This window comes from Hymenobacter lucidus (assembly GCF_020447265.1).
GTDB lineage: Bacteria > Bacteroidota > Bacteroidia > Cytophagales > Hymenobacteraceae > Hymenobacter > Hymenobacter lucidus.
The window spans coordinates 1-57,182 of record NZ_JAJADR010000003.1; the positions used below are offsets into that span (position 1 = coordinate 1).

At 59.7% G+C, this 57,182-nt stretch carries 49 protein-coding genes and 2 tRNA genes (1 of these 51 running past the window's edge); 20 read left to right on the forward strand and 31 right to left on the reverse strand.

What is annotated here, in order from left to right:
• A partial coding sequence (locus LGH74_RS11560) for a DUF2062 domain-containing protein (protein WP_226175823.1) occupies window positions 1-410 on the reverse strand: 410 nt, incomplete at its 3' end.
• Between the two features lie 100 nt (window positions 411-510).
• Between LGH74_RS11560 and LGH74_RS11565 the strand changes: the two genes are divergently transcribed.
• From LGH74_RS11565 to LGH74_RS11605, 9 genes are all read left to right on the forward strand, one after another.
• On the forward strand, window positions 511-1,479 hold the full coding sequence (locus tag LGH74_RS11565; protein WP_226175825.1) for a YihY/virulence factor BrkB family protein: 969 nt from the start codon (window positions 511-513) through the stop codon (window positions 1,477-1,479).
• 92 nt (window positions 1,480-1,571) lie between these two features.
• On the forward strand, window positions 1,572-2,714 hold the full coding sequence (locus LGH74_RS11570; protein WP_226175827.1) for an acyltransferase family protein: 1,143 nt from the start codon (window positions 1,572-1,574) through the stop codon (window positions 2,712-2,714).
• 176 nt (window positions 2,715-2,890) lie between these two features.
• Window positions 2,891-4,273 carry a DEAD/DEAH box helicase gene (locus LGH74_RS11575; protein ID WP_226175829.1) on the forward strand — a complete coding sequence of 461 codons (1,383 nt, stop codon included), beginning with the start codon at window positions 2,891-2,893 and terminating at the stop codon, window positions 4,271-4,273.
• A 9-nt stretch (window positions 4,274-4,282) separates the two neighbouring features.
• Window positions 4,283-4,651 (forward strand): DUF8617 domain-containing protein, encoded by a 369-nt coding sequence (locus LGH74_RS11580; protein WP_226175831.1) that lies wholly within the window; start codon window positions 4,283-4,285, stop codon window positions 4,649-4,651.
• Window positions 4,651-5,001, forward strand: coding sequence for a low molecular weight protein tyrosine phosphatase family protein (locus LGH74_RS11585; RefSeq protein ID WP_226175832.1), 351 nt, complete (start codon window positions 4,651-4,653; stop codon window positions 4,999-5,001). Before LGH74_RS11580 ends, LGH74_RS11585 begins: the two co-directional genes overlap by 1 nt.
• A 69-nt stretch (window positions 5,002-5,070) precedes the next feature.
• A complete protein-coding gene (locus LGH74_RS11590) occupies window positions 5,071-6,015 on the forward strand; it encodes a M90 family metallopeptidase (RefSeq protein ID WP_226175833.1) in 945 nt (314 codons plus the stop codon).
• A 377-nt stretch (window positions 6,016-6,392) separates the two neighbouring features.
• The gene (locus LGH74_RS11595) at window positions 6,393-8,264 is read left to right on the forward strand and encodes a M2 family metallopeptidase (protein WP_226175834.1); all 1,872 of its coding nucleotides are present in this window, start codon (window positions 6,393-6,395) and stop codon (window positions 8,262-8,264) included.
• Between the two features lie 56 nt (window positions 8,265-8,320).
• Window positions 8,321-8,665, forward strand: a complete 345-nt coding sequence (locus LGH74_RS11600) for a hypothetical protein (RefSeq protein WP_226175835.1) — start codon at window positions 8,321-8,323, stop codon at window positions 8,663-8,665.
• Window positions 8,662-9,135, forward strand: coding sequence for a hypothetical protein (locus LGH74_RS11605; protein ID WP_226175836.1), 474 nt, complete (start codon window positions 8,662-8,664; stop codon window positions 9,133-9,135). The genes LGH74_RS11600 and LGH74_RS11605 overlap by 4 nt, the downstream gene beginning before the upstream one ends.
• Before the next feature lie 63 nt (window positions 9,136-9,198).
• Here the strand turns inward: LGH74_RS11605 and LGH74_RS11610 are convergent, their stop codons facing one another.
• The 10 genes from LGH74_RS11610 to LGH74_RS11655 form a co-directional block, all read right to left on the reverse strand.
• Window positions 9,199-9,912: a GAF domain-containing protein gene (locus LGH74_RS11610; RefSeq protein WP_226175837.1), complete on the reverse strand. Its 714-nt coding sequence runs from the start codon at window positions 9,910-9,912 to the stop codon at window positions 9,199-9,201.
• A gap of 115 nt (window positions 9,913-10,027) precedes the next feature.
• Window positions 10,028-10,747, reverse strand: a complete 720-nt coding sequence (locus tag LGH74_RS11615; protein ID WP_226175840.1) for a pirin family protein — start codon at window positions 10,745-10,747, stop codon at window positions 10,028-10,030.
• A 139-nt stretch (window positions 10,748-10,886) separates the two neighbouring features.
• Window positions 10,887-11,696: a LexA family transcriptional regulator gene (locus LGH74_RS11620; RefSeq protein ID WP_226175842.1), complete on the reverse strand. Its 810-nt coding sequence runs from the start codon at window positions 11,694-11,696 to the stop codon at window positions 10,887-10,889.
• A gap of 183 nt (window positions 11,697-11,879) precedes the next feature.
• Entirely contained in the window at window positions 11,880-12,818 is a 939-nt protein-coding gene (locus LGH74_RS11625) for a hypothetical protein (RefSeq protein ID WP_226175851.1), read from the reverse strand.
• Between the two features lie 71 nt (window positions 12,819-12,889).
• A complete protein-coding gene (locus LGH74_RS11630; protein WP_226175853.1) occupies window positions 12,890-13,651 on the reverse strand; it encodes a hypothetical protein in 762 nt (253 codons plus the stop codon).
• A 53-nt stretch (window positions 13,652-13,704) separates the two neighbouring features.
• The gene (locus LGH74_RS11635) at window positions 13,705-14,526 is read right to left on the reverse strand and encodes a hypothetical protein (protein ID WP_226175855.1); all 822 of its coding nucleotides are present in this window, start codon (window positions 14,524-14,526) and stop codon (window positions 13,705-13,707) included.
• Between the two features lie 61 nt (window positions 14,527-14,587).
• Complete coding sequence (locus tag LGH74_RS11640) at window positions 14,588-15,532, reverse strand: hypothetical protein (protein WP_226175857.1); 945 nt, start codon at window positions 15,530-15,532, stop codon at window positions 14,588-14,590.
• Window positions 15,533-15,554: 22 nt separating this feature from the next.
• Complete coding sequence (locus LGH74_RS11645) at window positions 15,555-16,253, reverse strand: DUF2306 domain-containing protein (RefSeq protein WP_226175858.1); 699 nt, start codon at window positions 16,251-16,253, stop codon at window positions 15,555-15,557.
• Between the two features lie 441 nt (window positions 16,254-16,694).
• Window positions 16,695-18,917: a DNA helicase RecQ gene (gene recQ, locus LGH74_RS11650; RefSeq protein ID WP_226175859.1), complete on the reverse strand. Its 2,223-nt coding sequence runs from the start codon at window positions 18,915-18,917 to the stop codon at window positions 16,695-16,697.
• Window positions 18,918-19,116: 199 nt separating this feature from the next.
• Window positions 19,117-19,734 carry a hypothetical protein gene (locus tag LGH74_RS11655; protein ID WP_226175863.1) on the reverse strand — a complete coding sequence of 206 codons (618 nt, stop codon included), beginning with the start codon at window positions 19,732-19,734 and terminating at the stop codon, window positions 19,117-19,119.
• 160 nt (window positions 19,735-19,894) lie between these two features.
• Here LGH74_RS11655 and LGH74_RS11660 point away from each other — a divergent pair, with 160 nt between their 5' ends.
• The gene (locus LGH74_RS11660; RefSeq protein WP_226175865.1) at window positions 19,895-20,527 is read left to right on the forward strand and encodes a hypothetical protein; all 633 of its coding nucleotides are present in this window, start codon (window positions 19,895-19,897) and stop codon (window positions 20,525-20,527) included.
• 149 nt (window positions 20,528-20,676) lie between these two features.
• Here LGH74_RS11660 and LGH74_RS11665 read toward each other — a convergent pair whose 3' ends face one another.
• From LGH74_RS11665 to LGH74_RS11680, 4 genes are all read right to left on the reverse strand, one after another.
• The gene (locus tag LGH74_RS11665) at window positions 20,677-22,548 is read right to left on the reverse strand and encodes a glycoside hydrolase family 13 protein (RefSeq protein WP_226175867.1); all 1,872 of its coding nucleotides are present in this window, start codon (window positions 22,546-22,548) and stop codon (window positions 20,677-20,679) included.
• Window positions 22,549-22,717: 169 nt separating this feature from the next.
• On the reverse strand, window positions 22,718-23,578 hold the full coding sequence (locus tag LGH74_RS11670) for an NAD(P)-dependent oxidoreductase (RefSeq protein WP_226175869.1): 861 nt from the start codon (window positions 23,576-23,578) through the stop codon (window positions 22,718-22,720).
• 103 nt (window positions 23,579-23,681) lie between these two features.
• Complete coding sequence (nudK, locus tag LGH74_RS11675; RefSeq protein WP_226175876.1) at window positions 23,682-24,269, reverse strand: GDP-mannose pyrophosphatase NudK; 588 nt, start codon at window positions 24,267-24,269, stop codon at window positions 23,682-23,684.
• A 153-nt stretch (window positions 24,270-24,422) separates the two neighbouring features.
• Entirely contained in the window at window positions 24,423-25,610 is a 1,188-nt protein-coding gene (locus LGH74_RS11680; RefSeq protein ID WP_226175878.1) for a THUMP domain-containing class I SAM-dependent RNA methyltransferase, read from the reverse strand.
• A gap of 203 nt (window positions 25,611-25,813) precedes the next feature.
• On the opposite strand from LGH74_RS11680, the gene LGH74_RS11685 reads away from it, so the two are divergent.
• The 4 genes from LGH74_RS11685 (at window position 25,814) to LGH74_RS11700 (ending at window position 31,978) form a co-directional block, all read left to right on the forward strand.
• Entirely contained in the window at window positions 25,814-27,220 is a 1,407-nt protein-coding gene (locus LGH74_RS11685) for a sugar MFS transporter (RefSeq protein WP_226175880.1), read from the forward strand.
• 161 nt (window positions 27,221-27,381) lie between these two features.
• Window positions 27,382-28,416 carry a UDP-N-acetylmuramate dehydrogenase gene (gene murB / locus LGH74_RS11690; RefSeq protein ID WP_226175881.1) on the forward strand — a complete coding sequence of 345 codons (1,035 nt, stop codon included), beginning with the start codon at window positions 27,382-27,384 and terminating at the stop codon, window positions 28,414-28,416.
• Window positions 28,417-28,564: 148 nt separating this feature from the next.
• Window positions 28,565-29,551 carry a fibronectin type III domain-containing protein gene (locus LGH74_RS11695; RefSeq protein WP_226175882.1) on the forward strand — a complete coding sequence of 329 codons (987 nt, stop codon included), beginning with the start codon at window positions 28,565-28,567 and terminating at the stop codon, window positions 29,549-29,551.
• A 138-nt stretch (window positions 29,552-29,689) separates the two neighbouring features.
• Window positions 29,690-31,978, forward strand: coding sequence for a phospholipase D-like domain-containing protein (locus LGH74_RS11700; RefSeq protein ID WP_226175883.1), 2,289 nt, complete (start codon window positions 29,690-29,692; stop codon window positions 31,976-31,978).
• A gap of 76 nt (window positions 31,979-32,054) precedes the next feature.
• Here the strand turns inward: LGH74_RS11700 and LGH74_RS11705 are convergent, their stop codons facing one another.
• The 4 genes from LGH74_RS11705 to LGH74_RS11720 all read right to left on the reverse strand — a co-directional run bounded on the left by LGH74_RS11705 (window position 32,055) and on the right by LGH74_RS11720 (window position 36,907).
• Entirely contained in the window at window positions 32,055-32,531 is a 477-nt protein-coding gene (locus LGH74_RS11705; RefSeq protein WP_226175884.1) for a hypothetical protein, read from the reverse strand.
• Between the two features lie 3 nt (window positions 32,532-32,534).
• Entirely contained in the window at window positions 32,535-34,958 is a 2,424-nt protein-coding gene (locus LGH74_RS11710) for an endonuclease MutS2 (RefSeq protein ID WP_226175885.1), read from the reverse strand.
• Between the two features lie 84 nt (window positions 34,959-35,042).
• A complete protein-coding gene (locus LGH74_RS11715; RefSeq protein ID WP_226175887.1) occupies window positions 35,043-35,828 on the reverse strand; it encodes a TIGR02757 family protein in 786 nt (261 codons plus the stop codon).
• A gap of 98 nt (window positions 35,829-35,926) precedes the next feature.
• Window positions 35,927-36,907 (reverse strand): LysM peptidoglycan-binding domain-containing protein, encoded by a 981-nt coding sequence (locus LGH74_RS11720; protein WP_226175889.1) that lies wholly within the window; start codon window positions 36,905-36,907, stop codon window positions 35,927-35,929.
• A 251-nt stretch (window positions 36,908-37,158) separates the two neighbouring features.
• Between LGH74_RS11720 and kdsB the strand changes: the two genes are divergently transcribed.
• The gene (gene kdsB / locus LGH74_RS11725; protein WP_226176654.1) at window positions 37,159-37,905 is read left to right on the forward strand and encodes a 3-deoxy-manno-octulosonate cytidylyltransferase; all 747 of its coding nucleotides are present in this window, start codon (window positions 37,159-37,161) and stop codon (window positions 37,903-37,905) included.
• A 21-nt stretch (window positions 37,906-37,926) separates the two neighbouring features.
• On the opposite strand, the gene LGH74_RS11730 is transcribed toward kdsB, so the two are convergent.
• From LGH74_RS11730 to gap, 4 genes are all read right to left on the reverse strand, one after another.
• Window positions 37,927-38,235, reverse strand: a complete 309-nt coding sequence (locus LGH74_RS11730) for a hypothetical protein (RefSeq protein WP_226175891.1) — start codon at window positions 38,233-38,235, stop codon at window positions 37,927-37,929.
• Window positions 38,236-38,509: 274 nt separating this feature from the next.
• Complete coding sequence (locus tag LGH74_RS11735; protein ID WP_226175893.1) at window positions 38,510-38,860, reverse strand: translation initiation factor; 351 nt, start codon at window positions 38,858-38,860, stop codon at window positions 38,510-38,512.
• A gap of 159 nt (window positions 38,861-39,019) precedes the next feature.
• Window positions 39,020-39,910, reverse strand: a complete 891-nt coding sequence (locus tag LGH74_RS11740; protein WP_226175895.1) for a diacylglycerol/lipid kinase family protein — start codon at window positions 39,908-39,910, stop codon at window positions 39,020-39,022.
• A gap of 115 nt (window positions 39,911-40,025) precedes the next feature.
• Window positions 40,026-41,033: a type I glyceraldehyde-3-phosphate dehydrogenase gene (gap, locus tag LGH74_RS11745; RefSeq protein ID WP_226175896.1), complete on the reverse strand. Its 1,008-nt coding sequence runs from the start codon at window positions 41,031-41,033 to the stop codon at window positions 40,026-40,028.
• Between the two features lie 318 nt (window positions 41,034-41,351).
• Between gap and LGH74_RS11750 the strand changes: the two genes are divergently transcribed.
• From LGH74_RS11750 to LGH74_RS11770, 5 genes are all read left to right on the forward strand, one after another.
• Window positions 41,352-41,423 (forward strand) — tRNA-Glu (locus LGH74_RS11750).
• A gap of 21 nt (window positions 41,424-41,444) precedes the next feature.
• A tRNA-Glu gene (locus LGH74_RS11755) sits at window positions 41,445-41,516 on the forward strand.
• Between the two features lie 395 nt (window positions 41,517-41,911).
• Window positions 41,912-42,658 carry a hypothetical protein gene (locus LGH74_RS11760; protein ID WP_226175898.1) on the forward strand — a complete coding sequence of 249 codons (747 nt, stop codon included), beginning with the start codon at window positions 41,912-41,914 and terminating at the stop codon, window positions 42,656-42,658.
• Window positions 42,659-42,719: 61 nt separating this feature from the next.
• Window positions 42,720-45,497, forward strand: a complete 2,778-nt coding sequence (locus tag LGH74_RS11765) for a TonB-dependent receptor (protein ID WP_431357448.1) — start codon at window positions 42,720-42,722, stop codon at window positions 45,495-45,497.
• 93 nt (window positions 45,498-45,590) lie between these two features.
• Entirely contained in the window at window positions 45,591-48,017 is a 2,427-nt protein-coding gene (locus LGH74_RS11770) for a hypothetical protein (RefSeq protein WP_226175902.1), read from the forward strand.
• A gap of 92 nt (window positions 48,018-48,109) precedes the next feature.
• Here the strand turns inward: LGH74_RS11770 and LGH74_RS11775 are convergent, their stop codons facing one another.
• The 8 genes from LGH74_RS11775 to LGH74_RS11810 form a co-directional block, all read right to left on the reverse strand.
• On the reverse strand, window positions 48,110-49,654 hold the full coding sequence (locus LGH74_RS11775) for an aldehyde dehydrogenase family protein (protein WP_226175904.1): 1,545 nt from the start codon (window positions 49,652-49,654) through the stop codon (window positions 48,110-48,112).
• 89 nt (window positions 49,655-49,743) lie between these two features.
• Window positions 49,744-50,784 carry a class 1 fructose-bisphosphatase gene (fbp, locus tag LGH74_RS11780; protein ID WP_226175905.1) on the reverse strand — a complete coding sequence of 347 codons (1,041 nt, stop codon included), beginning with the start codon at window positions 50,782-50,784 and terminating at the stop codon, window positions 49,744-49,746.
• Window positions 50,785-51,052: 268 nt separating this feature from the next.
• Window positions 51,053-51,529, reverse strand: a complete 477-nt coding sequence (locus tag LGH74_RS11785) for a nuclear transport factor 2 family protein (RefSeq protein ID WP_226175906.1) — start codon at window positions 51,527-51,529, stop codon at window positions 51,053-51,055.
• Window positions 51,530-51,559: 30 nt separating this feature from the next.
• Window positions 51,560-52,888, reverse strand: a complete 1,329-nt coding sequence (locus LGH74_RS11790; RefSeq protein ID WP_348532994.1) for an MFS transporter — start codon at window positions 52,886-52,888, stop codon at window positions 51,560-51,562.
• Between the two features lie 29 nt (window positions 52,889-52,917).
• Window positions 52,918-53,574 carry a beta/alpha barrel domain-containing protein gene (locus LGH74_RS11795; RefSeq protein ID WP_226175907.1) on the reverse strand — a complete coding sequence of 219 codons (657 nt, stop codon included), beginning with the start codon at window positions 53,572-53,574 and terminating at the stop codon, window positions 52,918-52,920.
• Between the two features lie 118 nt (window positions 53,575-53,692).
• Window positions 53,693-54,703, reverse strand: a complete 1,011-nt coding sequence (locus LGH74_RS11800) for a sugar kinase (protein ID WP_226175908.1) — start codon at window positions 54,701-54,703, stop codon at window positions 53,693-53,695.
• A gap of 63 nt (window positions 54,704-54,766) precedes the next feature.
• Window positions 54,767-56,218 (reverse strand): glucuronate isomerase, encoded by a 1,452-nt coding sequence (gene uxaC / locus LGH74_RS11805; RefSeq protein WP_226175909.1) that lies wholly within the window; start codon window positions 56,216-56,218, stop codon window positions 54,767-54,769.
• A gap of 189 nt (window positions 56,219-56,407) precedes the next feature.
• On the reverse strand, window positions 56,408-57,182 hold the 3' portion of the coding sequence (locus tag LGH74_RS11810) for a UxaA family hydrolase (RefSeq protein ID WP_226175910.1). Its footprint extends 881 nt past the window's final position; 775 of the gene's 1,656 nt are visible here — the last part of the coding sequence; its start codon lies beyond the right edge, outside the window — the gene reads right to left on this strand; the stop codon is at window positions 56,408-56,410.

The following is a 57,182-nucleotide window of genomic DNA, read 5'->3' on the forward strand; positions in this document are numbered from 1 at the left end:
GCCCCGGCCCGCCACAGCAGCGCCAGAGCGCTACCCCAGTCGTGGGCAAACAGACGGCGCAGCTGGCTCATCGTCAGCTCGGGGCCCTGGCCATTGCCCAGCAGGCGGGCCCCGATGCGCAGCAACGGAATCAGAATCAGCAGCTGCACGGGGCTCATCAGGTGGCTCACGAGCAGGGTGGCGGCCACGTTCAGGCGCAGGCGCACGGCCGCGAAAGTGGCCAGCAGCGTGGTGATGCCCAGAATAGGCACCAGCCCCAGCGGCACACCCACGGCCACGGTGAGAGCCAGCTGGGGCGGCGTGAGGCCCTGGCGCAGGATGTTGCGCACCGGCTCGACCACGCGGCGCTGCCACCAGCTGGCGGGGCGCGGCGGCGTAGTGGGCAGCACGGGCGGAGGGGAAAAAGACACGAACAACACGTAAAAAAAGAGACTGGACAGTACGACGCCGGCACCTTACCTTCGCTGTTCGCACCAAACGGCTTTGCGCCGTAGTTCGTACGCAAAGCCAATGACAAATGTACGCCAGCCAGGCCAGCCCCGGCGAAAAGTCTGGACAGATTTCTTCCTGCTGCTGCGCCGGGCGGCCCAGGAATTTGCTCTCAACGACCCGTTGCGGCTGGGCGCGGCCACGGCTTTTTTTACCACGTTTGCCCTGCCGCCCATTCTCATTATCCTCATTCAGCTGCTGAGCTCGATATACTCGACCTCGGGCGTACGGCAGCTGCTGCTGAATAAAATTTCGGCCGCGCTGGGCACATCGGCAGCCGGGCTCGTCGAGCAGATTCTGCTGAACGTGACCAACGTGGAGCGCAGCCGTCTGCTCACGTGGCTGGGCTTCGGCTTCCTGCTTTTTATTTCCACCACGCTGTTCGTGGTCATCCAAAACTCGCTCAATCAGCTCTGGCAGGTGCGCTCCAACCGCACCACCGGCCGCTTCAGCAAGATGCTCAAGGAGCGCAGCCGCTCCCTGGGCTTGCTCCTGACTACGGCCCTGCTCTCGTTGGTAGCTTTTGCCAGCGACGCGCTGCTAGCCTTCTTTGCCAACTACATCCGCGACTTCGACCCCAACTTTGGCTACTTCTTGGTGCAGGGTCTGAGCCAGTTCGTGTCCTTACTGATTCTGGCCGTGTGGTTTGGCGTCACGTTTCGCAACCTGAGCTACGCCAAAGTACCCTGGAAAGCCGTGCTGCGCGGAGCCATACTCACCGCCGTGCTTATTGATCTGGGCGAGTTTGCCCTGGGCCACCTGCTGGTGCCCCGCAACCTGGGCCCCATCTACGGCCAGGCTTCTAGCATCGTGCTGGTGCTGCTGTTCGTGTTTTATTCGGCCATGATTTTCTACTTCGGGGCCTGCTTCACGAAAGTGTATGCCCACTACGTCGGCATGGATATCCGGCCCAAGAAAAACGCCGTGCGCTACCGTCTCGTCGATTTGCCGGAGGCGCCCCGCTACCGGGGCGCCTCCGGCCGCTGGTAACGGTGCCCGCAAGCTGGCGACATTGGAATTAGCTGAGTAAATGTAAGTTTAAGCCTCTTTACTTACCGCCAGCATACTTATTCCAACTGCCTATGCCGACCCAACTACTCTCCGCCGAGCAATCAACGGCCCTCGGTACCAAACCCCATTATGCCATTCTCGACGGCCTGCGCGGCGTGGCGGCACTCATGGTGGTCGTATTTCACCTCTGCGAGACGCACGCTACCAGCCACCTCGACCAGGTTATCAACCACGGCTACCTGGCCGTCGACTTCTTTTTTCTGCTCTCGGGCTTCGTTATTGGCTATGCCTACGACGACCGGTGGAACGGCATGACGCTGAAAGAATTTTTCCGCATCCGCCTCATCCGGCTGCAGCCGCTGGTGGTGCTGGGCATGCTCATTGGGGCCGCGCTTTTCTACTTCCAAGCTTCCCCCGCGTTTCCGGCCATCGGGCAGGTGCCGGTCTGGAAGCTGCTGCTGGTGCTAGCCATCGGCTGCACGCTGCTGCCCGTGCCACTGTCGATGGACATTCGGGGCTGGCACGAAATGCACCCCCTTGATGGGCCGGGCTGGTCGTTGTTCTACGAATACATTGCCAATCTGCTCTATGCCCTGGGCGTGCGCAAATTCTCCAAAACCGCGCTTGCAGCCTTGGTAGTGCTGGCCGGCGCGGCCCTGATTCACTTTGCCGTTACCAGCAAGGGTGGCGACGTAGTGGGCGGCTGGTCGCTGGAGCCCACCCAGCTCCGCGTGGGTTTCAGCCGGATGATGTACCCCTTCTTTGCCGGGCTGCTACTCTCGCGGGTAGCCACGCTGAGCCGGGTGAAAAACGCCTTTCTCTGGTGCAGCCTGCTGCTAGTGCTGGTACTGGCCTTCCCCCGGGTGGGCGGGGCCGAACACCTCTGGCTCAACGGCCTCTACGATTCGCTCAGCATCGTTGTGCTGTTTCCGCTGGTGGTCTGGCTGGGGGCCAGCGGCCACATTGCCAGACCCGGCACGGCCCGGCTCTGCAAGTTCTTCGGCGACATCTCCTACCCCATCTACATCACCCACTACCCGCTCATCTACACCTATACCGCCTGGGTAAGCGCCACCAGGCCCACCTGGCAACAGGCATTACCCGTGGCGCTGCTCACCTTCGTTACGGCCGTGGCCCTGGCCTACGCCTGCCTGAAACTCTACGATGAGCCCGTGCGCAAGTGGCTGCGCCGGAAGCTTCCAGTAATGCAGTAAGCCCGGAGCCCGCCTCCGAACTAATCACCACCCCTAGCGCTGGCTGCTGCATTCCCGGCCCCAGCCGGGTTTACGGTCGGGGCACGGGCTGACGGCTGCTCGCGCCCCCTGCCGGCGTCCGATTACCACTGCCGCCAAAATCCGCCGTACCTTTGCCGGGTACTTTATCGTTTCGCATGCCCTCTTTTGCCGACCTTGGCCTCGCGCCTTCCCTGTTACAAGCCCTGGAAGAGCTGAATTTTACCGTTCCTACGCCCGTTCAGGAGCAAGTAATTCCGATGGCGCTGGCCGCTCAGGACGTGGTGGGGCAGGCGCCCACCGGCTCGGGAAAAACTGCCGCCTACGGCCTTTCCATTCTGCATCAGGTGGATGTGAAGCTCGACGCGGTGCAGATTATCGTGCTGGTGCCCGCCCGGGAGCTAGCCCTGCAGGTGCGCGACGCCCTCAAGAAGCTCGGCAAATACATTCCTAATCTACGCGTAGCGGCCTTTTATGGCGGCCACGCCTTCCGCGACGAAACCGCGTCGCTCAAGCAGGCCCCGCACATTGTGGTAGCCACGCCCGGCCGCCTGCTCGACCACTTCGAGCGCCGCACCATTATTCCCAACCAGCTCAAAGTCCTGATCCTGGACGAGGCCGACAAGCTCCTGGAACTGGGCTTTCAGGATGAACTGGTGGAAATCATCAAGCGCCTGCCGCGCCGCCGCCAGACCTTGCTGTTCTCGGCCACGATGTCGGAGAAAGTGCTGGATCTGATTCGCAAAAACCTGACCCGGCCCCGGGTAGTAAACGCCGGGGAAGACGAAGGCACGTTGCCCGAAAGCCTCACCCTGCGCGGCCACGTGGGCCCCATCGACAAGAAGCCCGCCGCGCTGCTGCATCTGCTGCACCTGCCCGAAACCGGCCGCGCCCTGATTTTCTGCAACACCCGCGAAAAGTGCTCCGAGCTGGCCCGCTTCCTGCAGGGCCGGGGCGTGGCGGCCGAAGTACTGCACGGCAAAATGCCCCAGCCCGAGCGCGACAAGGCCCTGATGAAGCTGCGCAACGGCTCCAGCCAGGTGGTAGTAGCCACCGACGTAGCTGCCCGCGGCCTCGACGTAACGGCCCTCGACACGGTCATTCAGTACGACGCGCCCGACAAGGCCGACTCCTTTCAGCACCGGGCCGGCCGCACGGCCCGCGCCGGCGCCGAGGGCGTGGCCCACATCCTGACCACGCCCCACGAGCAAAAGCACGTGCAGAAGTGGCCGGTAGCCGAGAGCATCAAGTGGGAGGAAATGCACGCGCCCAAGCTGCCACCCGCCGCCCCCAAAGCGCCCAAGCCCACCAGCATTACGCTGCACGTGTCGGCCGGCCGCCGCGACAAAGTCAGTGCCCACGACTTGGTGGGTACGTTCGTGGCCCACGGCGGGCTGGAGCGCGACGCGGTAGGCCACATCGAGGTATTCGACCACTACAGCTACGTGGCCGTGCCCCGGGAGCAGGCTCAGGAAGTAGCCAACCGCGTGACGGGCGCCAAGATTAAGGGTCGTAAGATTCGGGTGTCGGTAGTAGAGTAGGTTCTGCTGATGAGCAAGTTGCATTGCCGGTGCGGCAACGTCATTCGAACCGAAGAGCAGGATTTATCCTATGCGGCGGCACTGGTGCCGGATCGGCTGTATAACCCGATGGCCGACCAAATTTTCGCTCAGATAGCCTCTTTTGCCGTGGCCTGCAAAACAGGCACGGGCACGGCTGAATGGACCGCTGCGAAATCCCCGTACCCGGAAGTAGTCGAAGAGTTGTTCCGCTATGAAGTGCTGGGCAAGGCATTCCTGGAAAATAGCCGCGAGGTTTATCAGTGTAAGCGGTGCGGGCGTATCCACATCGAAACCGCTGAGCCGAACCACTTCCGCTCTTTTCTACCGGAAAGCGACGCTTCCTCCTCTCTGTATTAATGCCTGCGTTACCCATCGAACCCCGGCAGCTGCTCTTCATTTGCAGCCAGAACCGCTGGCGCAGCCTCACGGCCGAGCGGCTTTTTGATGAGCACCCGCACTACGAGGCCCGCTCGGCCGGTACCGAGCCGGGCGCGCGGGTGCGCGTAACGGCCGGACACCTGGGCTGGGCCGACGTGGTGTTTGTGATGGAGCGCCGCCACGCCGATATTCTGCGGGAGAAATTTGGGGCGGAGCTGGCCGGCAAGCCCGTTGTCAACCTGCGCATTCCCGACAAGTTCCAGTTTCTGGCTCCGCTGCTGGTGGAACTGCTGCGCGAGCGGCTGCAAGAGCATCTGCCGCAGCTGTAGCCTGAGAATTTGTTCACCTTTCCCCGGACTTTCCTATAACCAAAAGTCCGGGGCCGCGTTTACCCGGCCATGAATTATCTTGTCTGGTTGGCCGTGCTGGCGGTTATTGTCTTTCTGTTTTACCGCTACGTCACCCGAGACGCCCGCGTAAAAGCAGCCGCCCTGGCCGCTGATTTCCCCGAGGCGTGGCGCGAAATCCTGGCTACCCGCGTGGCATTTTATTTGTCGCTCACCGTCGAGGAGAAAAAGCGCTTCGAGCGGGAAGTGCAGGTGTTTCTGGCCCAAACCCGCATTACTGGCCTGCAAACCAAGGTCGATGACGTGACGCGGATCCTGGTGGCGGCCTCGGCCATCATTCCCATCTTCGGCTTCCGCGACTGGGAATACGGCAACCTGGGTGAGGTGCTCATCGTGCCCGATGCCTGGCGCGAAGCCCGTGACCCCAACCGCGAAGTGGCTCCGCTGCAGGGCCAGCTGCTGGGCTCGGTGCGCAACTTCCAGAACCAGCACTACATGCACCTCTCGAAAGCCTCGCTGGAGCAGGGCTTCCGCGATGGGCTCGACAAGCAGAACGTGGGCATTCACGAGTTTGCCCACATGCTCGACGAGGCCGACGGCGTGATTGACGGGGTGCCAAAGCTGGCATTGCCGCCCGAATTGCTCAAGCCTTGGGCCGAAGTGATGGAGCGCGAAATTGAGGCAATCCGGGAAGGAAAGTCGGAAATTAACTCCTACGGTGGCACCAACGAGGCCGAGTTCTTCGCCGTTGTCACGGAATACTTCTTCGAGAAGCCCGAGAAGCTGCAGGAAAATCACCCCGAGCTCTACCAGCTCCTGAGCCGGGCCCTGCGCCAGAATCCCAAGAAACGCTTCCTGCGCTTCAGCGTGGACCCGCGGGAGTGGCTGAAAACCCTGCGTTCCAAGCGCAAGTTCGGCCGCAACGACCCCTGTCCCTGCGGCAGCGGCAAAAAGTACAAAGAGTGCCACATGCAACAGCAGCAGCAAGCCGCGTAATTTACCTGTCATTGCGAGCTTGCGAAGCAATCCGTCCGCAGTACGCCCCATCCTTTACCCAGAAAGCCCTCAACCGTACCAACGATTGAGGGCTTTTCAGTTTAGAAGGCTTGGCACACTTTAGAGGACGGATTGCTTCGCAAGCTCGCAATGACACGTTTCCTACTCGCAGGCAATTAGCAGGCTTGCTATACTTTTTCAGGAGTCTTCGAAAAGGTATAGCAAACCCATCAGTTGATTTGCTCTACCTTTTTGGCACGTTGTAAAAAGGCAGAGCAAATTCGTCTGCAAAGGAGCGACTTCGGGTCATTCAGCGGCAAGTGGCTATTTTAGCCAGCGAAATACTCGTTTGCCCTTCCCGCTCTATTTCCCTTCCAATGAAAAAACCTTTGATTTCGGCCCTGGCCCTGGCTACGCTGGGCACCGCGCTGTGGTCGTGTGCGCCCACGGCTAAAACCACCACGGCTACGGCCCCGGCTGCCGATACCGCGCCGGCACCGAGGTCTACCCCGCCCGCGCCCGTCGACTGGGGCCGGCAGGCCGATGAGTTTCTGCAGAACTACTCCACTCAGTACCAGCAGCTCTATACCCAGGCCACCGAGGCCGAGTGGCGCTCCAATACCCGCATCGTAGCCGGCGACTCGACCAACGCTGTGGCTACGGCCCGGGCCAACGAGGCGGTGGCAGCCTTCACCGGCAGCAGCCAGAACATTGCCGATCTGCGCCAGCTGCTGGAGCACAAGGACCAGTTGTCGGAAATCCAGATCAAGCAGCTCCAGACGGCGTTGTATAACGCCGCCAACTCGCCCCAGACCATTGCCGACGTGGTGAAGCGCCGCATCAAGGCCGAGACCCAGCAAACCGAAAAGCTCTACGGCTTTGACTACAAGTACGCAGGCAAGTCCGTCACGACCAACGACCTGGACGAGCTGCTGCGCAAGGAAAACGACCCTAAAAAGCGGCAGGCCATCTGGGAAGCCAGCAAGGCCATCGGCCCCACGCTCAAAGACGGTCTGCTGAACCTGCGCGGGCTGCGCAACGAAACGGTGCAGGCCCTGGGCTACCCCGACTACTTCACCTACCAAGCCTCCGACTACGGCATGAGCCGGGAGGAAATGATGACCCTGGTGCGCCAGATCAACGACGAACTGCGGCCCTTATACCGCGAGCTGCACACCTATGCCCGCTACGAGCTGGCCAAAAAGTACAAGGTGCAGCAGGTGCCCGACTACCTGCCTGCCTCCTGGCTGCCCAACCGCTGGGGCCAGGACTGGAGTGCCATGGTGGACGTGAAGGGCGTGAACCTCGACGCGACGCTGGCCAAAAAGGGCGCGGAGTGGCAGGTGAAACAGGCCGAGCGGTTTTACCAGAGCCTGGGCTTTCAGGCTTTGCCGCCGGTGTTCTGGGAGAAAAGCAGCCTCTACCCGCTGCCCAAGGGTGCCAACTACAAGAAGAACAACCACGCCTCGGCCTGGCACATGGACCTTAACCAGGATGTGCGCAGCCTGATGAGCGTGGAGCCCAACACCGAGTGGTACGAAACCACCCACCACGAGCTGGGCCACATCTACTACTACCTCACCTACACCAACCCCGAGGTGCCGGTGCTGCTGCGCGCCGGCGCCAACCGCGCCTACCACGAGGCCATGGGCAGCCTGATGGGCCTGGCTGCCACCCAGAAGCCGTTTTTGGTGGGCTTAGGTTTGCAGGACCCGAAAGCCAAGACCGACCAGACCCAGACGCTGCTCAAAGAGGCGCTCAACTACGTAACCTTTATCCCCTTTTCCTCGGGCGTGATGAGCGAGTGGGAAAACAGTTTTTACGCCGATAAGCTGCCCGCCGACCAGCTCAATGCCCGCTGGTGGGAGCTGGTGAAAAAGTATCAGGGCATCGTGCCACCGACCACCCGCGGGGAGCAGTACCTCGACCCGGCTACCAAAACCCACATCAACGACGACCCGGCCCAGTACTACGACTACGCCCTCTCGTACGTCATCCTGTTCCAGCTCCACGACCATATTGCCAAGAAAATCCTCAAGCAGGACCCGCACGCCACCAACTACTACGGCAGCAAGGAAGTGGGCACGTTCCTGGCCGACATCATGCGCCCCGGGGCCAGTAAAGACTGGCGCGCCGTGCTCAAGGAGAAAACCGGCGAAGACCTCTCCGCCCGCGCCATGGTCGAGTATTTCCAGCCCCTGATGGTGTATCTGAAAGCCCAGAATAAGGGCCGGAAGTACACGATGTAATTGCGGCTTGATTCCAGTATTTTTGACGGGCGGGCCCACTAGGCCTGCCCGTTTTTATGTATTCTGCCCTATCCGACAAAAGTGACGCTATTCAACAGGCCGTCTGGCAACTGACTGCCAAACTTGGCAATACCTATTTTGATATAGTAGATTATTGGACCGATGATGCTGATGCCATCGGCATTGCCCACCCCGATAATCACGGTATTCTGGCCTACATTTCAACTTGCTACCTCAAAGAATCAGGCGGCTACTATGTGGCGCTAAAGCTACCGAAGTATCACAGCTCGTTTCCCTACAAGGACATGAGAAGCCACGATGTTCAAAGCATCAATGGTTTGGCCGCAATAATGCTGATGCATTTTAATATGGGCCATATAGCCAATTCCCGTTGCGCATGAGTGGACTGGATTTCCTGGCAGAAGTCAGCACTGAGTTTAGCTTCACGCCGCTTTTCGTTGGCGCGGGCTCGTCTGATCTTTTCCTGGAGGCACAGCACAACGAGCATGCCTTGTCACTCACTGCGGCCCAGGCCCAAAGCCTGACCGTGGAGGATTTGCGGCAAATGATTTACCATATCATTGCGGCCAAAAGGGAACAGCTACAGCACATACGCGGCAGTTCCTATGCCATGCAGTTTTATTGCTGGCACGATGAGCAAGCCGGCCAGCTGCGCTTTAGCCTAATAGCCGCCGCCGCAATGCTTCCTTTCGGGTGCCGGGTGCAGCTGGTTGCTGAGGTAGCCGATATTCTCCAGCCCTTCCTTACCTCCAGCTACCTTGACGGAATTTCGTGGTCTGAGCTGGAGGAAGCCACCCCCAGTTTCGAAGCAGATGAATACCTCCTCAAGGTGTGGCAAACAGTTTTATAAATCACCAGCGGCCCGGCAATTATGCCGGGCCGCTGGTGATTTAATAGAATAGCTTACTATTTCCTACCCTGCCACCTGTGCCATACGCCGCTTGAGCACTTTGGCCAAGCCCTCGAGGCGCCGCTCGATGAGCTGGGCTACTTCCTCGTCCTCGTAGTCGATGCCCTGGTTGCGGGAGTTGAGGTAGCGGGCCAAAGCGGAGTTTTCGTCCAGCGTGTCGGCCAGCTCGGCCTGGGCTTCCTCCCATTCCTCCTGCTCATTGGCCCGCAGGTAGCGCACCCGCAGCTCTATCGTCTGACTCACCAGTGCCGCCAGCCGGGTCAGCACGGCAGTTTCGTTGACGGATAGCGTACGGAATTCCTTGCCGATAACGGCCAGCATGCCTACCCGGGCACCGTCGGGCATTTGCAGCGCGGCCCCGGCATAGAACTTCAGCCCAATAGCCTGGGCCACGTCGGGCTTGATAAGGGTGCAGCTTTCGGGCTTGTAGTCGGACGTTACGACGGCCTCGTCCTGCAGAATGGCCGCCGAGCACATGCTTTCCACCCGCGGCAGGCCCGGGATTCCCTCGGCCCCGGTCACCGACTTAAACCACACGTACTCGTCATCGACGAGGGAAATCAGCGAAATAGGCGTATTAAACAGTTGCGCAGCCCAGGTCGTGTAGTCGTCAAAAATCGGCTCGGGCGTGGTATTGACGATATCGTACTGGTGAAGTGTACGCAGTCGGGCCGCGTCGTTGGCGGGCACCAGAGAATCCGGAAAACTAGTACTCATGCAAGGGGTATCGAATGGATATAAAAGCAAAATTCCACTGCGCGGCGCATTGCCGACGAGCATAGATAGCCATCAGCAACCACGTCCGCGTAGTGGAATTTACCGTTGAGGCAGACTAGTAGTTCGCCTCGCTCGACGGCAGGTCAATCAGAATAAACTGCGCATCTTTTTTGGCCCGGATCTGCACCACGTGCTCGTCGGTCATGCGGGCTTGGTCGTTGGGGCCCAGTTCGGTGCCGTTCACGTAAATCGTGCCTTCCTTCACGTAGATGAAGGTATTGCGGATCGGGAAGGTCTTGAACTCAATTTCTTTATCCTCCTTCAGGTTTGCCCAGTAAATGGTGCTGTTGGAGTTCATGTACACCACATCTTCGAGCACCTTCTGGCCCGATACAATGGGCATCAGCTCATTTTTGCTGTCCAGCAAGTCAAGGTCTTTCTGCTCGTAGCTGGGTGCGAGGCCCTTCTGGTTGGGCATAAACCACAATTGGTAGATATGCAGCGGCTTATCGGTGCGGTTAAACTCGGAGTGGGCCAAGCCGGTGCCGGCCGTCATGCGCTGCACCTCTCCCTTCGGAATGGTAGTCTGGTTGCCCATCGTATCCTCGTGGGTTACTTCCCCGTCGAGCACGATGGTCACGATTTCCATTTCGGAATGCGGATGCTGCGGGAAGCCCGAGTTGGGCGCAATACTATCGTCGTTGAATACCCGCAACGGCCCAAAATGGATGTTATTAGGGTCGTAATAGTCGGCGAAGGAAAACAGGAAATAGCTACTTAGCCAGCTTACGGGCGCAGCATGGTGGCGGTCGGTGGCAGGAATATACTTCAGCATGGAGTTTCGGGTGGTTGGTGTGGTAGCAAACTGCCTACGACATACGCACCAAAGCCCGGTGAAGTTAGAAACAACCGCAAACACCAAGGCCCGCCCGAAGTTTCGGGCGGGCCTTGGTATGGCTTTGCCAACAATGCGGCTAGGCTTTTTTCAGCGTGCTCATCTGCTGCTGCAAGTCCAGAACAATGCTGGCCAGGCGCGAGAGCGACAGATCGGCAATGGGGAACGTGCTGCTGATGTATGACTTAGCCTCCCAGATTTCCACCACGTCTTCCACTCCGATTTCATAGGGCGAGTACACGGGGTTATCGGAATGCAGCGACAACGTCGCGCCGTCTTTGAGCTTGTTGAAGATGCGCTTGAACACGATACCTTCCTTGCTGCTCACCACGATGCAGGGCGTGCCGTCCTTAATGGTCAGCCAGTCGTCGACGTAGCGGCCCACGATGACGGTACCCGAGGCAATGGGCAGCATCGAGTCGCCGGCTATTTCGAAGGCGCGGTAGGTGCCACCGCTGCCGAGCATGGGCAGGCGGAACTTGGGCAGCTCCTCGATGAACTCCGGGTCGGCGTAGCCATTGAGGTAGCCGGCGGCGGCCTTCAGCGGAACCAGTTCGATGTTCTCGTTCTGCTCCTTATCAACGGTGAGGGCCAGAATGCGCAGACCATTGGCGGGACGCGGCGAGGGCGGCTCAGGGGAATTGATAGCAGGCTCCAGCTGGCGCAAAGCAGCTTTCTGGGCGCTCTTCTTGGTGAAGTCGGTGGTCACCAGCGCGTCGAGCGAGATGCCGAACAGGCGCGCCATGTTGACCAGGGTACTGAGTTTGGGCTCAGCCCGGCCTTCTTCGTAAGCGCCTACTAGAGAGCGTTTGATACCAAGTTTTTCGGCCATCTGAGCCTGAGTCAGGGCCAGTTCGCGCCGCCAGAATTTCAGGTTGGTGTTTATCATCGCGGGTAGGGAGCCGGGAATGGCTTCGACATCAAAGGGTTATCGGCTCGTGAAATTAGCAACAAACCCGCAGCATTACTAATTCAATTAGCTTTATTTTTTTAGAAAAAAAGTTCCGCTGCTCTGTTAACCATTCTCCCGCCTGCCGGCAGCCTATAGCAACAGCAGGCCGTGCCAAAGCTACTACTGGCTTACCGGGTCAGGTGTGGCTACTCCGTCCTTCAGGCTGGGCGGATTCAACAGTGTAGGCTGGGAATTGCGGGCCGTGGCCGCGCCGGACTCGGCCCACCATTCCTCGTTGGTCCAGTACTCGTTCCAGCCCAGGCGGGCATACTTGGGGTTGATGCTGACTTCCCGTTCACCGATGCTAAAATTCTGGAGCACCTGGCTGGCAATCGGCAGGAAATTGTAGGCCCAGATGGTCGGCTTCTGCTCGTTGGTCTGGTAGCTGCGCCAGGTACCTTCAAACAGGCTAATCGAGCCCCGCGTAGCCGATTCCTCTGTGGCCGGGATGGTCAGACCGAATAGGGCCAGCCCGTCGGGCCGGTTGGGGTCGAGGCTGAAGGTGACGGCCGTTTTGCCGGAAAAGGTACCGGCTCCTTTGCGGCTTGGCTCCTCATTGAAGACGTACGTGCCCGTAGCCGTATAGCCCTGGGCGTTGCTTTTCTCATCATCCAGATACCCACGCATCTCCGCCGGGTCGATGGCCAGATCATTAATAGTGTGCAGCGTGATGGTACCAGTAAAAGGCGTTATCTGCTTCTTAAACCGATCCTTGCCCATAACATGGTATACGCCGGGGTGCAGGGTGTCTTTGCGTACCGAGAGCAACACAATTTCCATACGGTAATGGTCGGCGCCCAGAAAGCCGTTCATGGCGCTGAGGCTGGCTTCGTCGGCCGGGCGCCACAGTTCTGCCAGATCGTACTGGGCCAGAAACGTTTGCATTTCGGGGGTCGGCACCGGAGTTGCTTCCGCCACTTTTGCGGTCTTCACCGAGGCTTCGTGCACCGGGGCTGACTGAGCGGCGGCCGGGTCGGCAGGGGTTTGCTTAACGGTGGCTGACTGGTGGCAAGCAGCCAGGAAGCACAGACAACCGAGCAGGTACAAGGACTTTTTCATCGGGCTTTTGCGAATAGTATAATGGGTGGCACAAAGAAAATGTAACAGAATCAAAAACAGCCTTTTATTCCCTATAAGGCCGGCTCTTCGGCATCGGCCCACCACTCTTCGTTATCCCAGAAATTCTGCCAGCCCACGCGGCTGTATTTGGGGTTGATGTGCGGGCCCCGCTCACCCAGGCTAAAGTTCTCCATTACGGTGTTGGCAATATTCATGAAGTTACTAGCCCACACCAGCTTGATGGGCTGCGGATGCGCGGCACTGCTCCAGGTACTGGTAAAAGTAGAGCCCTCTCCACCCCCGCCGGGAGACCACCAAAATTGCCGGCCCGGCAAGTAAGCTACGCCCGTTGGAGTTTGGGAAAAAGTGACGGTCAACGTGCCAGTGAAAACGCCTGCGCCTTCCTCAGTGGCGCTTTCGGTCAGGCGGAAACGGCCGCTGGCCTGGTACTGCGCCTGCGGCTTGGCCGTCTCGGAAACGTACTGGGATTTTACTTTCTTGATGGCGCTGAGCGTGATAGTGCCGCTGAAGGGCAGCAGCCGTTCCCGCTCCCGGCTTTTGCCCTCCACATGATACAGGGCCGGATTTTTACTATCGCGCTGCACCTTTTCAAATACGAGATTGAAGGGTCGATACTGCGGGCCCATGCACCCAAGCATGGTCTGGGCTTCGGCGGGCCGCGCCGAAACCAGCCAGAGCGGCGCCAGGTTGAACTTACGCAGCAGCGCCGCCGAGCTGGCCGTTGCCGCTGGCTTGCGCGGGGCGGGCTTGGGAGCAGGCCCAGCAGCGGCCAGCGTGGTTAGCAGGAAAGCAAGCAGAACGAGCAATTTCATGGACAGTGGGTAATAATGGGCGAAGGAGGCTACTTTTCCGGGTGAGCAGCACATTAAGGCTCAACGGTAACTTTATTCTCGTCCCACCACTCCTCGGGGTCATAATATTCATTCCAGCCGTAGCGGGCGTATTTGGGGTTAATATCAACAGCGCGCCCCCCGACGGTGAAATCACCTAGCACCTCGTTGCCGATAAGTACCAGCTCGGCGGCCCACAGTGCCTCCTGCCGCTTCCCTGCCTGCTCATAATAGCCTTCGAAGGCAAAGAGCCGGGAATTTCGCGCAATCGACGCATAGTCGGAATGCAGAGCACATCCTTTCTCAGGTGACGCACTGAAGTCGATGGCAGTCGTTCCGGACAGGATCTTCTTCTTCTCCGCCCCCGACCAAAAGGCAAATTGCCCCACTGCCGTATACACCGGCTGCTGCGAGTTGTTGTACCCCCGGTGGCCATAGCGCCGGATCTGTTGTAGGTGAATCGTGCCTCGCAACGGGGTAATCTGGTGCCTGAGCCGCATCAGTCCCTGCACGTGGAACAGGCCAGGCTGTTGCTCATTCTGCCGGACGCGCTTGAATACCACTTCCAGACGCTGGTGCTGCAGGCCCACAAAGCCGTTCTGGACGGGGCTTTCCGGGCGCAGCAGCCAGAGACTGGCAATATCGTAGCGCCGCAACAACGTCTCCCGCTCCTGCCAGTCCAGGGTATCGGCCAGCGGCATCAGCTGCCGGCTGCGCGAAGGTAGCAGCAAGGGGTCATGGCTGGCTTCGGCACGCTGCTTGGCCACCTGTTGCCGCCAGGCCCACCCCAACTGGGCGGCCAGCAGCAGCCCGAATACCAAGGCGCTCCACCCGACGTATTTTTTCCAGTTGCGCATCAGTTGGCAGGTGTAGAATAGCGGTTCATCGGGAAAACAGACAACCAAGGGGTACAATTGATTACTCCGTAGGTGCAGCGCTGGGCCACAGCTGGGTTTGAGAATCGGGCGCGGGCGTATCCGCCCACCATTCATCATGCTGGTAGTATTCATTCCACCCCCGGGCTACGTAGGCTGGGCTGATTTCCGGGCCGCGTAGGCCCATCGTCATCTGGGAGGTAACCTTGTAGGCGTAGCGGATGAAGTTGCTGCCCCAAACCACGGAGCGGCTCACCTGCCCCGCCGCGTTCAGCCGCTCGCCTTCAAAGAGCACTCCGGCACCGCAGGCCGGCGAGCCTTCCAGGATATTTCTGTTGTTGGCACTGGCCTTTTTATCTGGGCCCAGGGCAAAATCGGCGTTTACCTGCCCACGCAGCTGGCCGCCATTCGACTCCTGAAGCTGAAACCGCCCGGTGATACTATACAGGGGCCGGGGTACTTCGGTCTCATCCTCCGAGTTCCAGATACCCCAGGCGGACCCGGCCGACTTGTCAACTGTTTCTGCCAGCCGGTACAGCTGCTGCCAGCTGATGGTGCCGCTGAAGCTGCGGATGACGTGTTTGTAACGCGTTTTGCCCGATACCCGCCAGACAGCCGGCTGCTGCGGGTCGGGGCTTATGTTGGTAAAAGCCACTTCGTAGCGGTAGTGCCGCGCATCTCCGAAGCCGTCCATATTGCCAGTGCGTATCACCCCGGTCAGGTCGTAACGCTGCAACAGCGTATCGAGCCCAACAGCAACCTGGGGCGCTACTGGCACTACTCTTCGCATACCCAGGTAATAATTACGCCGCCGGCTTGGCGCAGCCTCGACCGGCAGCAGGCTGTCGGCGTCCGGATCGGGCACCTCATCAGGTTCGAGCAGGGAAGTAGCGTTGGCGGGTGGGCTCATCTGCACCTGCCCCTGCCGCTGGCAGGCCAGCGCCACCAGCAATGCGCCTACGGCCGCAAGTAGAGGTCCTTTCTTCATAAAAACAGGTAGCAAAACAACTTTAGCCAGCCACGGCGGCCGCCTCTTTCACCGGGAGAAAACGCGCCTGCCGCAGCAACCGCCGCGCCGCGCCCAGCTGAATCAGCACTTCGGCCAGCACTAGATTGCCGGTCCAGGAAAGCCAGGTAACGGTGAGGTAGGTTTCGATGGGCTTCGTGCCGAAAAGGTAATAAAGCAGGTAGCTTTCCGAGCGCAGACTCAGGGCGGCCAGCGTCACGGCAAAACTGCGAATCATCCACTCGGTGTGTTGCTCCCAGCGCCGCTGCCGGGCCAAGCGGTAGGCCTGCCAAGTGCTCAGCCACCACACCACGCACTGCAGCGCAAAACCCACTTTGGCCACCAGCCCGCCGTTGGCGAAGCCGGCCAGAACCAGGCCCGAAGGCCCGGCCAAGGCCAGCACCGAAACCACGTAAAGCTTGCCCAGACGGCGGTGCCACCCGGCGCGGCCCCGAAACAGGCGTGGAAAAAACTGCGCCAGCCCGGCCGCCAGCACCCACAGGCTGCTGGTGATGTGCACGTAGAAGCCCAGCCGAAACAGCCCGCTGCCGTTGGTAGCATCCGATTTGGTAGTCAGGAAATGAATACCCGGCTCAAACGACAGATAGGGCCATACTTTAGTAGCCATCAGCACGGTGAAGGCCACCACCAGCGCACCCGCCAGGAACTGCAGCAGGCGCGGAAAACTCAGGAAAGAAAGCATGGGTAACAGGCGAAGCGCGGAGACAATATAACGCGGCTGGTATATTCTTATGATAGGCCGGCGCAAGTATTTTTTCCGGCTGCAACACCCCGCAAATTACGGGGTTACAGTCAGCTTTTAATCCTCCTTTTTCACCTGTCTTTGCAAGGCACGAAGCCATCCTTGCTCTGTCATGTGCCGAGCTTCCCTATGTGACAAGCTCATGTCATTTGCTGCAACGCGAAGTTGCACTTCGCGAGGCGGCTGCGCCACTGGCATGACAATCGTTCAACGCGTCGCGAAGTGAAACTTTGAGTTACAGCAGAAAGCCCCTGCTCCGGCGGGAATAAAGGGCTTGCTGGGTACAAGGCAGTTTGTTACTAGCAGCGGACGGATTGCTTTGTCATTCTTCCTCGCAAGGAAACGTCTTCGGCATTGTACACATTGCTCACACGTAGCACATTACCCTTTCAGGCGCTTCTGGTAGAGGCCAGCGAGGCGGAGCTTGAAGTAGTCATACTTCTCGCGCAGGTGGTCGAACAGGTCGCGCAGTTGAGGCTCACCGCCGAGCTGTGCCCGGGCCGTCGTGATTTCGGCGTACTCACTCTGGCTCAGAAACTCTTCGAGGCGGATGGTCTGGCCTTTGGCGTAGAGCGTCTCGATGTGGGCCCGGATGGTACTGGCAGCCAGGTTACGGCGCTCGGCTATTTCGTCGATGCTGAGGCCGGCGCGGTGCAGCTGCAGGGTTGTTTCGTGGGTGTCGCCGGCTTCGCGAGTGCGGCGGGGCTTGGCCGGGCCGGGGATTTCGTCTTCGTCGTCCTCAGCGGCATCGGCGGGGTTGGGCGCGCCGCCGAATTCCAGAATGGCTTTGATGAAGACTTCGCCGTAGTTCTCGAACTTCTTCATACCCACGCCGCCGATGGCCAGCATGGCCGTGCGCGACACGGGCCGTTCGGCCGCCATTTCCTGCAGCGTGGTATCGGTGAAGATAACGTACGGGGGCACGTTCTGCTCGTCGGCAATACGCTTGCGCAGCTGCCGCAGCCGCTCGAATAGCTGCCCGGCAGCATCGGTAGGCGCGCTGGCGGTGCCGGCGGCTTTTTTGCCCCGGGGCTGCTTTTCGGCCTTTTCGGCGGGCTGGAACTTCTTCATCGGCAGCTGGCGCTGGCCCTGCAGCACCTGCTTGCCCGTTTCCGTGATTTTCAGTGCGTAGCCTTCCTCGTAGGCAATGTAGAGCAGGCCATCATTCAGCATCTGGTGAATGTAGCTGTACCAGTCCAGATAGGGCAGGTCGCGGCCGGCGCCGTAGGTTTTGATCTGCTCGTAGCCGCCCTGGATGATGGCTTGGTTGCGCATGCCGCGCAGCACGTCGATGAGCAGACCGATGGGCGCTTTCTCCCGCATCCGCACCACGGCCGACAGCGCCTTCTGGGCCAGTTCGGTGCCGTCGAAAGTGGTGGGCGGGTTACGGCAGATGTCGCAGTTGCCGCAGTCTTTTTCCAGGGTTTCGCCGAAGTAGTTGAGCAGGATTTTACGGCGGCACGAGGCAGCTTCCGCGAACTGCTGCATGCGCTCCAGCTTGGTGAGGCTGAGCTGCGAGAGGCGCGGATCGGCATCCTTGGTGAGCATGTCGCGCAGGCTCATCACGTCGGCGAAGCTGTAGAACAGCACGGCCGTAGCCGGGGCTCCGTCGCGGCCGCCGCGGCCGATTTCCTGGTAATAACCCTCGATATTCTTGGGCAGGTTGTAGTGAATAACCCAGCGCACGTTGCTCTTGTCGATGCCCATGCCGAAGGCAATAGTAGCCACGATAACCTGCAGATCGTCGCGCAGAAATCCTTCCTGCACGCTGGCGCGCTGGTTGGGCGTCATGCCGGCGTGGTAGTGGTTGGCGCGCACACCTTTCTCCTTCAGCTTCTGGGCCAGGGTTTCGCACTGCTTGCGCGAGAGACAGTAGATAATACCCGACTCATTGGGCCGGGCGGCCACGAATTCCAGGATACTGCCCACCCGGTTCTGGCCGGGGCGCACGATAAGGTTGAGGTTGGGCCTATCGAAGCTCGACAAAAACACCTGGGGCTCGTGCATGCGCAGCTGCTGCTGGATGTCGCGCTGGGTGAGGCGGTCGGCGGTGGCGGTGAGGGCAATGATGGGCACCTGCGGAAACTGCTCGCGCAAGACCCGCAGCTGGGTGTACTCGGGCCGGAAATCGTGGCCCCACGACGAGATGCAGTGGGCTTCGTCGATGGCAAACATACTGATGCGCAGGCGCTGCAAAAACTGCAGAAAACCCGGCGACACCAGCTTTTCGGGGCTCACGTAGAGCAGCTTGAGGTATCCGTTGAGGCAGTCGGAGGCAATGCTGTTCTGCTCGCTCTGACCCACGCTGCTGTTGATGTACTCGGCCGGAATACCGTTGGCCTTGAGGGCTTCCACCTGGTCCTTCATCAGGGCAATGAGCGGGGAGACAACCACGCAGACGCCCTCCTGCACCACGGCCGGCACCTGGAAGCACACCGATTTGCCGCCCCCGGTGGGCATAAGCACCACCGTATCCTTGCCGCTCATGATGTTGGCAATGATGCTTTCCTGCATGGGCCGGAACGTATCATACCCATAATACTGCTTGAGGACCTTGCGGGCAGAGGCCAGCGTGGGCGCGAGGGGTTCTGGGGCAAATAACATTCGGTAAAAATACGACGGTAAAACGGGAGTTTGTAAGGTACAGAAACCCTAGCCGGGCGCAAATGGTGCGGGCTACCGGCATAATCCTGTATTACCCAGCGCGGCAGCCCCGGCAGAGGCAGTAAAAAGTATTTTCAAGTCCTTTTCCCGTTTTGCTTATTACTTTCTGGCTCACGGGCCCACACTCTACGTCCCAGCTTCAGCGGGGTCCGATGGTTTGCGTGCCACTTTGCCGAAGCGTCATTTCCAGCACGTAGTGGCGGCGGTTATCGGCGCTTTTTCCTTCCTGCCGTAGTTCGGCCGTACCAGCCCAGCGCAGCACCTGCCCACCCGTGGGCGGCACAGCTTGGCTGACTTTGCCAGTCTGGTCGGGCTTAGTCTGGCGGCGGGTGCTGCCCTGGGCATCGAAGTCGCCTACCCACTGATTGGTGCCGTAGCTGTACGAGTCGTTGAACACCTCGTAAGGCGGTACCGGGCCGCTGCGCTGCACTTGGAACCAGTAATACAGCGGCGAGATGCTGGGGAACGATAGCCGCACGGCAAAGGCATCGGGCCGGCGCGGGCCCAGCGCAATAGCCCCAAATGACTCCGAGAGTTGCATCGTCAACTGGCCGGCGTCATTGATACGGGTTTCTTTGAGCGGGTAGCCCCGGTTCCAGATGATGACCGGCTGGGCGGGCAAGGGCTGGCCAGTAGCGTCGAGCAGCGTGAGGCGCAGCTCGTAGGTCACGGCGCTTTGCCCCAGGGAAAATATCAGCACCACGCCACCCAGCGCGGCCACTACAAGCCCTCCTACTATGTACAGTACTTTCAACATCCACTTTGTTTCAAAGGCGCGATACGCGGGCAATAGGCGCAGCCGGCCTCGGCTGCCGGGCGCAAAGTACGCTGATTTGGGACTGGCTAAGCGCCAGGACTGGCTTTGGAAGTTGCGGAGGGCATAGCGCAGGTTGGGGCTTTCCGTGCTATCTAGCCCCATGAAGAAGCTGGCACGCCTGCGCACCGGGCTCCGATACCTTGCCGCGGGCAGTACTACCCTGCTGGCCGCGCTGCTGCTGGTCGTGTTTGTGACCGGGGATTTCGGCGCGACGCAATACCTGCTCAACCGCGCCGAAGCCCGGGCGCTGGCCCACCAGTCTACCAGGCTCGACCAGCTGGGCCTACGCGCCTTGTACCAGGCTATGCAGCTCACCAGCCTGATTCGGTACCCCCGAGCGGCGGAGTATCTGCGCTACTACTGCAGCGGGCAGGGCGACACGCTGCGCTTTGATGCGGCTCCTTTGCTGGGTAACCCGCAAGTGCAGCTGGCGCTCCGGCAGCACAAGCAGGCCATTACCTTCCGCCACCAGCCGCCCACCAATCCCCGCCACCACGTCGTGCGCCATACCAACCTGGACCTGTACTACGCTTTCGACCTGCTCTTTATCAAAACCAAACCGGGCCGAGTAATATTCTACGACCAGTACTACTTCCAGCCGCTGGCCCGCAAGTCCCGCACGGCCTTTCAGGTCGGCAACATTCGCTTCAAGCTCAATGACGGCCTGATTCACGTGGCGTATCCACGGGCCAAGATGTTCGTAACCTATGGCGAAGCCCGGGTCGGTGGCTAAATCTATCCTGCCGGGAAAGCCGTTTTTTTAAGCTGGCCGTATTTCCAATACCCTTTTACACGGCTGGTTTTGCAGAAACAAAAAGCCCCGCTACCGGCTGGTAGCGGGGCTTTTTGCGTTTGGGTGTAGCGCGAACTACAAAGTTCGCGTTACTTGGCCAGCTCCAGTACCAGGGCGGTTTTGGCCGGCAGCTGCAGCGTCTTCAGGTCGCTGAGGGTTTCGCCACTGAGCACGTTGCGGGCTTTGCTGAAGCCGGTCATGCGCTCTACGAAGCGGGCCGTAGGCAGCGCAGCGGGCTTATCGGTGGCGTTGGAGGCTACCATCACGGTGCCCGAGGCGTCGTAGCGGAAGTACACGTAGAGGCCGTTTTCGGGCAGGTACTGCATCAGCTTGCCGCTGTGCAGGGCCGGGTGGCTTTTGCGGTAGGCAGCCAGGGTTTTCACAAACTGGAAGGCTTCGTTTTCTTTGGCCGAGCGGCCGGCGGCGGTGAACTTGTCTTCTTTGTCGCCGGGCCAGCCGCCGGGAAAGTCCTTGCGCACCTCGGCGTCGGTGGGGTCCTTGAAGTTTTTCATCAGGATTTCGGTGCCGTAGTACATGCTCGGAATGCCGCGGGTGGTGAGCAGCCAGGTGAGACCCAGCTTGAACTTGTCGAAATCCTCGCCTACTTCGGACAGGAAGCGGTTGTGGTCGTGGTTGTCGATGAAGGTGACGAGCTTGGTCGGGTCCTGGTACACCGCATCCTGGGCCAAGGCTTGGTAGAGGCGCTGGGGGCCGCCGTCCCAACCGGTGGCGGCGGGCGTGCCCACTTCCTTCAGAGCGGCCAGCATGGCGCCTTCCACGATAAAGTCGAGGCCGCCGGGCTGGTTGGACTTGAAGGGAAAGTCAATCTTGTTGCGCACGTAGTAAGCCTGGTCCACGATGCTGCTCACCGACGACTCGCCGAAGATGTGGATTTTGGGGTATTCGGCCAGCAAGGCCGCGTTGCAGCGGTTCATGAAGGGCTGGTCGTTATACATATAGGTGTCGATGCGCCAGGCATCCACCCCGAAGGTTTCCACCGACCAGATGGCGTGCTGAATCAGGAAGTTGGCTACGTAGGGGTTCTGCTGGTTGAGGTCGGGCAGGAAAGGCACAAACCAGCCGTTGAGCGTCACCTGCCGGTCAATCTGGGCGGCGTGGGGGTCGGTAATGGGCTGCTGCTTGTAGCTGGTATTGGTGTAGCTGGGCCACTGATTGAGCCAGCTTTTCATAGGCAAATCCTGCACAAACCAGTGGGTGTTGCCGATGTGGTTGTACACCGCATCCTGCACCACTTTCAAGCCGGCGGCGTGGGCCTGCTGCACGTAGGCCTTGTAAGCCGCATTGCCGCCCAGGCGCCGGTCCACGGTGTAGTGGTCGGTAAAGCCGTAGCCGTGGTAGGAGGCGCGCATGGTGCCGCCCTCGCTGGTCAGGGGCTGGTTGTTTTCGATGACGGGTGTAAACCACACGGCCGTCACGCCCAGATCCTTGAAGTAGCCGATGCGCTGGGCCGCGCCCTGCAAGTCGCCGCCGTGACGCAGAAACGGGTTGGCGCGGTCGGCGCTAGGGTCGCGCAGGTCGGCAAACTTATCGTTACCGGGGTCACCGTTGGCAAACCGGTCGGGCATGGCCAGGTAAATCAGGTCGGCCTGGGTCACGCCCTGGGCCTTGGGGGCGTTGTCGCGGGCGCGCAGCTCCCACTTCTGGGTAACGGTGGTAGCGCCCTTTTTGCCCACGATGCTCACCGTACCGGGCTTGGCGGTGGCGGTAATGGTGAGGTCCAGGAAAGCGTAGTTGGGGTTTTCGACGGTGCTGGTTTTGGTCAGTTTCACGCCAGGGTAAGTGATGGTGTAAGTGAGCGTGCCGGCCTGGGGGCCGTGAATGAGCAGCTGCACAGTACCGTTTTTCATGCCCACCCACCAGTTGGTCGGGTTTACGCGGGTAATGGACTGGGCGCGGGAAAGCAGCGGGAGCAGCAGGGCCAGCAGGAGAAGTCTTTTCATGCGGGAGAGTGGTGGGGTTGGGAGAGGCGCGTAAGTTAGAGGATAGGCCGGCAAAAGAAAGAACGTCCTGCCGAGCGCAGGCTCAACAGGACGTTCGTCAGCAGTACCCGGAACGTTTCAGCTTGCCGGCCCGTTGGCCGGCAAAACCCAGCAGCCGGACTGCATTGCCTTACTGACGCTCCAGGTGCTTGAGGATGGCAATTACATCCTCTTCGCCCAGGGCAGGCTCCGCCTGCTGAAAGGTCTGAACCACTGTTTCGGCCAGAGGCGTGGTCAGGCCCTCGGCCTGGGCCAGGCGCAAATCCTTGGCCAGCAGCTTCAGGGCAAAGGCCGCCTGGTAGTTATCGGCCAGCACGGCCTCGCCCTTGAGCTTGAGAAAGACGCTACCCAGGGCACTGTCGGCAATCAGGGCGGTCAGGTCTTCGGTTTTGAGCTGGTGCTGCCGGGCAAACAGCAGCGCTTCGGCTAGGCCCTGGGCCTGAAAGCCCAGCAGGGTGTTCATGGCCAGCTTGGCCAGGTTGCCGTTGCCGGTGGGCCCCAGGTGGCGGGCCTGCTTGCCCAGGTGCGCAAACAAGGGCTGGGCCTGCGTAAAGCCGCTTTCCTCGCCCCCAACCATAATCACCAGCTGGCCCGTTTCGGCCTGTTTCACGCTGCCCGACACCGGGGCATCCAGGTAAGTGTGCCCCTGAGTTCGGCTCAGGTCGGCCATTTCCCGGCTGACGCCCGGCGAGACGGTACTCATGTTGATCAGCAGCTTGCCGGGGCCCGGCGCCTGCAACAGCCCGGCCGGCCCCGTAAACAGCTCCCGCACCGCCTGATCATCCGACACCATCAAAAACACGACTTCCACTGCGGCCAGCAAGGCCGCCGGGGAAGTCGCCACAGTAGCTCCGGCCTCGCGCAGGGTGACAGTCTTTTCCGGACTTCGATTATAAACGGCCACGGGGTAGCCCGCATTCAGCAGCCGCTGCGACATAGGCGTGCCCATGTTGCCTAGCCCAATCCAACCAATAGGGGTCAATGCACTCATTGTAATTCGGTGTTCTGGAGACAATAAAACAGGTGTGCTTGCTATACAAGCCAGCCCTGGATTAGTTGCCCCACTCCCGGCCACCGGCCCCGCAGACGAGGCTTTAGTCCAGCAGGCGGTTGAGCTGCACGTACTGGAGCAGCATGATGGTTTTGCCGTCCCGGATTTCGCCAGTCTGCATCATGCCCACGGCCTGCGCGAAGGGCAGCTCCAGCACCTCAATGTTTTCCTGCTCCTCGGCCACTCCCCCGCCGTGGTGTACGCGCTGTTCCTCGGCATACTCGGCCACGAAGAAGTAGAGCAGCTCCGTAACCGAACCCGGCGACATGTAGGCTTCGAATACTTTCTGCACGTTGCGCACCCGGTAGCCGGTTTCTTCCTCGGTTTCGCGCCGGATACAGGCTTCCGCGTCATCCTTGTCTAATAGCCCGGCGCAGGCCTCAATGAGCAGGCCGGTTGCATTGCCGTTGAGAAAGGTCGGCATGCGAAACTGCCGGGTGAGCACCACGGTTTTCTTCTGCGGGTTATAGAGCAGAATTACGGCCCCATTACCCCGGTCGTAGGCTTCCCGGCTTTGGGCAGCCCCCCATTGCCCATCCGCGTGCCGTAGCGAAAAGGTGATTTTGCGCAACGTAAACCAGTTGTCGGAAAGAACTTCAACCGCGGTAGTCTTGACTTCGGGAATGTGCATAGCAGGAATGAAGTAACTAAGAATGCTGGTCAGAAGCCGCCGTTCCACTTTATGAATAACCACCCTAGCGCGCCACAGTATAAGAATACCACTGTGGTAGAGATGCTTCGGTCCCGCTCAGCCTGTTGGTCTGATAGCCAAAAGGAAATGGTGCTACTCCGGCTTCGAGACTTTGCGGGTGCCCTGGTACAACTCGTACTTCAGCAACCGGCAGTCGATGGGGCCATTGAACAAGGGAATGCGGCGGGAGGCTTTCAACCCCACACGCTTGGCCGCTTCCAGGTTGCCGGTAAACAGGTACGCGTCGTAGCCCTGGAAGCTGGTTTTGAGCGTGTCGCCGATGGTTTTGTAGAGCGCCTCCATCTCCGTTTCTTCCCCGATCCGCTCACCGTAGGGCGGGTTGGATACCACAATGCCGGCCGGCTCATTCTTGGGGGCCTGGGCGTCTTTCACGTCGCGCACGCCCAGGCGGATGTAGTCCTCCAGGTCGGCGGCGGCCACGTTTTCGCGGGCCAGCTCGATGAAGTCGCGCGAGAGGTCGGAGCCGGCAATATAGGCCTGGGGCTCCTCGATGCGGGCACTGCGGGCATCCATCAGCACCGAGTCCCAGAGGGCCTGGTCGAAATCGGCCCAGTTCTGGAAGCTGAACTTGCCCTGGTGGTAGAGGCCGGGCGCGATGCGCTGGGCAATGAGGGCGGCCTCGGTGAGCAGCGTGCCCGAGCCGCACATGGGGTCGATGAAGGGCCGCTTGCCGTCCCAGCCGGTGAGCAGGATGATGCCGGCGGCCAGGGCCTCGTTGAGCGGGGCCACGTTGGTGTTCTGGCGGTAGCCGCGCCGGTGCAGCGAGTCACCGCTGGCATCGAGGCTGAGCACCACGTCGTTCTCAATCATGTGCAGGTGCAGCCGGATATCGGGCGTTTTCACGTCCACGCTGGGCCGGGAGCCGGTGCGGTTGCGGAACTGGTCCACAATGGCATCTTTGGTGAGCTGGGCCACATACAGCGAGTGCTCGAAGGTGGACTTATTGACGACGGCCGTGATTGCGAAGGTCTGGTCGGGCCGGATGTACTCGCTCCAGTCGATGCGGCCCACCTCGCGGTAAAGGCCTTTCTCATCCCCCGCGTAGAAGCCGGCGAAGGGCTTGAGGATGCGCACGGCGGTGCGGCACCACAGGTTGGCCTCGTAGAGCAGCTGCTTGGTGCCCGTAAATTCGATGGCCCGCTGCCCTACTTTCTCAATTTTGGCCCCCAAAGCCCGCAGCTCCTGGGCCAGCACTTCTTCCAGGCCAAACTGGGTGGTGGCGGTCATAAAGAAGGTGGAGTCGCGGCGGTTTTCGGACATGAGGCAGGGTGGTTAAGAAACTGGAAAGGCCCAAAGGTCGGGGTTTTCGATGGGTATCCCGGCCCGGGCCGCGCTAATTTGCCCTGGCGGCCGGCCCCCCGGGCCGATGAGGCTGGCCGGGGAGGCCGCGCCCCCTGAGGTGCTTCGCCCGAATTCTTATCTTTAAGGCCCGCTATTTTCCCCAGTCCTCCCTTTTCGCCCGCATGGCCTCTCCCCTTACCTCCGCTTCGGCTCCCGCTACCAGCACCGCCCCGGCCCGCTCCTACGTGGGCCCGATGCTGCTGATGACCACCCTGTTCTTCCTGTTCGGGGCCGTCACCAACTTCAACGACGTGCTGATGCCCTACCTCAAGGACGTGTGCCAGCTCACCGATCTGCAGTCGTCGTTGGTGCAGTCGGCTTTCTTCGGGGCCTACTTTCTGATGTCGTTGCCGGCGGGCCGGGTGCTGGAAAAAATCGGGTTTAAGCGCGGTATCGTGCTGGGGTTACTGGTTATGGCCTTCGGGGCGCTGCTGTTTGTGCCAGCGGCCAACTCCCGCACCTTCGGTCTGTTTTTGCTGGCGCTGAGCCTGTTGGGGGCGGGCGTGACGCTGCTGCAAGTGGCGGCCAACCCCTACGTATCGGTGCTGGGGCCGGCCCGCACGGCGGCCAGCCGGGTGAGCATCGTGGGCGTGGCCAACGGGCTGGGCGGCACCATTTCGCCCCTCATCGGCGGCCTGATTCTGTTCGGCGGCTCGGCCGTGCTCAAGGCCCAACTGGCGGCCCTGCCCCTGGAGCAGCGCCTCACTCAGGAAGCAACCTTGGTAAAGCCGCTCTACCTGGGCCTGGCGCTGTTTCTGGCGCTGCTGGCGGTACTGTTTTTCCTGGTGCGCCTGCCCGAAATTGAAAGCATTCCGGCTGAGGAAGAAGCCGCGCTGGCTGCCGAAGCCGGCACCGCCGGCCGCCGCTCGGCCCTCGACTACACGCATCTGGTGCTCGGCATCGGGGCCATTTTCATGTACGTGGGCGTCGAAGTAGGCCTGGGCTCGTTTCTCATCCGCTACGGTGAAAGCCAGAATATCAGTCAGCTCAGCGGCTTCACCCAGCAGCTGGTGCGGGGCCTGAGCGTGGCTACCGGCTGGGCCGGCGCCCTGTTTGGCCACGCCCCCGAGCCCATCGACACCAACACGGGCTTTACCAAGGCCGTGGGCGCGGTGCTGGTATCGTCCTACTGGTTTGGGCTGATGGTGGGCCGCATCATCGGCATTCCGCTGCTCAGCCGCTTCAATGCCCGCAAGCTGTTGGTGGGCGTGTGCGCGGCCGGCACCTTGTTCGTGCTGGCCTCCATCTTCAACCACGGCGAAACGGCCCTCTGGCTGGTGGTACTCTGCGGCTTGTGCAACTCCATTATCTGGCCCGTGGTGTTTCCGCTGGCTATTACCGGCCTGGGTAAGTTCACTAAGCAGGGCTCGTCTTACCTGATTATGGCCATTGTGGGTGGGGCCATCATTCCACCGCTTATGGGCTGGGTGGCTACCAACGGCGGCGGCCTGCGGGTGGCGTTTATCCTGCCGGCGCTGTGCTACGCCTATTTGCTGTTTTACAGCCTGCGTGGCTACCGGGTGCGGTAGAGCGGTCTGACTTTCTTCACTCCAAAGCCCACTGGTTCAGCCAGTGGGCTTTTTCTTTTCGGGCGAAGTATACCACCTTCTGCTTGTGCAAACCGGCGCCACCACGCCCACAACAGGCAAACATCTAACTTTGCTGCTTCACGCATTTCTTCTGCTTTCCTATGGCTTCGGCTCCCGCTCTCGAACACAACGTCTCGCTGCTGCCCTACAACACCTTCGGCATCGACTCAAAGGCCCGCCTTTTCGCCCGCTTCCGCTCGGTGGAGGAGCTGCGGGCCCTGCTGGCGCTGCCCGAAGTGCAGCACACCGAAAAGCTGGTGCTCGGCGGCGGCTCCAACCTGCTCTTCACCCAGGATTTCGACGGCGTGGTGCTCAAAAACGAAATAACCGGCCTCCAAATCATTGCCCAGGATGAAGCCCAGGATACGGCTTTGGTGCGGGCCGGAGCCGGCGAGTCGTGGCACGGAATGGTGAGCTACGCTTTGAGCCAGAACCTGAGCGGCATCGAGAATCTGTCGTTGATTCCGGGCACGGTGGGGGCCGCGCCGCTGCAAAACATCGGGGCTTACGGGGCCGAACTGAAAGACACCTTCGACCACCTCGAAGCCGTGGAAATAAGCACCGGGCAGCTGCGCACCTTTACCCACGAGCAGTGCGGCTTCGGCTACCGCGAAAGTGTGTTCAAGGGCCCCCTGCGCAACCAGTACATCGTCACGGGCGTGGTACTGCGGCTGCGGCGCACCCACCAAGTCAACGTCAGCTACGGGGCTATTAGCACCACACTGGCCGATATGGGCATCGAAACCGAGCCCACGCCCCACGACGTGAGCGAGGCCGTCATCCAGATCCGGCGTAGCAAGCTCCCTGACCCGGCCCAGATCGGCAACGCGGGCAGCTTCTTCAAAAACCCGGAAATATCCCAAACCCGCTACGACGAGCTCAAGGCCCGCTACGCCGATCTGCCCGGCTACCCGGTGCCCGGCGGCGTGAAGGTGCCCGCCGCCTGGCTCATCGAGCAGTGCGGCTGGAAAGGCCGCCGCTTCGGGGCCCACGGCGTACACGACCGACAGGCCCTGGTGCTGGTAAACCACGGTGGGGCGCAGGGCAGCGCCATCCGCGACCTGGCCCACGAAATTATTGCCTCGGTGCGGGAGAAATTCGGCATTGAGCTGCACCCCGAGGTTAACATTTTGTGAGACTGCCTTTCTTTTTCCGCATTCCTGACGAGTTAGCTCAGTCAGACCGGCTTTTTATGCGAAATCCGTAATGCAATTAGGCTGGAAATAAGCATATTTGTGTTTTACAAGCTGGCCTGATTCTCACCACCTGTTGCTTTTTAGCCTGATGAAAACCGTTACTCTTCTCGCGCTGCTCGTTGGCGGCGCAACCGCTGCTTATGCCCAGGCACCGGCCACAATTTCGGCGGCCCGCACGGCCGGCCCGGGTGCTACCGTTGTTATTCGGGGCACGGTGAACAATGGCCCCGAGCTGGGCGGCCTGCGCTACGTGCAGGATAAGGACGCAGGCTTGGCCGCCTATTCGCTGAATGCGGCCGGCTTCTCTTCTTTGGTGCTAGGCGACAGTGTAGAGCTACGCGGTACGCTGAAAAACTACAACGGCCTGCTGGAAATGGACCCGATTTCCTCGGTGAAGGTGCTGGCCAAAAACCGCCGCCTGAGTATCGTGGAGGTGCCGGCCGCCGAGCTGGCCAAGGTGTTTGCCGAAACCTACGAGGGCCGGCTGGTCAAGATCAAGAATGCCTCGACCATCACGACCCTGAACGGCTCGGCCCTAACGGCCATGAACGCCAACAGCAACTACCTAATTAATGGGCAGAAAGGCGCCCAGATCCGCATTAACTCCGCTTCCAACGGCGACAACGGCCTGGTGGGCAAAGCCGTACCAACCGGCGAATTCGACCTGGTGGGTGTTGTCAGCCAATTTGCCCCCACCGGCACCGGCGGCTACCAGATTCTGCCCCGCCTCTACACCGACCTGATCCTGGGCGGCGGCCTGCCCAACGTAATGGGGGAGCCCGTGCCCACGGAAATGAGCCGCACCGGCTTCACGGTGAACTTCCAGACCCAGAACCCCGGCGACACGAAGGTGGAGTATGGCAAAACCTCGGCCCTGGGCACGGTAGTGGCCAACGCCACGCCTACCACCAAGCACAACATTGCCCTGACCGACCTGCAGCCCGGCACGGTATACTACGTGAAAGTATCGTCGACCAACGCCATCGGCACCTCCTCGTCGCCGGCCGTGCCCATGATTACGGACACCAAGAAACGCTCGGCCCCCCGCGCCCGCAGCACCGACGGCGCTGAATAGTCGGCCCGACGGAACTACCCTCACCGCGTGTTGCTTAGCCAGTAATCTGGCCGGCTAGCTAGCTGGCAGTCACCTGCTTGCCAGGACCCACCCATTTTCCTGCTGCCCGTTTTTTCTATTGCCTCCTACCCACATTTCATGAAAAAATTTACTCTTTTGGCCCTACTTGCTCTCGGGGCAGGTGTGCGGCCGGCATTCGCTCAAACCGTGGAAACCATTGCCTCGGCCCGGACCAAAGGTGTGGGCGCCACGGTAGCCGTGCGCGGCACCGTGTCCAACGGCGCGGAGCTGGGTGCCATTCGCTATTTGCAGGATAAGGAAGCCGGCCTGGCCGCCTACTCCACCACGGCCGCTTTCGGCGCCCTCGTGGTCGGCGACAGTGTGGAGGTGCGCGGTACGCTGAAGAATTTCAACGGCATCCTAGAAATGGACCCCGTGACGTCGATAACGGTGCTGGGGCAGAACCGGCCGTTGAGCGTAGTGGAAGTGAGCGTAGCGCAGGCGGCCTCGCTCTACGCCGAGGCCTACGAAGGCCGGCTGGTGCGCATCAACGACAACACCAGCGTGACTACCGCTACCGGCACCGCCGTAAGCGTATTTACGGGCAACACCAACTACCTGCTCAACGGCCAAGCTACGCTGGTTATGCGGCCCAATACGGCCTCTACTGGCGCCGCCGGCATTGTGGGCAAGCCCGCTCCTACCGGTCCGTTCGATATGATTGGCATCATGAGCCAGTTTTCCACGACCGGCACCGGCGGCTACCAGCTGCTGCCCCGTCTCTACGCCGACTTCGTGCTGGAAGGCCCCAAGATTCTGAATGGCCCCACGCCTTCGGCCCTTGGCCGCAACAGCTTCACGGTAAACTTCGGAACCCAGTTTGCCGGCGACACGAAAGTAGAGTACGGCACCACGCCGGCCCTGGGCACGGTGCTGACCAACGCCGCCGCTACGACTACTCACCAACAGACCATTACGGGTCTGCAGCCTGCCACGGTGTACTACGTGCGGGTGTCGTCAACGAATGTGAACGGTACTTCCAATAGCGGAATCGTACCCATGATTACGGTTTCGAACTCGACTGGTAAGATCCGGAACTACTTCAACAGCTCCGTAACGACTAGCCTGGCCCTGCCCGGCAACGCGGCCGTGTACCTCAACAACACGGTGCCCGATACGCTGGCCCGCTACATTGACCGCGCCGCGGAAACCATCGACGTGGCCATCTACAACTGGGACAACCAGACTATTGCTGATGCCCTAAACCGGGCTCAGGCCCGGGGTGTGAAAGTGCGCCTGGTATACGAAGCCACCAATGCCAACCGCAGCCTACCCCTGCTGAACGCCGCTATTCCGCGCACCGGCCGCGACTCCGACAGCGACGCCAGCAACCGGGGTATAATGCACAATAAATTCGTGGTTATCGACGCCAACAGCACCAACCCGAACCGCCCTTGGGTATGGACCGGCTCGACCAACTGGACGCCCGCGCAGCTGTTTACAGACCGCAACAACGTAATTGCCATGCAGGACCAGAGCCTGGCCCGCACGTACACGATGGAGTTTGAGGAAATCTGGGGCTCGTCGACGATGACGCCCGGCACGGTGCTATTCGGCAACCGCAAAACGGACAACACCCCGCACTTCTTCCTCATCGGCGGCTCGCGCGTAGAGTCGTGGTTCAGCCCCACCGACAACGTAAACGCCCGCCTGCTGGAAACCATCCGCACGGCCGACAACGACCTGCACGTAGCCACGATGCTCATCACGCTAAGTGAAATCGGCCAGACGATTCGGGACCAGGTGCAGCTGCGCAACATTGCCGGCTGCTCGGAAGCCCTGCTCAACGACACCTCCAACACCGGCACCGGCGCTATCTTCCGCACCATCAAAACGGCCGTCGGCAACCGAATCATGGTGAAAAACACCAGCGGCATTATGCACCACAAAACCCTGATTGTAGATGCCGGCGCGTCGCAGTCGGACCCGACGGTATTCGTGGGCTCGCACAATTGGAGCCTTTCGGCCAACACCACCAACGACGAAAACACGCTCATCGTCCACGACCCGCTCGTAACCAACCGCTACTACCAGGAGTTTGCCAGCCGCATTGCCGAGCAAAACCGCGGCGTAGTGGTGTGTAACCTGGTGCTGTCTAACAGAACGGCCACGGTACAGCAGTCCTCGGTGCAGGTGTATCCCAACCCGACCACCGGCAAGTTTAAGCTGCGCGTGGAAGCCAGCAAGGCCCGCACGGCCGCCATCACCCTGCGCGACGTAACCGGCCGCGTGGTACTAAGCCAAACCCAGCCAATCGGTGCGGGTGAGGAAGTGAATGTGGATGCCTCTAGCCTCGGGGCCGGCCTCTACATGGTCCAGATTGTAACTCCCGAATCGACGCAGGTAAGCCGCGTGGTGGTGGAGTAATCCTCACAGCAGCTAACCCCCCAAAAAAAGCGACTCCCGGAATCGGGAGCCGCTTTTTTTGGGTTATACCTAGCAATTAGGTGAGCGAAGTAAGCTGAAAGCTGCGCTCCAAATCCCGCTTCAGCAACCCGGTAGATGCCCGATGCAGCACCCACAGTGAACCGCTGCCCAGCGCCCAGAAAACGAAGCTGAAGCCGAGATGCAGCCAGTGTGTTTTCCCCAGATCCATGAAACCGGCCAAGGCTGCTACCAGCGTAATTCCCCAGAACAAGGGCTGCAGCGAAGGGGCCGCATACACGGTTAGCATCACTGGCACTCCGGTGGCGGCGGCCCCGATTTCGAGCGTAGCCCGCTGCTTTCCGGAAAAGCGCAGTCCTCCCAGCGCCACCAACGGGGCCACTTCGAGCACCACTGCCGACTGCCAGTTGGCCGAATACGCGTGCGGATGCAGCGGCCCACCCTGCCGGGCGATAAACTCATCGGCCGAAGCACGCAGGGCCTCGGCCGACAGGTTGCTCTGGTAAGCAAAATGCTGGGGCTGGCTGACAAACATCGGCTACTTCAGCACGGCTACCGTGGCCCCGTCGCCGCCCCGGTCGGCGTGCTCGTCGGCCACGCTGGCGGCGGCCCGCACCCGGTGCAGGTAGTCGCGCACCACCTGGCGGAGCACGCCGTTGCCGCGGCCATGCAGGAACTTGATTTCGGGAATACCCAGCATCACCGCATCATCCACGAAGGCCATTACCTTTTGCAGGGCATCTTCGGCCCGCTCCCCCCGCAGGTCGAGCACAGGGCTAAAGTTAGCCATGCGCCCGGTCAGGTCCATGCCCAGGCTGGCCGACGAGCTGAAGCTGGCTTTTTCGGCCTTCTTCTCCCGCTCCCGGATTTCGGCCCGGCCCACCTTTTCCAGCTGGCTGGCTTTCACAATGGTTTTCATGCCCCCAAACAGCACCTCGGCCGTTTTGCCCTTGATGCTGATCAGCTCGCCGTAGCCATCCTGCCCGATAAGGGCCACTTTGTCGCCGGCTTTCAGCGTGGCCGCGTCGGCCAGCTCGCGGGTAGCTTTGGCCTTGGGCGGCTCAATCTGGAGCTTTTCGCGCACGAAAGTGTCGAGCTTCTGGCGGGCATCCTTGGTGCGCTCCTTATTGGCCTGCCCCACCCTGATTTCCTGGATAGTGGCCTCAATCTGCTGATTGGTGTCTTTCAGCAACAGCTTGGCCTTGGCCTTAGCGTCGCGCAGCACTTCGAGCGTCGTATCGTCGAGGTACTTCTTGAGGTCCTGGTATTCCTGGGCGGCTTTTTTCATGCGCCGCTCGGCCTTGGCGGCTTCGGCAGTGCGCAGCTCCAGGTCGGCCTTTTCCTTCTCCAGGCCTTCCAGCAGCCGGTCGTAGCGAATTTTGTCCTTACCCACGAGCTGGGTAGCCCGCTCCACGATTTGCTTGGGCAAGCCGATTTTGCGGGCAATTTCGATGGCGAAGCTGGAACCGGGCTTCCCGATTTCGAGGCGGTAGAGGGGCTGCAGCCGCTCGGGGTCGTAGCGCATGGCCCCGTTCACGATGCCGGGCGTGCGCTCGGCAAAGTTTTTCAGGTTGGTGTAGTGGGTGGTAATCACGCCGAAAGCCCGGGCCCGGTTGAGCTGGTCTAGTACGGCTTCGGCAATAGCCCCGCCCAGCACTGGCTCGGTACCGGTACCAAATTCGTCGATGAGCACCAGGCTGCGCTTGCCGGCCAGGGTCACAAACTGCTTCATACTCAGCAGGTGCGACGAGTAGGTACTCAGGTCATTTTCCAGGCTTTGCTCGTCGCCGATGTCGAGGAAAATATCGTCGAACACGCCGGCCTCCGAACCATCACCGGCCGGAATGAGCAGGCCGCACTGCAACATGTACTGCACCAGACCCACCGTCTTCATACTCACCGACTTACCTCCGGCATTCGGCCCCGAAATCAGCAGCATCCGCTGGTCGGGGTTCAGCTCGATATCCAGGGGCACCACCTCGCGGGGGCTGTCCTTGAAATGCTCCTTGAAAGTGAGGTAGAGTAGCGGGTGGCGCACCTGCTTCCACTGAATCAGCGGGCGGGCGTGCAGCGTGGGCAGGGTAGCTTCGAGGCGGCCGGCCAGCAGCGCCTTGGCCCGAACGAAGTCGAGCAGGCCCAGGTACTGGTAGGCCTTGCGCAAGTCCGGAATGTGGGGCCGCAGCTGGTTGGTGAGGGCCGTCAGAATGCGGATCAGCTCGCGCTGGTAGGCGTTTTCAAGGTCCTTGATGTCGTTGTTGAGCTCAAAAACGGCTTCCGGCTCGATAAACACCGTCTGCCCCGAGGCCGATTCATCGTGAATCAACCCCTTGACGCGGCGCTTATGCTCGGCAATGACGGGCAGCACCAGCCGGCCGCCCCGAATGGTGGGCTCGGCGTCGCCGGGCACCCAGCCCTCAGATTTGGCGTGGCGCAGGATGCCCGCAATCTGCTTGCGCAGCATACCCTGCCGGTTTATCAGCTCCTGGCGCAGCTGCGACAACAGCGGCGAGGCATTGTCGCGCACCTGGCCTTCGTCGTCCACCACCTTATCCAGGGCCGCCAGTAGGTTCCGGTCGACCTGCACGCCGATGCCCAGCAGGCGTAGCGTGGGATATAGGCTTTCCTCGGCGTGTGTGAAGAAGGTAAGCGCCTGCCGGATAGTGCGCAGCGACATTTTCACGGCGAAAAACGCCGACACGTCGAGGTAGGCGCCGGGCAGGCTGGCCCGCACCAGGTGCGGGTGCACGTCGTGATAGTGCTGGCTGGGGAAGTCGGCACCCGACTGCAGCAGGATGCGGAATTCGTCGGTTTGCAGCAGCAGCTTTTCCAGCTGGTCGTGCTTGCTTTGGAACTGCATTTTGGCCACAAACTGGCGGCCCAAGGCACTCAGGCACAAGCCTTCCAGCATCTCGCGCAACTGCGCGAAGCCGATTTTCTGCTCGAAATTATTGGGAAGAATCAAACTCGAAAGTAGGTAGTAGGTACTGCGGATTGGAAAGAGAATGCTAAGGTAAACACGTTGCAGCCGGGGAAAGATTCAGCGGCGTTAATAAAGTGTGTCTTTGCTGGTTTTCTCCTCCACCCCCAGCCCAAATAGCGCGAAATCGTACTTCACCGGGTCGTGGGGGTCGAGCAGGCGCAGGTTGGCGGTCAGCTCCTCGGCGGCCCGCCAATCGACGACGGGGCGGGTGAGCAGGCCCAGCTGCCGGGCCTGGCGCTCCACGTGCACGTCGATGGGGCACACCAGCTCGGCCATCGGTAGGCGCGTCCAGAGGCCGAAATCCACGCCTTTATCGTCTTGCCGCACCATCCAGCGCAGATACATATTCACCCGCTTGCAGGCCGAGCCTCGGGCGGGCGTGGCCACGTGCTTGCGGGTGCGCTGGGGCGCGTCGTCGAGACTGAAGAACAAGTCGTGGAAGTTTTCGAGCCGCTCCCGCTGGGTATTGCCGTGCAGAAATGCGTCTTCGAGCGTAGTATGGTCGGCGTAGAACCAGCGCAGCCAGTACACGAAATACAGCAGGTCGGTGTCGCAGAAAGTACGGTGGCAGAAGCCGAGCAGCTTTTTCAGGTCCTCATCCTGGTGCTGAGTGATAAACTGGTGGGGCGCGTCGTCCATGCGGCGCAGCAGCTCCGTTACCTTACTGATGATGGTAGGGCGGCGGCCCCAGGCCAGCAGGGCGGCAAACAGGGCGCTGATTTCCACGTCGGCCCGCTGCGAGAAGCGGTGCGGAATGCTGATGGGGTCGTGCTCGATAAAAGCCGGCTGGTTGTAGCGCGCGTAGCGCTCTTCCAGCACGGCCCGGATGTTTTGAATTTGCGCGGATTCCACGGCGTATGTCGAGGTAGAGGAAAGCTAAAAAATCACAAAGGCCATCATATCGACAGCCTTTGGAGGTATTCCTGCAAGTAGTGAAAGGCGTCAGGCCGTTACGGCACATAGGACGTTTCGACGCGGAAGCGGGAGTCGGGCGTAGCCAGCTTCTGCACGGCCCGGCGCGAGAGGCGCACCAGAATATTGCTGTTTTCGCCCGTATCGGGCAGCTGCCCAATCACGCGCACGTACACCGACTGGCCGTTCATAATGTTGCGCACCTGCATGATGGTGCCTACGGGCGCGGTTTTGTGCAGGGCCAGGTACTTATCGGTGCCGCCGCCTTCGATGACGGCCGCCAAACCGCCTTCCGTCACCTTGCGCACGATTTCACTGGCCCGCTCGGGGGCGTGGTCCTCGTCTTTGCCGGCCGCGGCGGGCGTCACGGTGGCGGGCGGCGTTTCCTTGTCTTTGTCCTTATCGGTGTCGTCGGCGCGTTCCGGGCGGTTGTTAGGCGCCGGCGTCGGGGCTTTCGGGGCCGGGCTGGCCGCCGTTGGCTCTGGAACAGCAGCGGCGGTGCCGCCGGCGGGAATCACAATCAGGCTCTGGCCGATGCGCACCCCGGCATTATCGGGCAGCTTGTTGAGCTTGGCCAGTGCGTCGGGTGTCGTATTAAAGCGGCGGGCAATGGAAAACAGTGTTTGTCCCTTTTCTACCTTGTAGATCTTGTTGCCCTTGGCGTCGGTTGTCAGGTCGCGGGTAGCAGCGGCGCTGGGGGCCGGGGCAGCAGTTGGCTTAGCAGCCGTAGCGGCCGGCGTGTTCATCACCACGCGGTTGCGCGGCACGAGCACCACCTGGCCGGTGGTCAGGGTGCCTTCCAGCTTGGGGTTGGCTTCCACAATCTGATCCACGGGCACTTTATAGCGCCGGCTGAGCCCGTACAGGGTTTCGCCGGGGGCGACGCGGTGCTTGATCAGCACTTTATTATTCCGGTATTCAACCCCGATGGAATCGGGCAGGATGGCGGGACGAACAGCCGCCGAGGCGGAAAAACCACAGCCGACAAACGCGGCCAACAGCAATGAAAAACGAGTCATACGGACAGGGCGCAAAAAACGGGCAACGGCGAAAAACTAGATGGATGGCACGCTGCCAGCAGCATAAACGCAGCCGAAAGATAAATAAATAATCCTTGAGCAGACTGGATAAGACGGGCAAATCCGGCACAGAGGCGCGGGCGGGTAGCGGACCGGAGCAGCCGGTAGCGAATTTGGCGCCACATTGGGTGGAAGCTGAAATTCGGGGTACTTTCGGCTTCCGTTTCCCGCCTTCCCGCCCTGCCGCCATGATCAACGCCATTGGTATTATCCCCTCCCGCTTCGCCTCCACCCGCCTGCCCGGCAAGCCCCTCACCGACTTAGGCGGCAAAACCATGATTCAGCGCGTGGTGGAGCAGGCCCGGCTGGCCAACCTGAGCCGGGTAGTAGTAGCCACCGACGACGAGCGGATTCTTAACCACGTGCGCAGCTTCGGCGGCGAGGCCGTCCTCACCTCCCCCGACCACCCCAGCGGCACCGACCGGGTATTCGACGCCTACTGCCAGCTCGACACGCCCGCCGACTGCATCATCAACATTCAGGGCGACGAGCCCTTCATTCAGGCTGCCCAGATCAACGCCCTCATTACCCTGTTTGAGGCCGACCCACGCACCCAGTTGGCCACGCTGGTGAAGCCCGTGGTGACGGAGGAGGAGCTGTTTAGCCCGCACATGCCCAAGGTAGTAGTCGACACCCGGGGCGAGGCGCTTTACTTCAGCCGCCACCCCCTGCCCTACCAGCGCCAGCACCCCCAGGACCAGTGGCTGGCCCACCACCGTTACCTGCGCCACATCGGCCTCTACGCCTACCGCCCCGATATCCTGGCCGAGCTTACCCGCCTACCGCCCTCCACGTTGGAAGTGGCCGAGTCGCTGGAGCAGCTGCGGTGGCTGGAAAACGGCTACCACATCCTGACCGCCGAAACCGAGCTGGCCACCCTGGGCATCGACACGCCGGAAGACGTGGCCCGGGCCTTGACGCAGCTGGGCATCCGGTAGCCAGTTAGCCGCGTCGTTTTCCTATTGCTGATCTTCCCACTGCTCAATCGGGTGGACTCGATAAGCCGTGTTGGTCGTGCGTAGCGGAGCCGTGGCCCAGGTTGTTGTATCCCGTAAAAGAAGTTGGATGGTCCGCTCACAGTTCGGTTTACAGGAAAGCGGCGCGAAAACCAGGCACGTACTGTACTCCACCTCAATCCAGTCGTACTCATCGGTACTTTGCAGCACCGGCCGCAACTGCCGGGCAAAGTACCGGGCTTCTTTTCTGAGCGTACTACTGTCGCGGTTACAAAGCAGGCTAACCGTATTCTGCTCATACACGTGGACCATAAACGCGGTGCCAGTTGAGTCCAACGACTCCTTTTCCCCGTTCCGGTCGAAACCTGAGTAGCAAACAAGGCTAAACCGGCGTTGCGTCGGAAAAAGTAGTGGCAGCCACCGCTGGATCCACGTTTTCTGGCCGCTGTCCGCACGCTGCAGGTAGTCGTTGAGTTCTTGCTCCACTACACGCTGTGCCTCATTAAGCGGCCGTTGTTTAGAGCCGCAGGCACTCATGCTCAAGCTGAAAAGGAGTGCTACACCCATCGTGGCAAAACCGCCGAGCTTAGCCACCGGCTTTCTTAGCCTTGTATTTCTGTTCGAGCAGCACTGCCAGCACTTTGTCGCGGAAGTCGCCCTGAATCAGGATTTCGCCGTCTTTGGCGTTGCCGCCCACGCCGCACTTGGTTTTGAGCAGCTTGGCCAGGCTCTGCAAATCCGCATCCTGGCCCACGAAGCCCGTAATGAGCGTGACTTGCTTGCCACCCCGGGCTTTCTTGTCGAGCTGCACGCGCAGGTTCTGCTGCTGGGACGGCAGGGTTTCGGCCGTTTCCTCCTCGCTGTGCTGGTATTCGAAATCGGAATTGGTGGAATACACCACGCCTTCGCGGCCCCGGCGGTTCTTGTCGGCTTTCATATGGTGAAGTTGAGAAGTTGGGAGTTTGAGGTGCATGCGGCCTATGTGGCGCCGGCAAAAACAGGTAGCAATGGCTGCCGCAACAGGCAAAAAATGTGAGGTGAGTCGGTGCAAGCAAGTTGCGCAGATTGCACAGCAACTCACAATTTCACCATCTCACTATTTCACTGCCCCCACCGCTACTTCCAGCGCCAGGGGCTCCAGCCGCACGTCGAATTGTTGCGCGTCGCCCACGTAGTCGCCATCTACGTGGAAGCCCAGCGCCCGGGCGGCCTGCACCTGCACGCTGCTGCAAGTATGATACACGGCGGCTCCCGAAGTAGGCAAGTTACCCAGCGCCAGACCAATGCTTACACGTACGGCTCGGCGCAGCGGCAGCTCGTCAATCAGGCACAGATCCAGCAGCCCGTCGGAAATATTAGCCAGCGGCGCTATGTAGGCGTTGTTGCCGTACTGGGCCGCGTTGGCAAAGGCCAGCACGTAGCAGTTGGTTTCCAGCGCTTTACCCTGCATCGTCACCGTAATCGGGGTGGGTTGGTAGCGGCGGTATTCGCGCAGGGCCACTTGCACGTAGGTGCCCAGCCCGCGCGTACCGGCCACGGCAAAGCACTTGCTCACATGGGCATCGAACCCCAGGCCCGCCGTGCAGAAAAACGGGTGCCCATTGATATGCCCCACATCGATGCGCTGAAACGACGGAGCGGCCAGCAGCCGGATGGCCGCCGGTAAGGACAGCGGCACCTTCAGGTGGCGGGCCAGCCCGTTGCCCGAGCCCCGGGGCAGAATGCCCAGTGCCGCCGTGGTACCCAGCAAGCCCCGCCCCACTTCGTTCACTGTGCCGTCGCCGCCCACGGCCACCACGATGCGGAAACCCTCATTGGCCGCCTGCCGGGCCAGTTCCACAGCGTGGCCGGCGTACTGCGTCAGCCGCACCTCGTAGTCGACGGCCGCCGGGCTGAGATACTGCGCCAGCAGCGCCGGCACATCCTGACGCCGGTTGGTGCCCGAGTTCGGGTTGATGAGAAAGCAAATCCGCAGCTTATCAGACATAGACGGCAACAACGCAACAGGTAGCGAAAAGTTGATCAGCAGGCCACAGCCCGCAACAAAAAAGCCCGCCCAACCGGGCAGGCTTCTTTGGAATACTCAAGGTAGCAGATGCTCCTTACTTGCTCATGGCCTCACCCAATTTCTGGATCAGGTCGGCGGTGCGGGTGCTATAGCCGGTTTCGTTGTCGTACCAGCCAATTACTTTAGCGAGCGTGCCGCTAGCCGAAGTCAGCTCCGAGTCAAAGATGCAGCTGTGCTTGTTGCCCACGATGTCGATGCTCACGATGGGGTCGGTGGTGTACTCGATGATGCCTTTCATGGCACCTTCCGAGGCCGACTTCAGCGCTTCGTTGATCTGCTCTTTCGTAGCTTCCTTCTTCAGAATCACGGTCAGGTCGGTCATCGAGCCATCCGGCACGGGCACGCGCATGGCCAAGCCATCGAGCTTGCCTTTCAGCGTAGGCAGTACCAGGCCCACGGCCTTGGCAGCACCAGTGCTGGTGGGGATAATGCTATAGGCCGCAGCCCGGGCGCGGCGCAGGTCCTTGTGGGGTGCGTCCTGCAGGTTCTGGTCGGAGGTGTAAGCGTGTACGGTCGTGATGTAGCCTTTCTCAATGCCAAACACCTCGTCGAGCACCTTGGCCATTGGGGCTAGGCAGTTGGTGGTGCAGCTGGCGTTCGAAATGATGGTTTCGTCGCCGGTCAGGATATCTTCGTTTACGCCCAGTACCACCGTTGGAATATTGCCGGTAGCGGGAGCCGAAATCACCACTTTTTTAGCGCCAGCGGTGATGTGCTGACCAGCGCCAGCCTCATCCACGAAGCGGCCCGTCGATTCGAGCACTACGTCGACGCCCATCTTGCCCCAGGGCAGCAGCTTGGGGTCGCGCTCGGCGAGAGCGGCAATGCGCACGCCGTTTACCGTCAGGCTCTCCTCGTCGTAGGTTACCGTGCCGTCGAAGCGGCCGTGTACGGAGTCGTACTTCAGCAGGTGCGCCAGCGTCTTGTTATCAGTCAGGTCGTTGATGGCGACTACTTCCACGTTGTCGCGGCCGAGCAGCGACTTGAACGTCAGGCGGCCAATGCGGCCGAAGCCGTTAATGGCGACTTTTATTTTAGCCATAATAAAGGGAGATGAGGTTTAACGGCCCCTACGGAACCGAGTGAAAACGCGGAGCGAAGGTACCGGGTACGGTTAACTTCGCCAAATCAATATCCATCCCCTAAAAACACCGCCAATTTTGAGGTCTAGCAGGCTCTTTGGCCGGACCCAAACAAGGCGTATTTCTATAATGGCGCGGCTTATTGGCGACAGTGTCATTTTTTTCGCCTGAAAATCAGCCATTTTACGACTCGAAACCCGTTTTTTTTGAATCAGGTCTTGTGCCACCGGTTGTCTTATCTATCTTTGCAGCATCAAAACGGGTTCGGGACATTATATGGTCCGTTCGTCTAGGGGTTAGGACAGTAGATTTTCATTCTACCAACAGGGGTTCGATTCCCCTACGGACTACTAACCGACTCGTTTTGACATGGTCCGTTCGTCTAGGGGTTAGGACAGTAGATTTTCATTCTACCAACAGGGGTTCGATTCCCCTACGGACTACTTAACCAAGCTACTTGGTTTATTTTTTCAAAAGGCCCCTTGCGCAAGCAAGGGGCCTTTTTTATTGGCCATTACGCACAGGCAACGGCCCCAGCAGCCAGTGTTGCTACCGGTCTTTGAGGCTTGACTGGGTGCTTTCTTTAATGTGTCTGGGTCCCGGCTAGCTCTGCCGTAGAGGTGCCGTGGTACCAGCCCCTAAGAGGGCTACAAGCAACCATTTCCCTTATTTCTTGCTCAATGTTAGAAGGTTCTGTTTGATGCAGCACCTATATATAATATTTCATACAAACAATATAACATTTAACACACAACTAGAAATACTACTTACCCATGCTTTACCTTACAGGGCATTATATTACGCTTACCGTTGCTCTACTCCACACCTTACTGCTCCTATGAAAACATCAGGATTGCTTTATGGCCTCATGCTGCTGGGCCTACTACAGGCCCACGGCTCCCGGGCCCAGGCAATAAAGCCTGATTCCAGCTTCCTAGCTCTAGCTTCCGCCAAAATGGCAAGCCTACAGCTGGAGGACCCGGACAACAGCTCCCACCTATACAATGGGGCGGAATACGTCCACTACGAAAGAATGTACACCCACGTCGAGGGGCACCAGTTCTTTCAGACTACTGAGCTGCAGCCCGGTGATATTTATTACGACGGCGCGCTCTACCACAATATTCCGCTGCTGTACGATATCAAGCTGGACCAGGTAGTGCTGAAGTTTCCAAAGAGTCCGCTCCAGCTGAAGCTGGTCAACGAGAAGCTAATGTCTTTTACTGTCAATCAGCACACTTTTGTGCGTTTGGTAGGCGATAATACGGCTAAGGCTGCGGTACCCACCGGTTTTTACGACGTTCGGTTGGAGGGCAAGACGCGGGTGCTGGCCCGGCGGATAAAAAAAGCCAATGAGACGATTACCACCACCGGTGTAGAGTTATCCTTCGACGAGGCCGACAAATTCTATGTCGAGAAAGGCGGGGTAGTTTACCCCATCAGCGGCAAAGGAGCATTTGTGGCGGTGCTGGAAGACAAGAAGAAGGAGTTGCGAAAATATATCAGCACCCAGAAGCTGAAATTCACGAAGGAGCAGCAGGAAGCTTCCTTTATCAAGCTGGCGCAGTACTACAACACGCTATAACGCGCGGTTTATTTTTATCCGTTGGTCTGCCCATTCCCTCACCTGTAGCACAATCATTAGTATGCGGCTTTTTTACCGATTACTCCTTTTCTTATTAGCCAGCAGCATGGGCAGCGCAGCCGTTGCGCAGCAGCTTACGCCACCGCTCATTAGCGGCGACTTTACCAATATCCGCTTCCCGGAATTCGTCAAGCAGCTGGAGGCCAAAACGCCCTACCGCTTCTACTACCAGCCCGAAGCCCTCGATACGCTGAAGGTAAATCTGCAGGTGACGGAAAAGCCGCTGGACGCGGTGCTGCTGAGTGCGCTGCAGAAAACGCCGTTCCGCTTTGCCTTCGACAATGAGCGCCGGGTCTATATCACGACGGGTACGGCTTTGCAGCCCAACCTGCCCGACAACTTCTTCATGCTCGAAGCCACCGATGCCGTAGCCGTAGAGGATGAGACAGTGGTGGACGAGGATGCCAAAGCCCGCAGCAATTCCAGCACCTCGGAGCTGAAGCTGTACGAAATAGGCAAGCGGCCGGCCACGCCTGCTACCGGCAAGGTGACGCTGGCCGGCCATATCCGCGACATTAACTCGGGCGAGCCCGTTATCGGGGCGGCGGTGTTCGTCGAAACCCCAGCTACCATCGGCACGGCTACCGACCAGTTTGGCTACTACGCCCTCACGCTGCCGGCGGGCCGCTACGAGCTAAAAGTTCGGGGTATCGGCATCAAAAACACCCGCCGCCAAGTACTGCTGCACGCCAATGGCAAGCTGGAAATCGATGTGGAAGAGGACATCACGCCGCTGAAGGAAGTGATTATCGAGGCGGAGAAAGACAAGAACGTGGCGGGCATGCAGATGGGCCTCGAGAAGCTTGATATTAAAACCATGCGGCAGGTGCCCACGGCCTTCGGCGAAACCGACATTCTGCGGGTGGTGCTGACGCTGCCGGGCGTGAAATCGGTGGGGGAAGGCAGCACTGGCATGAACGTGCGCGGCGGCGCCACCGACCAAAACCTGATCCTATTTAACGACGCCACTATTTATAATCCGGCCCACTTATTCGGTTTCTTTTCGGCCTTTAATCCGGACATTCTCAAGACGGTGGAGCTGTATAAAAGCGCCGTGCCCGCCAAATACGGCGGCCGCCTTTCGTCGGTGCTGGATATTGCCACCCGCGACGGTAACAAGAAGAAGTTTGCTGGCTCGGGCGGCATTGGCTTGATGACCAGCCGACTCACGCTGGAAGGGCCGCTGGTGAAAGATAAAAGCGCCTTTATTATTGCGGGCCGCACTAGCTATTCCGACTGGATTTTGCACCAGATACCCAACAAAACATATAAGGAAAGCTCGGCTTCTTTCTACGACCTGAATGCCCACATCAGCCACGAAATCAACGACAAAAACACCATTTACGCCACCGGCTATATCAGCCGCGACCAGTTTAAGCTGGCCACCGATACGCTCTATAAATACCTGAACCAGAACGCCAGCGTAAAATGGCAGCATAGCTTCAACAATAAGCTTTACGGGGTACTGACGGGTGCTTTCAGCGACTATCGGTACACGGTTTCCAACGAAAAAAACCCGGTAAATGCTTCCGTGCTGTCTTTCGGCCTCAAGCAGTATAACGTGCAGGCCGACTTCAGCTATTTCCTTAATAACAAGCACACCATCGACTTCGGCGTCAACAATATTTACTACTCTGTAGCGGCCGGCAGCCTCAAGCCCATCGGCGGCGAGTCCCTGATTGAGCCGGACATTCTGCAGAATGAAAAGGCGCTGGAAAACGCTATTTATATATCCGATAAGATTGACGTGACGCCGCGCTTCGCGGTTTCACTCGGCTTGCGCTACTCTTTATTTAATGCCCTGGGGCCGCGCGACACCTACCAATACCTGCCCAATATTTCCAAGTCTGAAAACACAATAACCGACACCATTTCCTACCAAGCCGGCAAGAGCATTGCTACGTACCACGGCCCCGAATACCGGCTGTCGGCCAAATACTCGCTGTCGGATAATTCATCAGTAAAGGCCAGCTACAACCGCATGCGTCAGTATATTCACATGCTGTCCAACACGGCTTCCATGTCGCCAACGGATATCTGGAAGCTGAGCGACGGGAATATCCGGCCCCAGATTGGCGACCAGTATTCGGTGGGCTACTACCGGAATTTCAAGTCCAATACGATTGAGACATCGGTAGAAACCTACTACAAGTCGATGCACGATTTTGTGGACTACAAAAGCGGCGCGACGCTGATTCTGAATCATCATATCGAAACCGATGTGGTAAATGCCGAGGGAAAAGCCTATGGCGTGGAGGTGATGGTGAAAAAGCTGACTGGCAAGCTCAATGGCTGGGTAAGCTACACCTACTCCCGCTCACTGGTGCGGGTGAATGCAGCTACTACCGGCGACATGGTTAACGGCGGCAAGTATTATCCCAGCAATTTCGACAAGCCCCACGACGTCACTATGATTGGCAACTACCGGTTTAGCCGGCGCTTCAGTACGTCGCTGAACTTCACTTACAATACGGGCCGCCCCATTACGCTGCCGCTGGTAAAATACTACGTCGGCAACTCCATGCGGGTGTATTATTCGGAGCGCAATGCCTACCGCGTACCAGATTATTACCGGCTCGATTTGGCCCTCAATATTGAAGGCAACCACAAAATCAAGAAGCTGGCCCACGGCTCCTGGACGGTGGCCGTGTACAACCTAACGGGCCGTAAAAACCCGTACTCGGTTTATTTTAAAGCGGAGCAAGGCAAAATTAACGGCTATCAATTATCGATTTTTGGCCAGCCTATTCCCACGGTTACCTACAATTTCAAATTCTAGCAAGAGGCGCCAATAGCAAACTCACTCTCGGGAAATGCCCCTATTAGTTGAGTGAGGCTGCCGGTAAATACTTCTTCTCCTTATTGCCATTCCATGAAGCCTGCCGCTCCTTTCTCCGTTACCCAAGCAGCCCTCCGAGTTTTTGCGGGCGGGCTGCTTTGCACCTTTGCTGCAGGCTCGGCCTACGGCCAAACGGACTCGTTGCGCACCATCAGCCGCCAGCTGAGTCGCTACAGCCAGCATAGGCTGCCGGAAAAGTTATTTCTGCACGTCGACCGGCCGTTTTATGTCGTCGGGGAAATCATGTGGTTTAAAGTATACGCCGTCGATGGCGTATTCCACAAGCCAATGGCGGTAAGTAAAATAGCCTACGTGGAGCTGGTCGATAAGGCCCAAAAGCCGGTACTACAAGGCAAAATAGCACTGGATAAAGCCACTGGTCAGGGGTCTTTCGTGTTACCGAAAGGACTGGCTTCGGGCACTTATACCATCCGGGCTTATACTAACTGGATGAAGAATTCGGCCCCGGAATTTTACTTCCACAGCGCCATTACCATTGTCAATACCTTTGGCTCTGTCACAATAAAGCCCGCCCAGGAAAAGGCCGAATACGATGCGCAGTTCTTTCCCGAAGGCGGCAACCTAGTGAAAGGACTGCCCAGCACCGTAGCCTTTAAAATTGCGGATCAGCTGGGTAAAGGCATTGATGCGGCCGGTATTATCGTGGATCAGCGGGGCACCAATGTGGCGCAGTTTAAAACCCTGAAATTCGGGTTAGGCTCCTTCTCATTTACGCCCACTGAAGCCGGCACTTCCTACAGCGCCGTAATTACGCTGCCGGGTGGCCAAACCGTGACGCGGAAGCTGCCGGGCGTGGCCGAGAAAGGCTACGTGATGCACCTGAGCAACGATAACGCCGAGACGCTCACCGTATCGGTTAGAACGAATAGCGCCGACGATGCGGATGATATTTTACTGCTGGGCCACGCTCGGCATATACCGTCCGTCTCCGCTATTGGCCGGTTCAAGAATAATCAGGCCGTATTTTCCGTCCGAAAAAATGAGTTGGCGGAAGGCATTTCCCATTTCACAGTTTTCAGCGCGCAGAAGCAGCCGCTGTGTGAGCGACTCTATTTCCGCAACCCGGGGCAAAAGCTGAACGTCAGCGTCAAGACCGACAAAGCAACCTACACGACCCGGGAGAAAGTAAGCCTGCAGGTGGCTACCACCAACCCGGCCGCCCAGGCTACGCCCGCCGCGCTTTCCCTGGCGGTGTACCGGCTCGATTCACTGGCCAATCTTCCCAGCAGCAACATCAACAGCTACCTGTGGTTAGCCTCCGACGTGAAGGGCCGAATCGAAAACCCCGATTACTATTTCAGCACAGCGCCCGAGGCTGAGCAGGCCGCCGACAACCTGATGCTGACCCAGGGCTGGAGCCGCTTCCGCTGGACGGATGTGCTGGCGGCTAAAACGCCGGAAATCAAATTCTACCCGGAAACGAGCGGCCACTGGATTCAGGGCAAACTGACCAAATCAGCTACCGGCCAGCCCGCCCCCAACGTGCCCGTATACCTGTCGAGCCCCAGCCGGCAGGCCCGCCTGTATAACTGCATTAGCAAGCCGGATGGCACCATTCAGTTTGAAATGCGGGATTTTTATGGGCCTAAGGAAATTATTGTGCAGAACAATACCCAGCTCGACAGCTCCTACCGGGCCGAAATCTACTCCCCGTTTTCGGCGCAGTATGCCGCCGGGCAGGTGGTGCCGTTTAAGTTCTCGGAGTTTTTCCGGCCCGAAATAGCGCAGCGCCACGTCCAGTCGCAGCTGCAAACCGCGTATTACAAAAAGCTTAACTCGCGTTACAAGCTACCCGCCAACGACAGCGTGGCCTTTTACGGCAAGCCCGACGAAACGTACCTGCTCGACGCGTTTACCCGCTTCAAAGTAATGGAAGAAGTGATGCGCGAATACGTGCCGGGCGTACTGGTCCGGATTCGCAAAGACGGGTTCCACTTCCAGGTAATGGACCACCTGAATAAGACTGTGATGGTCGACAACCCGATGGTGCTGCTGGATGGCGTACCTATTTTCGACATCGACAAAGTAGTAGCCCTCGACCCGCTCAAGATTCAGAAGCTGGAAGTCATTACCAGTAACTATTTCCACGGCCGGGAAGTGTACCGCGGGTTGGTGAGCTACACCACCTACAAAGGCGACCTGGGCAGCTACAAGCTTGACCCGCACGCGCTGCTGCAGGAATACGAAGGCCTGCAGCTGCAGCGCGAGTTCTACTCGCCCCGCTACGAGACGGACCCGGCCAAGCAAAGCCGCCAGCCCGATTTCCGCAACCTGCTCTACTGGAACCCCGACGTAACGACCTCGGCCGGCCGCAGTACAGAGCTGGACTTCTACACCGCCGACCAGCCCGGCAAATACCTGGTGGTAGTGCAGGGCATGACGGCCAACGGCCATGCCGGCAGCACGCGCTACACGTTTGAGGTGAAGCAGGCTTTGTAGTCAGGCTTTTTCCGAAGACTATCAACAAAAAGGCCCGCCGCATTCCTCGAATGCGGCGGGCCTTTTTACGCTTTACGGGTTAAACCGGCAGCCTACACTTTTTCGGGCAGCAGCGTGGCGTCCACGTAGTTGCCAAGCACGGGCTGGTTGGCGTCGCCTTGGGTTACTGCTTCTACCAGCAGCTTACCGCCCACGAAAGCGCCTTTCCAGGATTCGCCGAGGCCGCCGAAAACTTCTTCCCGGTCGCCGCGCGAGCGGAGCTTATTCACGCCCATTTTAAAGGCGCGGATTTCTTTGGACGTACGCTGGGCCCACTTTTCGTCGTCGGAGGCCAGGGCACCTACCAGGGCACCGTTACTGATGTTCATTTCGCCCACCAGCTCCTCTACCCTATCCACGAGTACGATGCTGTCGATAGGGCCGAAGGGCTCCTTGAAGTACAGCTCGCTCTGGCGGGGCAGGTTTACCAGAGCCCGGGGGGCGCGGTAGGCACTCATATCCTGGCCGGGCAGAAACAGGCTTTCGTCGAGCTTGCCCTGAAACACGGGCGTGGCGCCGGTTTTCAGCGCATCGGCGTAGAGCCGGTCAAGGTCTTCGGCCTGGGCTTTGTTGATAACGGGGCCAAAGGCCAGCTCCGGCAGTTTGTCGCCGGGGCTGTCGACGAGCGTGGGGTTGCCCACTTTCAGGCTTTTCACGGCTTCCCAGTAGGTTTCCAGGAACTGCGGAAACAGGCTGCGCTGCACCACGAAACGCACGTAGGCCGTGCAGCGCTGCTTGCCGTAGTCGTAGCCCTTCTTGAGCTGGTCGGCCATGCTGTTCCAGTCCGAGTAGTCCCAGATGCCGTAGGTATTCACGCCTTCCATTTCGAGCATGTAACGCTTGTGCTCCGAACTGAGGGCGTCGGCAATGTTGCGGCCGTTGTAGCGGCCACCCACGAAGCTGAGGCAATCCACGGCGTCGTTTTTCACCAGCACCTCGCTCAGTTCACCACCGCCGCCGCTCACGAGCGTGACTGGCAGGCCGCAGCGGCGGGCAATGGCGAAGGCAAAGCTTAGGGAAATAAAGCCGCCGTCGGTGGGCGTTTTAGCAATAACCGAGTTGCCGCACAGCACCTGCACCAGCACCGCGTGCAGCAGCACCGAATGCGGGTAGTTCCAGGAAGCAATATTAGACACCAGGCCCAGCGGCTTGCGTGTGCCCAGCATACCTTCGATGTTATCCACGTACCATTGCACGCCCTCAATGGCGCGGTCAATGTCGGTGAAGCCCAGCTTGTAGGTTTTGCCGATTTCCCACATCAGCAGCTTGCCTACCAGTTCTACGTGGGGCCGCAGCTGGTTGAGACATTCCTGCACTTTCTCGCGGCGGGCGTCTAGGTCGGTGGCGGCCCAGGCGGCGGCTTCGCCTTTGGCGAATTGCACGGCTTTCAGCGCGGTTTCGCGGTTCAGCATCGGCATCCAACCCAGCTGCGTACCGTCAATGGACGAGGTGAACTCGCGGGGCGTGCCCGGCTGCTGCCAGCGGCCTTCCATCAGGTTCTGGAACTTGCCGTCCTGGGTGAAGATTTCGGGCGTAATCTGCTTGACCTGATTCAGCAAGGAGCCGAATTCCACCGCGGGCGAAATGATTTTGGGCATGAAAAAGACGTAAAGGTGTTGGATTGGACCAGGCGGGTGGGACCAGCGGGGTACGCTACTGCAGAAGACTATTCGCGAATAAAAATGTTTTAGCCGGCTTGACCAACCCCAGCCGCCGGAACGGCCTCGGCGACCATGCAGGCCACCAGGTCATCCACCATGTCGGAGGAGCCGATGAAGAGCGGGGCGCGCTGGTGATAGTCGACGGGGGCAATGTCGAGCACGGCCTCGGTGCCGGCCAGGGCCTTGCCGCCCGCCTGCTCGATGAGGAAGGCCAGCGGGTAGCCTTCGTAGAGCAGGCGCAGCTTGCCGTTGGTGTTCTTGGCCGTGGGCGGATAGAGGTAGATACCGCCTTTAAACAGATTCCGGTGGTAATCGGCTACCAATGAGCCGATGTAGCGGCCACTGTAGCGCCGCTCCTTGCACTGGGTGAGGTAGCTGCGCACCCACTCGGGGTAGTCGTACCAGTTGCCTTCGTTGCAGGAAAACGTGGTGCCCTGCTCAGGGATTTTTACGCCGTCGTGGGAAAGGAAAAACTCGCCCAGGGAATGCTCATACGTAAAGCAGGCCACACCGTGCCCGGTACTATACACGAGCATCGTGCTGGAGCCGTAGAGGATGTAGCCCGCGCCCACCTGCTTGCGGCCGCCCTGCAGAAAGTCTTCCTTGGTAGCCTTGGTGCCGATGGGCGACACGCGCCGGTAGATGCTAAAAATGGTACCGATGCTGACGTTGACATCAATATTTGAGGAGCCGTCGAGTGGGTCCATGGCTACCACGTAGCGGCCCTGGTCATTGCCGGTGTGAATGATTTCGTCGTCTTCCTCAGAGAGAATGGCGCAGGCCTCGCCCCCGTTTTTCAGGGCCCGAATGAAGCGAATGTTGGCTACCACATCGAGCTTCTGCTGCTGCTCACCCTGCACGTTCTGGGCACCGTAGTTGCCGGTAATGTCCATCAGGCCGGCCCGGTTGATTTCCCGGTTCACGATTTTGGCGGCCAGGGCCATGTCGCGCAGCAGCTGGCTCAGCTCGCCGGTAGCGAAGGGAAATTCCGCCTGCTTGCGCATAATGTAGCGGTCCAGGGTAGTGCCGACGGGACTGGCGAGCGTATTTTCTTGGGGTGAGGTCATGGGTGGAATTGGTAGAGTTCAGGCAACATGTTAGCGTGCTTCCCCGCCCGAGGAATCAATAAGCGTAGGTAAAACCAGAGTTTTGGACATTGGCAACCAAGGGCAGGGCGGCAAATAGCGCCAGCAAGGTACGCCACGAATTGCGGAAACGATTGCGCAGAATGGATTCTAAGCCGCCGCTTGAGCGGTGCAATACCTAGGTTTCCGGTGAATTAGTCGTTCCGGTTTCCCTGCTTAACCAAGCGGAGAAACCGAAACAAGACCGTGCTTAGCTTTTAGCCTCGGGCTGCTTCTGGGACTGCCAGAGCACTACCTGCCAGCCTTTTTTGGCGTCTTTCACCTGCACCACCACATACTTGAGGTGGGCAACGTTGGGCGTGCCATCGGGCTTGTTGGGCTGGTAAATAGTGATGGTGCCATTGACCACGGCCGCTTTGCCATCGTTGTAGGCCCGCACGTTCAGGGCTTCCACGTCGATTTTATCGTACACGCTCTTGCCGTCCCGGATGCTCTGGATGTAGTCCTGCTTGCCGTTCTGCTTGCCGTTGGAGTGCGTGTACACCAGGTCGTCGGCGAAGAATTTCTCCAGCAGGGCGTAGTCCTTTTTCACCTGGGCCTCGAAGCGCTGCCGCTCCAGGGCTTCCACTTCTTTGGCAGCGGCCATATCTTTCTTGTTGGTGGTAGTTTGGGCAAAAGCCGCCGCGCCGAGCACGAGCAGCAGGGCAAACGTGAGGATTCGTTTCATGAGTCGGTGGGGAATTCTACGGGTGGCAGATTACGCGTCGATGTCGATTTTCTTCATGCGCGGCGCCAGGAAGTGCATCAGCACCCAAGCCAGCAGGTAAGCTGCGCCGCAAATCCAGAACATGATGAAGTAGGCCTTGTCGAGCTGTCCGATGCTTTCGTAGTGCACAAACATGCGCTTCTGCACCAGGGCCGTGAGGGCAATGCCGCCCAGACCACCGGCCATACCGCCGATACCCGTCACCGAAGCCACGGCCCGTTTGGGGAACATATCCGACACGGTAGTGAAGATGTTGGCACTCCAGGCCTGGTGCGCCGCCGCCGCAATACCGATAACCAATACGGCCAGCCACATATCGACCTGCCCCAGCTTCTGGGCAAACACAATCGGGAACACGCAGAGGGCAATGAGCAGCATCGAGGTTTTGCGGGCTTTGAAAGCGGGCCAGCCGTTCTTGATGAAGTTCATCGGAATCCAGCCGCCGCCGATGCTGCCGATGCTCGACAGAATGTACACTACCGCTACCGGCAATGATACGGCAGTGCCTTTCAGACCGTACTGCTTGTTGAGGAAATCGGGCAACCAGAACAGGTAGAACCACCAGATGGGGTCGGTCAGGAACTTGCCCAGCACGAAGGCCCAGGTTTGGCGATACGTCAGCAGCTTAAACCACGACACTTTCGGCTGCGTTTCCACGGCTACGGCGGCCAAATCGTCCACGTCGGAGTGGATGTAGTCGAACTCGGCTTTGGTGAGCTTAGCGTGACGGGCCGGTACTTCGTAAAGCCAGAACCACAGAATCAGCCACACGAAACCCAGGGCGCCAGTAATGATGAAAGCCCACTGCCAGCCGATAGATTCGGCAATCAGCGGCACCGACAGCGGCGCGATGATGGCGCCGACGTTGGAGCCTGAGTTGAAAATACCAGTGGCCAAAGCCCGCTCCTTCTGCGGAAACCACTCGGCCGTGGTTTTGATGGCAGCCGGGAAGTTGCCGGCTTCCGTGACGCCCAGAAAGGCCCGGGCCACGCTAAAGCCCAGCGTGCTGCTCACGAAGGCGTGGCCAATGGCGGCTAGGCTCCACAGAAACGTCGACAGCGCGTAGCCCATCTTGGTGCCGAGCTTGTCGATGACGCGGCCCACGCCCAGCATGCCGAGCGAGTAGGCCAGTTTGAAGGCAATTTCGATGTTGGCGTAGTCGCCCGAATTCCACTTGAATTCCACCTCCAGGTAGGGCTTGAGCAGCGAAATAACGGCCCGGTCGAGGTAGTTGACCGTAGTGGCGAAAAACACCAGGGAGCAGATGGTCCACCGGTATCGGCCCATGACGGAATTGTCCAGGGAGGGCGGGTTGGGCACGGCTGGGGGGATAACCGAGGCTGTTTTCATCACGAAGCGCGAGAGGTGAGAAATTGCATGAGCGGCGCAATACGCGGCGCGATGACAGCCACGTCATCCGCACCTTTAAAGAGTTGGGAGCCAATCCCAACCACGTTGACGCCGGCCCCGAACCATTCGGTAAGGCTGGCTTCGGTGGGCTCTACGCCGCCGGTTACCATCAGCTTCACGGCAGGCATTGGCCCGCGCAGGCTCTTGATAAAATCGGGGCCGAGCACGTTGCCGGGGAATATTTTCACCAGGCCCGCGCCGTGCTGGCTGGCGGTATACACTTCGGTGAGCGTCATGGCGCCGGGCACCCAAGCCACGTCGTGGCGGCGGCAGGCCTCGGCCACGTCGGTGGTCATAATGGGCTGCACCACGAAGTCGGCACCGGCGGCAATGAACTGCTCGGCCTGGGCGGCGGTGTAGATAGTACCAATGCCGAGCAGCATTTCGGGCAGGTGCTCCCGCACGAAGCGCTGCAGCTGGGTGAATACCTCAAAGGCGTTGGCCCCGCGGTTCGTGAATTCGAACACGCGGACCCCACCCTCGTAGCAGGCCAGCACCACGCTTTGGGCATAGGCGGCATTGGCATGGAAAAACACCGGCACCAAAGGCGCGGCCAGCACGCGCTCCAGAACTTCGGCAGAAGAGTATCGGGACATGGATTTTAGTTGTCAGTTGTTGGTTGTCAGTTGTTAGTTGCAGGCTTCAGGTTGGTTATCAGTATTCAGTCAGATCAGAACAACCTAACAACTGACAACCAATAACTAACAACTAGCCTTACCGGAGCAGGCGCCCCGAGGTGTTGCCTTTCACGACTTCGTCGACTTCGGCCTTGGTGGCCAAGTTGAAGTCGCCGTGAATGGTGTGCTTGAGGGCGGAAGAAGCTACCCCGAAGGTCAGGGCCTGCTGCTGGTCGTCGGAGGTGAGCGAGCCGTAGATGAAGCCCGCAATGAAGGCGTCGCCGCCCCCGATACGGTCCACGATGGGCACAATGTCGTAGCTGGGGCTTTCCACGAAGCTCTTGCCATCGTACAAGATACCTTTTAGCTGGTTGTGCGACGCACTCAGCGTTTCGCGCCGGGTCGTGATGACCTGCTTCACGTTCGGGAAGCGGGCCATCAGCTGTTCGGCCATCGAAGTAAAGCTATGCGAAGCACCTTCTTGCGGTACAATGCCGAATAAATCTTCGGAATCGTTTTCGGAAGCCACGATTACGTCGCAGCCTTCCACCAGCCCGGGCATTACGTCCTGAGCCTTCTGGCCGTACTGCCACAGGTTGCGGCGGTAGTTCACGTCGCCCGAGACGGTGATGCCCAGGCGGCGGGCCGCCGCAATGGCGTCTTTACACGCCTGGGCGGCCGAAGCGGAAATGGCCGGCGTGATGCCCGTCCAGTGAAACCAGCTGGCATCCTTCAGGATTTCGTCCCAGTTGAAATCCTCGGGCTGCAGGTTGGCAAAGGCCGAGTCGAACCGGTCGTACACCACCTTGCTGGGCCGCATCGAGGCGCCAACTTCGAGGAAGTACAGCCCCAGCCGCTCACCGCGAAACACGGTATGCACCATATTCACGCCGTAGCGCTGAAAATGCTGGGTAGCGGCTTGGCCCAGCTCGTTGGCCGGAAAGCAGGTGACGTGGGCCGCGGGCATGCCCAGCTGCGTCAGCGACGCGGCCACGTTGGCTTCGCCGCCGCCGTAGGTGGCTTCGAAGGTGGCGGTTTGGGTTAAGCGGTAGTTCAGCGGCGGCGAGAGCCGCAACATGATTTCGCCGAACGTTACTACCTGCTTCATGTAGGGTGGGTTGTGAGTAGAGGATCAGGAAAAAGCCGGCCCGCACGCCGGGCCGGGCGCAAGCTAGGCTTTCTCGGCTACGCCGGCAGCTTCCACCGGCTCAGCCTGGGTTTCAAAGCCGAAATAGCCCTGGGCGTTGTTGTAGCAGATATTCTGCACCATGCCACCTACCAAGGCCAGGTCGTCGGGCAGCTCGCCGTTTTCCACGTCGTTGCCGAGCAGATTGCACAGAATGCGGCGGAAATACTCGTGGCGCGGGTACGAGAGGAAGCTGCGCGAATCGGTAAGCATGCCCACGAAGCGGCTCAGTAGCCCCAGGTTCGATAAGGCGTTGATCTGGCGCTCCATGCCGTCTTTCTGGTCGAGGAACCACCAGCCCGAGCCAAATTGCAGCTTGCCGGGAATAGTGCCGTCCTGGAAGTTGCCGATCATGGTGGCAAACAGCTCGTTATCGGCTGGGTTCAGGTTGTAGAGAATCGTCTTGGCCAGCTTGTCCTGGGTGTCGAGCCGGTCGAGGAACTTCGACAGGGCCTGGGCCTGAGAAAAGTCGCCGATGGAGTCCCAGCCGGTATCGGGGCCGAGCTGGCGCAGCTGGCGGGCGTTGTTGTTGCGCAGCGCGCCCAGGTGGAACTGCTGGGTCCAGCTTTTCTCCCAGTCGAGCTCGGCCAGAAACACGAGCATGGCCGATTTGAACTGGTGTACTTCCTTCGAATTCAGGCTTTCCCCGCCGCGCACTTTGGCAAAAATGGCGCTAACCTCGGCGTCAGTGTAGTCGGCGGCGTAAATCTGCTCCAAGCCGTGGTCCGACAGGCGGCAGCCCAGGGCAGCAAAGTAGTCGTGGCGCACGCGCAGGGCCGTTTGCAGGTCCTGGTACGACCCGATATCCACGGCGGCTGAGGCCCCGAGCTTGTCGAGGTAAGCGTTGTAGGCCGGGGCATCCTCGGGCGTCATGGCCTTGTCGGGGCGGAAGGTAGGCAGCACCTGCACGGCGAAGTCGGAGGCGGCCAGGGCGCGGTGGTGCTCCAGGGAGTCGGCCGGGTCGTCGGTGGTACAGAGCGTGCGCACGTTCATTTTCAGCAGCAGGCCGCGCACCGAGTACTCGGGCGTCTGGAGCAGGGCGTTGCAGTGCTCGTAGATGCGGCGGGCCGAGTCCTTGTTCAGCACTTCCGTCACGCCAAAGTAGCGCTGCAATTCCAGGTGCGTCCAGTGGTAAAGCGGGTTGCGCAGCGTGTAGGGCACGGTTTCGGCCCATTTCTCGAACTTCTCCCAGTCGGAAGCATTGCCCGTGATGTAGCGCTCATCGATGCCGTTGGTGCGCATGGCGCGCCACTTGTAATGGTCGCCGTAGAGCCAGAGCTGGGTGATATTCTCAAACTGCTTATCCTCGGCAATCTGGTCGGGCAGCAGGTGGTTGTGGTAGTCGATGATGGGCATCGAGGCAGCATACTCGTGGTAGAGCGTGCGGGCCGTCTCGGTCTGCAACAGGAAATCGGCGTCGAGAAAAGGCTTTTTCATAATCGTAGGTGGGGCCGGGTGGGAAGTCGCGGCGTAAAAGCGTGAGGTCGGGTTAGGGCAAGGCAAAGTAACTAGGAGACGGCAGGCAGGTGTTCTGGACTCTCCTGGAAAATGTAGTTGTCGATTGTTCGTTGTCAGTTGTTAGCTCGTGCTGATGCCTAGTCCTAACAACTGACAACGAACAACTATTTACAGCGACACGCCGCGTTTCCAGGGAATGAAGTCGGTTTGACCGTGGCGCACGGCGGCTACTTCCTCGCCGCTGGCCACGCGAATCACGTAGTCCAGAATCCGTTCCCCGGCCTGCTCGATGGTTTCTTCGCCGTCGATAACGGTACCGGTGTTCAGGTCGATGATGTCGGGCATGCGGTTGGCCAGGGCCGTGTTGCTCGAAATCTTCACCACGGGCGCAATTGGGTTGCCGGTGGGCGTGCCCAGGCCGGTGGTAAAGAGCACGATGGTGGCCCCGGAGCCTACCTCAGCGGTAGTAGACTCCACGTCGTTGCCGGGCGTGCAAAGCAGGTTCAAGCCGGGCTTGGTTACCAGCTCGGGGTAGTCGAGCACGGCTACCACCGGCGACGAACCACCTTTGCGGGCTGCCCCAGCCGATTTCATGGCGTCGGTAATCAGACCGTCGCGGATATTGCCCGGCGAGGGGTTCATGTCGAAGCCCGAGCCCACGGCCACGGCCGAGTCGCCGTAGGCCTTCATCAGGGAGCTAAACCGCTCGGCCGTCGGCTGGTCTACCGAGCGGTCGACCAGTTCTTGCTCCACGCCGCACAGCTCGGGGAATTCAGCCAGAATAACCGAGCCACCGAGGGCCACGAGCATGTCGGACACGTGGCCTACTGCGGGGTTAGCCGAAATACCGGAGAAGCCATCCGAGCCGCCGCACTCCAGACCGATGGTTAGCTTGCTGAGCGGGGCGGGCTGGCGGTGCTGGGCGTTGGCCTGCATCAAGCCA

What these genes read in the sequence shown, in the direction of transcription:
- LGH74_RS11760 (WP_226175898.1), top strand. Translation starts at nt 41,912, where the DNA reads ATGAAAACATCAGGATTGCTTTATGGCCTCATGCTGCTGGGCCTACTA.
- LGH74_RS11765 (WP_431357448.1), top strand. Translation starts at nt 42,720, where the DNA reads ATGCGGCTTTTTTACCGATTACTCCTTTTCTTATTAGCCAGCAGCATG.
- nudK (WP_226175876.1), bottom strand. Translation starts at nt 24,269, where the DNA reads ATGCACATTCCCGAAGTCAAGACTACCGCGGTTGAAGTTCTTTCCGAC.
- LGH74_RS11660 (WP_226175865.1), top strand. Translation starts at nt 19,895, where the DNA reads ATGAAGAAGCTGGCACGCCTGCGCACCGGGCTCCGATACCTTGCCGCG.
- LGH74_RS11770 (WP_226175902.1), top strand. Translation starts at nt 45,591, where the DNA reads ATGAAGCCTGCCGCTCCTTTCTCCGTTACCCAAGCAGCCCTCCGAGTT.
- LGH74_RS11785 (WP_226175906.1), bottom strand. Translation starts at nt 51,529, where the DNA reads ATGAAACGAATCCTCACGTTTGCCCTGCTGCTCGTGCTCGGCGCGGCG.
- LGH74_RS11800 (WP_226175908.1), bottom strand. Translation starts at nt 54,703, where the DNA reads ATGAAGCAGGTAGTAACGTTCGGCGAAATCATGTTGCGGCTCTCGCCG.
- LGH74_RS11705 (WP_226175884.1), bottom strand. Translation starts at nt 32,531, where the DNA reads ATGTTTGTCAGCCAGCCCCAGCATTTTGCTTACCAGAGCAACCTGTCG.
- LGH74_RS11685 (WP_226175880.1), top strand. Translation starts at nt 25,814, where the DNA reads ATGGCCTCTCCCCTTACCTCCGCTTCGGCTCCCGCTACCAGCACCGCC.
- LGH74_RS11795 (WP_226175907.1), bottom strand. Translation starts at nt 53,574, where the DNA reads ATGTCCCGATACTCTTCTGCCGAAGTTCTGGAGCGCGTGCTGGCCGCG.
- murB (WP_226175881.1), top strand. Translation starts at nt 27,382, where the DNA reads ATGGCTTCGGCTCCCGCTCTCGAACACAACGTCTCGCTGCTGCCCTAC.
- LGH74_RS11700 (WP_226175883.1), top strand. Translation starts at nt 29,690, where the DNA reads ATGAAAAAATTTACTCTTTTGGCCCTACTTGCTCTCGGGGCAGGTGTG.
- LGH74_RS11615 (WP_226175840.1), bottom strand. Translation starts at nt 10,747, where the DNA reads ATGCTGAAGTATATTCCTGCCACCGACCGCCACCATGCTGCGCCCGTA.
- LGH74_RS11605 (WP_226175836.1), top strand. Translation starts at nt 8,662, where the DNA reads ATGAGTGGACTGGATTTCCTGGCAGAAGTCAGCACTGAGTTTAGCTTC.
- LGH74_RS11640 (WP_226175857.1), bottom strand. Translation starts at nt 15,532, where the DNA reads ATGAAGAAAGGACCTCTACTTGCGGCCGTAGGCGCATTGCTGGTGGCG.
- LGH74_RS11610 (WP_226175837.1), bottom strand. Translation starts at nt 9,912, where the DNA reads ATGAGTACTAGTTTTCCGGATTCTCTGGTGCCCGCCAACGACGCGGCC.
- LGH74_RS11595 (WP_226175834.1), top strand. Translation starts at nt 6,393, where the DNA reads ATGAAAAAACCTTTGATTTCGGCCCTGGCCCTGGCTACGCTGGGCACC.
- LGH74_RS11665 (WP_226175867.1), bottom strand. Translation starts at nt 22,548, where the DNA reads ATGAAAAGACTTCTCCTGCTGGCCCTGCTGCTCCCGCTGCTTTCCCGC.
- LGH74_RS11680 (WP_226175878.1), bottom strand. Translation starts at nt 25,610, where the DNA reads ATGTCCGAAAACCGCCGCGACTCCACCTTCTTTATGACCGCCACCACC.
- LGH74_RS11670 (WP_226175869.1), bottom strand. Translation starts at nt 23,578, where the DNA reads ATGAGTGCATTGACCCCTATTGGTTGGATTGGGCTAGGCAACATGGGC.
- LGH74_RS11580 (WP_226175831.1), top strand. Translation starts at nt 4,283, where the DNA reads ATGAGCAAGTTGCATTGCCGGTGCGGCAACGTCATTCGAACCGAAGAG.
- uxaC (WP_226175909.1), bottom strand. Translation starts at nt 56,218, where the DNA reads ATGAAAAAGCCTTTTCTCGACGCCGATTTCCTGTTGCAGACCGAGACG.
- LGH74_RS11570 (WP_226175827.1), top strand. Translation starts at nt 1,572, where the DNA reads ATGCCGACCCAACTACTCTCCGCCGAGCAATCAACGGCCCTCGGTACC.
- LGH74_RS11695 (WP_226175882.1), top strand. Translation starts at nt 28,565, where the DNA reads ATGAAAACCGTTACTCTTCTCGCGCTGCTCGTTGGCGGCGCAACCGCT.
- LGH74_RS11600 (WP_226175835.1), top strand. Translation starts at nt 8,321, where the DNA reads ATGTATTCTGCCCTATCCGACAAAAGTGACGCTATTCAACAGGCCGTC.
- recQ (WP_226175859.1), bottom strand. Translation starts at nt 18,917, where the DNA reads ATGTTATTTGCCCCAGAACCCCTCGCGCCCACGCTGGCCTCTGCCCGC.
- LGH74_RS11585 (WP_226175832.1), top strand. Translation starts at nt 4,651, where the DNA reads ATGCCTGCGTTACCCATCGAACCCCGGCAGCTGCTCTTCATTTGCAGC.
- LGH74_RS11735 (WP_226175893.1), bottom strand. Translation starts at nt 38,860, where the DNA reads ATGAAAGCCGACAAGAACCGCCGGGGCCGCGAAGGCGTGGTGTATTCC.
- LGH74_RS11625 (WP_226175851.1), bottom strand. Translation starts at nt 12,818, where the DNA reads ATGAAAAAGTCCTTGTACCTGCTCGGTTGTCTGTGCTTCCTGGCTGCT.
- LGH74_RS11775 (WP_226175904.1), bottom strand. Translation starts at nt 49,654, where the DNA reads ATGCCCAAAATCATTTCGCCCGCGGTGGAATTCGGCTCCTTGCTGAAT.
- LGH74_RS11575 (WP_226175829.1), top strand. Translation starts at nt 2,891, where the DNA reads ATGCCCTCTTTTGCCGACCTTGGCCTCGCGCCTTCCCTGTTACAAGCC.
- LGH74_RS11720 (WP_226175889.1), bottom strand. Translation starts at nt 36,907, where the DNA reads ATGACTCGTTTTTCATTGCTGTTGGCCGCGTTTGTCGGCTGTGGTTTT.
- fbp (WP_226175905.1), bottom strand. Translation starts at nt 50,784, where the DNA reads ATGACCTCACCCCAAGAAAATACGCTCGCCAGTCCCGTCGGCACTACC.
- gap (WP_226175896.1), bottom strand. Translation starts at nt 41,033, where the DNA reads ATGGCTAAAATAAAAGTCGCCATTAACGGCTTCGGCCGCATTGGCCGC.
- LGH74_RS11730 (WP_226175891.1), bottom strand. Translation starts at nt 38,235, where the DNA reads ATGGTCCACGTGTATGAGCAGAATACGGTTAGCCTGCTTTGTAACCGC.
- LGH74_RS11645 (WP_226175858.1), bottom strand. Translation starts at nt 16,253, where the DNA reads ATGCTTTCTTTCCTGAGTTTTCCGCGCCTGCTGCAGTTCCTGGCGGGT.
- LGH74_RS11655 (WP_226175863.1), bottom strand. Translation starts at nt 19,734, where the DNA reads ATGTTGAAAGTACTGTACATAGTAGGAGGGCTTGTAGTGGCCGCGCTG.
- LGH74_RS11740 (WP_226175895.1), bottom strand. Translation starts at nt 39,910, where the DNA reads ATGTCTGATAAGCTGCGGATTTGCTTTCTCATCAACCCGAACTCGGGC.
- LGH74_RS11565 (WP_226175825.1), top strand. Translation starts at nt 511, where the DNA reads ATGACAAATGTACGCCAGCCAGGCCAGCCCCGGCGAAAAGTCTGGACA.
- LGH74_RS11590 (WP_226175833.1), top strand. Translation starts at nt 5,071, where the DNA reads ATGAATTATCTTGTCTGGTTGGCCGTGCTGGCGGTTATTGTCTTTCTG.
- LGH74_RS11630 (WP_226175853.1), bottom strand. Translation starts at nt 13,651, where the DNA reads ATGAAATTGCTCGTTCTGCTTGCTTTCCTGCTAACCACGCTGGCCGCT.
- LGH74_RS11635 (WP_226175855.1), bottom strand. Translation starts at nt 14,526, where the DNA reads ATGCGCAACTGGAAAAAATACGTCGGGTGGAGCGCCTTGGTATTCGGG.
- LGH74_RS11620 (WP_226175842.1), bottom strand. Translation starts at nt 11,696, where the DNA reads ATGATAAACACCAACCTGAAATTCTGGCGGCGCGAACTGGCCCTGACT.